Genomic DNA, 55,969 nt, shown 5'->3' on the forward strand with positions numbered 1-55,969 from the left:
GCCGCCAGCGTTCGTCCTGAGCCAGGATCAAACTCTCCGTTGAAAAATATAGACAACCGAAACCCAAAAGGATCTCGGATAGTCAACAACATCAGTTGATCCTTTGAATCAGAAACAAAACCATCACTGGCTTGTCATCCGTATTAATTTCAAAGGAATCCGCCACAGACAATGAATGCCTGTAGACGGGGTTAATGCATCTTTCGGCATTGACTTTCGGCACGCTGTTGAGTTCTCAAGAATCGGACGCACACCGCGCTTCGCACTTTCGTTTGAAGCTCCGGGGCAACTCGCCCAACTTTACTGTTTCGCTTCCAGCCGGTCAAATCGGCCTTTTTCGATCCAGTCTCCCTGCGCGACTCATTTACCAAAACCTGCCGAGGCATGTTTCGGCTTACGAGACCTTCAGGGAGTTTGTTGAAGGGCTTGGCCGCTTTCGCGTCCGCGCCTCGCTCCAACAAGAAGAACATTACTGACTTCCATGGTCCGGATGCAAATCGGGGTCCTGGAGCTTCCTCCGACCCTGCCGGCACCCGGCCTCGGCACCCGTCTCGCGGTGCTGAGGGGAGTCGTACTTGGTCCCTCTTCAGTTCGGTCGACCGCGTCTCCGCAGGCGACAGTTCCATGATGCCTTACCAGGCAAATGGTTATTGGCGGGGTGGGAGGCTGCCTCCCACCCCGCGGGGTACGGCACCGTCCAGCAGACGCCTCTCGGCGAGTGGCCGCTCGAAGCGGCAAAGGTTGGGGCCCGGGGTCTTGAACCGGACGGCATCAGGTGTAACCCGGGCCGGCCGGGAGGTATTCCCAGGCGGATGGCGCGTTGTTTGACCGCTGGCGTGTTGCAACCCGCCACCGGCCCAACAACCTGCCAGCCGAGCGGGTACGAGGCGCCGGGGGAGCGGGGTGGACCGGGGCAGTGGGTTTGTGGTGGGTTGGGGGCTCGGTGTGGGGCTGGGCTGGTGGAAGGGTGGATTGGTGGAGTTTCAGGGTGCAGAGGTGCTTCCGGGGCTGGTGGAGTTGCGGCGGGTGTTGCATCGGGAGCCTGAAGTCGGGCTGATGCTGCCGCGGACGCAGAGTGTGGTGCTGGATGCGCTTGCCGGCCTGCCGCTCGAGGTGACCACGGGGCAGGAGCTGACCTCAGTCGTCGCCGTGCTGCGTGGTGGTCAGCCAGGGCCGACCGTGCTCCTGCGTGGCGACATGGACGCATTGCCTGTAGTCGAGGAGACCGGGCTGGAGTACGCGGCCGAGAACGGGAACATGCACGCCTGCGGCCACGACCTGCACACCGCCGGACTCGTCGGCGCGGCGCAGCTGTTGAGTGCGCGTCGCGAGGAATTGCGCGGCAACGTGCTCTTCATGTTCCAGCCGGGCGAGGAAGGTCTCGGCGGTGCCGGGTACATGTTGCGCGAAGGTCTGCTCGGCGCGACCGGCGACAAGCCCATCGCGGCGTACGCCCTGCATGTCTGGGCGCAGGCGGCCAGGGGAGTGTTCGAAATGCGCCCCGGCACGATCATGGCGAGCTCCAACCAGTTGCACATCACCGTCCGCGGCAAGGGTGGGCACGGGTCGATGCCCGACCGCACCGTCGATCCGGTACCGGTCGTCGCGGAGATCGTGCTCGCACTGCAGGCGTACGCGACCCGTCGGGTGAGTGTGTTCGACCCGGTCGTGATCACGGTGACGCAGCTCGAGGCCGGGGTCGCGATCAACGTCATCCCGAACACTGCCCGTCTCGGCGCCACCGTGCGTACGTTGTCGGACGCGATGCTCGAGCAGTTGACGAGGGAGCTGCCGGCGCTGGCGGAGCGGATCGCCGCGGCGCATGGGTGTACGGCCGACGCTCGCCTCGATCCGCAATACCCGGTGACGGTCAACGACGCGCCGCGTACGGCGGAAACGTTCGACGTGCTCACCGGCCTGTTCGGGGCGGATCGGGTGCGGAGCCTGGACAACCCGTTGATGGGTGCCGAGGACTTCTCGATGGTGCTGAAGGAGGTTCCGGGTACGTTCGTGATGGTCGGCGCCCGGCCGGACGACGTGTCCGCGACGGAGGCACCGTCGAACCATTCGAGCATCGTCCGCTTCGACGACGCGGTCCTTGGCGACCAGGCCGTCGCGCTGGCGCAATTGGCGGCCGGCCACCTGGCCTAACGCTGGTCGGCCAAGTGCGCGTTGATCCGGGTCAGCAGCGCGAACAACTGGGTACGTTCGCCGGGCGTCAGCGGTGTCATGACGTGATCGTTGACGCCGGCGAGCACCGCATCCAGCTCGGCGAGGCGGCGACTGCCCGCGGCGGTGACGGTGATGACATTGCGGCGTTTGTCCGACGGATCGGGCGCCCGGCGAATCCACCCGCCGTCGGCGAGCTCGTTGAGTACGGCGACCAGATCGCTCTTGTAGACGTGCGCCCGCGCGGCCAGCGCTGACTGACTCGCGGGCCCGAACTCGGCCAGCGCGGCGAGAACGACGAAGTGGTCCTTGTGCGCGCCGACCGCGCGAAGCGCGTCGCCCGCGGCGCGCTGCGTCTGCGCGGCGGTCAGGCCCATCAGCCGGGACAGCTGCGCCTTCAGCCGCTCCGGCGTCTCCGCCCCCCGATCGAAACGAAGCGCGGCAGAGTCGGTCCGTGCTTCGTGGTCGGCCTGCATGAACCCCAGCATACGCCTCTTGCGTTAGTCGCACTAACGATCTATCTTCATTGGCATAGCCAACGTTAGTCGTACTAACAATTCAGGGAGCACCCCATGGACCTTCGTGAGCTCGTCGACCGCAGTGAACTGGCCGAAATGGTCGCCCGGCACAGCCTGTGGATCGACCAGCAGCGCTACGACGAAACCGATCAACTCTTCACCGCCGACATCGCGGTCAAGTCCCGGCGCGGCGAGGCGCACGGCCTGCAAGCACTCGTCGACGTGGTCCGCGCGAGTCACGACCAGTACGCCCGGACCATGCACAACAAGTCGAATCTCGTCATCACCGTCGACGGCGACACCGCGACCGTACGCGCGCATGACCTCGCCGTCTTCGTGATCGGCGACGACAAAGAGGCGATCGCCGCTGCCGTCCACGAGTACCGGGCGCGCCGGACCTCGGACGGCTGGCGGTTCGATCGACTGGAGATCACCCCGGTCGCACTGACCGAAACGCTGCACCGCGCGCTCTGACCAAACCGGGAGCTCTGACCAAGCCGGGCGCTCTGACCAAAGAGCCTGTGGCTGGTCGGTCCGCCAGAGACCGACCAGCCACAGGGATCAGGAGGGCGTAAGGCCGAGGCTGTACGCGCCGCGGCTACCGTACGTCGAGTAGCCGGTGTTCAGCGGATCGCCGTAGCCGACGTTGTCGATCCGCAGGTAGTACCTACCCGGCTGAAGAGCGGCGCTAACACTCGCACCGAGCCCCGTCGGCGTACCCGCATCGCTCTGCCCGGCGGCCGGGTCATCGGACGCCACCACCGCACCGGAGCTGTCCAGCAGGTCCAGCTTGAGGTCGAGGTTCCCACCGGTCGGAGCTGCATTAGCCGTAGCGGTGTAGTTGCCGGCAGCACTGACATCGACGCGGTACACGTCGGTGTCGTCCTCCTTCGCAATCACCCCGGACACCGGCGTACCGACAACAAGTTCGGCTGCGGTCGCAGTTGTGTCACCAGCTTCGTCCGCACGCAGCGCCAGGCCGTGCGTGCCGATCACCGCGAAGTCATCTTCCTTGTTGTTGGCATCGGTGTACTCGCCTTTGCTCCACTGGCTGATGCCCCGGTAGTACCCGACGCCCATGATCGGCGCCCACGCCCCGTGGCCCTGGTAGTACCCGACGGTTGACGTCCCGTCGTGACTCAGACCGACGTTATGACCAGCCTCATGTGACGCGGCCTCGGCCAGGTTCTTCGCACCAGTGCCAACGCCCTTGGTGAACACCAGAGCCGGTTGGTAGTAGTCGTGCTGGCTGGAGTTGTCGTACACCCCTACGTACGCCACACCGCCACAGCCACAACCGGACTGGTACCAGGTGTCCGGATCGATCAGTACGCGCGTGCCGTACTGCTGGTCCGACGCACCGGACCGGTCGATCGCGGACTGCGGCGGCTGTTCGGTCGTCACGTCCACGTCGAACGTCGAGTAGTCCTCAGCCACTCGCGCCCACACGTCACGCACCACGTCCTGCTCGGCGGTGCTGAATGTCGCCGGATCACCGTCGGTGTCGTACGGCGAGACGTTCACCGGGTCGATGCCCTTGGACTTGTTCCAGGCCGTACCGGTGATGGTGTGACCATCAAAGTCCAGGTAGATCACCCGGTTGGAACCAGGTTTGCTGTGCAGCTGGAACGCCGGACCGGTCGCGCCGGCCACCGCCGTACGCGCCCAGCGTGGTGATGCTTCGGGTGCCTTCTGCGCCGTGGTCAGGCTGGGTTCGCGGAAGAACAATCTGCTGTCGGCGTCCAGCCAAGCGGTCCTGTCGGTGGCAAGGGTCTGCCGGAGCTGATCTACCGGCAACCGGTTGAGGTCCGCGACCTCAGCTAGCCGGGCCTGCACCTTGCCGAGCGCCTCTCCACCGGCCAACGGCCGTGACAACAGCTGGTCGACCGGTGTCGGTTGCGCACTCGCCTGGTTGCCGGCCGCGGCAGCCAGACCTCCAAGAACAACAGCACCGGTGCACGCCAGCGCACCAATGCGGCGGATTCTGTTCACTGTCGGGTCCTTCCTCACAGTCCCCCCGGTGGGCGGGTCCCCCCCAAAAAGGACCCGGGCCGTCGGTCTCGGTGGGATCGACGGCCCGGGTGGTCTGGGATCAGTTGGTGACGCGGACTGTGTACGCGCCTCGGCTGCCGTACGTTGAATAGCCGGTGTTCAACGGGTTGCCGTAGCCGGTGTTGTCGACGCGCAGGTAGTAGCGGCCGGCAACGACCTCACGGTTGATGCTTGCGCTCAGACCGGTCGCGGTGGCTGCACTGGTCTGGGCGGCCTCCGGGTCCGCAGTGGCGATGACCGCACCCGACGAGTCCAGCACTTGGAGCTTGATGTCCAGATCAGCGCCTACTGCCGCAGCATCCGCGGCAAACGTGTACATGCCGTCGGCAAGATCGATGCGGAAGACGTCGACATCGGCATCACTCGCGTACACCCCGCTCACGCTCGTACCGAGAGTGAGGGCCGTGGCCGCGCCAGTGGTGTTGCCGTGGTCGTCGGTACGCAGCGACAGACCGTTCTGACCGATCACCGCGAAGTCGTCTTCCTTGTTGTTGGCATCGGCGTACTCGCCCTTGCTCCACTGGCTGATCGCCTTGGAGTAGCCGACGCCCATGATCGGTGCCCACGCGCCATGGCCGGCGTAGTACCCGACCGAGGAAGTGCCGTCGTGACTCAGGCCGACGGTGTGACCGGCTTCGTGCGACGCGGCCTCGGCGATGTTCTTCGCACCGGTGCCGACGCCCTTCGTGAACACCAGTGCGGGCTGGTAGTACGCGTGCCGGCTGGTGCTGTCGTACACGCCCACGTACGCGACGCCACCGCACCGGCAGTCCGACTGGTACCAAGTACCTGGGTCGATCAGTACGCGGGTGCCGTACTTCTGATCCGATGCACCGGACCGGTCGATCGCGGCGGCGGACGGCTCTTGGGTCGTCACGTCCACGTCGAACGGGGCGTAGTCCTCGGCAACGCGCGCCCAGACTTCGCGTACTACATCCTGTTCCGCGGTACTGAACGTCGCCGGATCGCCATCGGTGTCGTACGCGCCGACGTTCACGCTGGCGGGCTTGCCGTTGGTGTTCCAGGCGGTTCCGGTGATGGTGTGACCATCGAAGTCGAGGTAGATGACCCGGTTCGAACCTGGCTTGCTGTGCAGCTGGAACGCCGGACCGGTCGCGCCGGCGACCGCGCGCTTGGCCCAGCGCGGCGACGGAGCGGCCCTGCGCTCGGCCGGGGTTGCGATCGGCTCGCGGTAGAAGAGCTTGCCGTCGCTGTCCAGCCGGGCAGTTTTGTCGGTCGCGAGGATCTGACGCAGGTGGTCGGCGGACACCTGGTCGATCGACGGGGCCGGTTGCTGAGCAGCCGCCGGGTTGCCGGTCATCGCGCCGGCGGTGGTGAGCGCGCCGAAAACGAGGGCGCCGGCACCGGCCAGGGCGGCGATCCGGCGCCGGGAGTCAGCCGGCCGCGGGCGGCGGTCCGGAACAGGGGGGCGGGTTTGCATGGGGCGGGTCTCCTCAGGGACTCCGGCGCGCCTCACTTGACATCTTCACGGCCGGTGTACATGAGCACACTGTGAGTAGCCTGCCCGATGGTCCCGGCCGCTGTATAGATTCGTCTCGGGATTTAACGCTGAGTGGAGGGGTTCCGATGCGCTTCATGATGATGTTCCGGGCCAGCGAGGAGTCCGAGGCCGGCGCGGTGCCGAGCGAGGAGAGCCTGACCGCGATGGGTCTGGTGATGGCCGAGATGGCCGAGAAAGGCGTGCTGCTGGCGGGCGACGGGCTGCTGCCGAGCTCGACCGGGTTCCGGATGGAGCTCGAGGCGGGCGAGCGGCGGGTGATCGACGGTCCGTTCGCGGAGACCAAGGAGCTGATCGCCGGGTTCTGCCTGATCGAGGTGGCGTCCCGGGAGGAGGCGATCGAGTGGGGCTGGCGCTGCCTGGTGGCCGACGGCGGCAACACCGGGCGGCTGGAGATCCGCCCGAGCGCGACCGCGGCCGACTTCGGCGACAACCTGACCCCGGAGGCACGCGCCCTCGAGGACGCGACCTTCCTGAAGGCCGCGCAGAACCTGCAGAAGCACACCGGCTGACGCCGGCGGGTTGTTGCACCGCTGACGGGTTGTAACCAGCTAGTGGCGAAACAACCCGCCAGTGGGGGCCTGGCGGCGCGGATCGGCGCCGCCGTGCGTTCGTCAGGGCTTGCGGCCGACTCCTACCCACAGGCTGCACATGATGTCGGTGAACTCGCCCTTCTCGACCAGCCGGTCGGTCTCCTCGTCCGGGTACCACCGGAACGGGGACACAACGCCGGGCTCGACCAGCTCGGTGCCGTCGAAGAAGCGGGTGACCTCTTCCTTGCTGCGGACCTGCGCGTCGCCGCCGTCGGCCTTGTAGACGACCATCGCCCGCTCCCACAGCTCCGGCGCGAAGTCCGGCGTGCAGTGCGAGAAGATCAGCAGCGATCCGGGCGCGAGCGGCTCGACCAGCTGGCGGACCAGGTCGTACGGCTCCAGCGCGTCCGGCAGGTAGTGGAAGACACCGACGATGCTGAGCGCGACCGGCCGGCTGAAGTCGATCAGCTCCTTGACCTCGTTGGAGTTGAGGATCTTCTGCGGGTCGGTGACGTCGGCCTCGAGGTACGCCGTCTTGCCTTCCGGCTTGCTCACCAGCAGCGCGCGGGAGTGCGCCAGCACGATCGGGTCGTTGTCGGCGTACACGACATGGGCCGACGGGGTGATCTCCTGGACGACTTCGTGCAGGTTCGGGCTGGTCGGGATGCCGGTGCCGATGTCGAGGAACTGGGTGATGCCCTGCTCGGCCGCGTAGCGGGCCGCGCGGTGCATCCACATCCGGTTCGAGAGGGCGGCGGTACGGAACCCCGGGAACGCCTGCAGGAGGTGCTCGGCCGCCTGCCGGTCGATCGCGAAGTTGTCCTTGCCGCCCAGGAAGTAGTCGTACACCCGGGCGCCGTGCGGCCGGTCGAGCCGAAGCTGCTCGAACATCCGCGGGTCGACGTTCTCGTCCTGCGATTCAGCCATGAAATTCCCATCCGCGCTGCGGCCCGAACCGAGCCGTCGTAACCGGTGCGCAACGGACCGTGACACCGTCAGAGTGACCTTATCGCTCCACGGCGCACCCCGACCACCTCCGGCGAGTCTCCCGGTTGGCCTTTACAGAGGATTGAATTGAGCATGCGATATGTACTGATCCCAGGTGCCAGCGCCACACCCTGGCACTGGCATCCGGTGACCGAAGGGCTGCGCGCCCGCGGCGATGAAGTGATCGCGGTGGATCTGCCGTGTGAAGATCCGTCGGCGGGATTGGCGGCGTACGTCGACACTGTCGTCGAGGCGATCCCTGACGGTGAAGATGTGGTCCTGGTAGCGCACTCGTTCGGTGGATTCATCGCCCCGCTGGTGTGTGATCGCCTGCCGGTGCGGGAACTCGTGCTGGTCGCGGCGATGGTGCCCCGGCCGGGCGAGCGGCCCGCGGAGTGGTGGCCGAGTACGGGGCACACCTTTGTCCAGGGCGAGGCCGATCCGTTCTTCCACGATCTCCCCGCGGAGTTCGCGGCCGAGGCGCGGCGGCAGCTGCGTACGCAATCCGACGGCCCGATGAACGATCCGTGTACGTTCGAACGCTGGCCGGAGGTGCCGACCCGGGCGGTGATCGCCAGTGACGACCTGCTCTTCCCGCCGGACTTCCTGCGCCCGGTGACGACCGAGCGGCTCGGGTTCGAACCGGACGAGGTGCCGGGTTCGCACTTCCCGATGCTCGGTCAGGCGGAGGCGCTGATCGAGTATCTGCAGGCCGGCCGGTGACGGTTACAGTGCAGGCGTGCGGTTCATCCGGGATCTGGGGACGTTGCTGCGGCGCCGGGATTTCCGGCGGCTGTTCGCGGTCCGGCTGACGTCGCAGTGTGGTGACGGCGTCTTCCAGGTCGCCCTGGCGTCGTACGTGCTGTTCTCGCCGGAACGAGCCCCCGACGCGGCCGCGATCGCCGGTTTGTTCGCGGTCGCTCTGTTGCCGTATTCGATCCTCGGGCCGTTCACCGGCGTACTGCTCGATCGTTGGTCCCGCCGCCAGATCCTCTTCGGCGCGAACCTGACCCGGGCCGTACTCGTGATCGGCGTCGGCGCGATCGTCGCCGCCGGGAACGCGGGCGTGCTGTTCTACCTCGCCGTCCTGCTCACCCTCGGCGTGAACCGCTTCCTGCTCTCCGGCCTGTCCGCCGGCCTCCCGCACGTGGTCGACCGCGACGAACTGGTGATGGCCAACGCCGTCACCCCGACCTCCGGCACCGCGGCCTTCCTGGTCGGCGGTGGGATCGGCGCCGGCGTGAAGCTGCTGGTCGACTCCGACCTGGCCGTCCTCGGCCTGACCGTCGTCATCTATGTCGCGGCGGCTCTGCTCGCTCTCCGGCTGCGCCGCGACCAGCTCGGGCCCGACCTGCGCGGTGACGAGCCGGGCATTCTCACCGCGGTACGAACCATCGCGACCGGCCTGGTCGACGGCGGCCGGCATTTGCGCGAACGCAAACAGCCGGCGCTCGGCCTGGCCGCGATCGGTTCGCTGCGGTTCTTCTTCGGCCTGATGACGGTCGCGATGATCCTGCTGTACCGCAACTACTTCTACGGTCCCGGTCAGCTCGATCAGGCCTTCGGCGCGCTGGCGATCGCGACCGGTGCGGTCGGCGCCGGGCTGTTCGTCGCCGCGTTGATCACTCCCTGGGGTACGCGGGTGCTGTCGCTGCGGCGCTGGATCACGCTGCTGTTCTTCGTCGCGGCCGTGGTGACGATGGTGCCGATCGGTCTGTACACGAAACCCGCGCTGGTGATCGGCGGCTTCCTCACCGGTATTTGCGCGCAAGGCATCAAGATCAGCGTCGACACCCTCGTCCAGACGGGTGTCGACGACGTGTACCGCGGCCGGGTGTTCGCGCTGTACGACATGATCTTCAACGTCGGGCAGGTCTCCGCGGCCGCGCTCGGCGCGGTGATCCTGCCCGCCAACGGCAGGTCCTACCCGGTGCTGGCCCTGATCGTGGCCGGTTTTGCCGCCTCCGGCCTGGTGTACGGACGGCTCAGCTCACGCGCCGCGCAACGCGGTGATGGGCTGAATGGCGGACGCCTTCCAGGCGGGGTACGTACCGGCGATCAGGCCGATGAACGCACCCAGCAGGGGTGAACCGAACGACAACCGGTTGTCCAGGATCGGTGTCCAGTCCCGGACGAAGGACACGCCGACGGTCAGGATGACGCCGACCGCCGTACCCAGCAGTCCACCGAGGAAGCCGACGATCACGCTCTCCACCAGGAACTGCAGCGCGATATGTCTTCGCGCCGCCCCGAGCGCCCGGCGCAGACCGATCTCCGAGATCCGTTCCAGTACGGACAGCAGCGTCACGTTCGCGATGCCGAGTCCACCGACCAGGAGCGCGACCGCTCCGAGCAGCAGGAACAGGGCGTTCAGATCCGACTCGACGCCCTTGCGGACGGCGCCCTGCTTCGGCGGAGCGTCGACACGCAGCGCGCTCGGGTTGTTCGGGTCGATCGCGACCGGGGCCTGACCGGCGATGAGCTGCGCGGCGCCGACCGAGGTCCGGATCTCCAGCGCGTCCGGGGACTTCAGGTCGTAGGCGTGCCGGGCGGTGCCGTTCGGCATGATCACCGCGTCGTTCAGCTCGGCCCGGCCGCTGACCGAGTCAAGAATCCCGATCACGGTGTACGGCTCGTCGCCGATGAACACCGCCGGCTGCGCGTCGACCCGGTTGATGCCCAGCCGTTCGGCCGCATGCTTGCCGAGGACAACTACTTTGTCGGCACGCCGGTCGTGACCGTCGTCGAAGAACCGGCCGGTCTGCAGCGTCGCCCGGACCGCGTCCCAGAGTCCGGACGACCCGGCCATCACCTGCAGCGCCTTTCCTTCACCGCTGTCCAGGCCGGTGACGTTCTGGACCAGGTCGTCGCCGATCTGCAGGTTGCTGACGGTCCCGGCCGCTTCCACGCCGTTCAGCCGGGTCACCCGGTCCGGCGCGTCCCACGGCAGCTGGGTCGCCGCCTCGCCTTCCTGACCGCCCTTGTCATCCGGTTGCACCACGACCCGGGTGGCCGCGGCGAGGTCGAACCGCTGCGTGATCTGCCCGGCCGCGGTCTGTCCGAGGCCGACCGTCCCGACCAGCGCGGCGACGCCCAGCACTGTTCCCAGGGTGGTCAGGATCAGTCGGGTCGGGCGAGCGGCGACACCGGCCAGTGCCTCGTCCAGCAGATCTCGCAGGGCCGGACGGGACCTGAGCCGGCGCCGCCGCGCCGTGGACGGCCCGCCGGCGGGATCGACCGGGGGGCCTGCTTCGTTCACCACTGGAGCGTCCCGTCGACGATCCGGACCTGGCGCTGCGCGCGCCGGCTGACGGTGCTGTCGTGGGTGATGACGGCGAGCGTCATCCCTTCGGCGTGCAGTTCGTCGAACACTTGCAGGATCGCCTCCGCGTTGGCGCTGTCCAGGTTGCCGGTGGGTTCGTCCGCGAGCAGCAGGCTCGGCTCCGCGACCAGTGCCCGCGCGATCGCGACCCGTTGCCGCTCACCACCCGAAAGCGTGGTCGGCCCGAACTCCATCCGGTGCGACAGTCCGACCCGTTCCAGTGCCACCCGGGCGCGGGCCATCCGCTCGCGGCGCGGTACGCCGACGTACACCATCGAGAGCGCGACGTTCTCCAGTACGGTCCGGTGATCGAGGAGGTGGAAGGACTGGAACACGAAGCCGATCCGCTCCCCGCGCAGTACGGCCCGTCGTCTCTCGCGCAGGCTCATCGTGTCGACGCCGTCCAGCCGGTACGTGCCGTCGGTCGGGTTGTCGAGCAGGCCGAGCAGGTGCAGCAAGGTCGATTTCCCGGAGCCGGACGGACCCACGATCGACAGGTACTCCCCCTGCCCGATGGTCAGATCGACACCCTTGATCGCCTGCACTTCGGGCGGTCCGGGGAAGAAGCGGCGGACTCCGATCATCTCCACGACCGGCGCCGGCAGCGCCACTCCGATCGGCAGCGTCGCTGTCACTTCCCCACCACCACTTGGTCGCCCTCGGCCAGCGAGGCGTCGCCGGTCGGCGTCACCTGCGCGAACCCGTCGGCGGACAGCCCGACCGTGACCGGGACCAGCTCCACCTTTCCGTTCCGGAGCACCTCGACCCGCGATCCGCCGTCCGACCCGGACGACAACGCCGCGACCGGTACGGCCAGTACCTTGCCGCTGGTGCTCTTCAGCGGAACCGTCACCCGGACGTTCGCGTCCCGGAGCAGGGCCAGCTGACTCGCGGTCAACTTGTTCGGCGCGACCACGACGTCGTACTGGTTGCCGTTCTTGCTGACCCGGCGCACCTTCGCCGGAATCGGCGTTCCGTCGAGTTCCAATGCCGCGGGCATTCCGGCCTTGAGCCGCTGCGCGGTCTCCGCGTCGACCTTCATCACGACCACCAGGGACGCGCCGCTGGCCGACATCACCACGCCGTTCACCGTTCCGCCGCGCTCCACCTTCACGTCGTCGACCCGGCGCGGCAGCGTCTTCACGTACACGACCTCGGACACCGGCAGCGGGGTACCCGCCTTCACCTCGGCCTCGCTCCGCGCTTCCTGCGCGTCGGCCAGGTTCGCCTTCGCGTCGTCCACGGCACCTTGCTGTACGGAGGTGTCCTTCGCCTTCGCGTCCTTCGCCGCCTTCAGCTGGGCCTGCGCCGTGCGGAGCTGCTTCTTCGCCGCGTCCACCTGCTTCTTCGCGCCGTCCAGCGCCTGGGTCAGGCCCTTGTCCGGCTCCGGCGGGTCGTACCCGGCGTCTTCGTACAGCCGCTCGACCGCCGCCGAGGTGGACAGCGTGTACTCGTCGTCGACCGTGCCCGGATTCAGGCCGAGCCGTCCGAGGGTCTGCTCCAGCTGAAGCACGTCCGGTCCCTTGCTACCGGGCGAGAGCGTGCGGTACATCGGCAGTACGCCGGCCAGCCCGATCACCGGCCGGCCGGTGATCTCCAGCAGCGCCTTGCCCTCGGTGATGGTCGAACCAACGGCCGGCACCTTGCCGGTGACGATCGCCGGGGTGGTCATCCCGCTGGTCTCGACCCGGATGTTCACCGCGCCGTCGAACGACGCGTCACCCCGGCCAACCACCTTGCTGGACAGCGCCTTCTTCTCCACCGGCACGGTGATCTGCGACGCGCTCGGTGCCGCGGTCTTCGCCGCCGCATCCTCGGGCGAGGTGATCCGGCTGCCCGCGGCGACCCCGATCCCGAGTGAGACCGCGGCCACCGCCGACACCCCGACCAGCACCCGGCGGCGGGACTTGGGTGAAGCGGTCACCGATTCGCCATTTCGTCGCGGTACGCCTCGAGCTGCGCCTTGTTCTGGTTGACGAACTCCTGCTCCTGCTCGTACTGGACCTTCTTGTACGCGTCGTCGTACTTCGCCGCCTTGCACTTCTGGTCCGCGACCGCGAGCGCGATCTCGTCCTTGCGCAGGTCCGCGAGCTTCGCCGAGTCGACCTTGTCGAACGACGGCGGCCCGGTCAGCACCGCGCCGGGCTTGCCCTTCGACGGCGCCGGCGTACCGGTCAGCGCGTCGAGCTTCTTCTGGATCTCGTCCCGCGGGTCGCCGATCTTCTTCATCCCCGGGTGCCCGGCGTCGGCGAGACAGTCGGACCACGCGCTGGTCGCGTCCACCACCCGCTGGTCGGAGTCGATCCGCTTCTGCAGCGCCTGGATGTCCTTGAACAGGCCGTCGAACTTCTTGAAGTCGGCCTGCCGGTCCTTGCCGTCGCCGTACACCTCCTTGACCGCCTTGCCCTGGCAGCCGAGATCCGGATCGGCGGTCTTGGTCGAGCTCGGGTCGTCACCGCCCTGGATCACGACGGTGCCGTTCGGGCCGCCGTTCGGTCCGTTCAGCGCCTTGTCGTACGCCTTCTGCGCGGTCGGCGACAGCGCGGCCCGGATCTTGGTGTTCGGGTTGGTGTCGTCGGCACCGGCCTTCGACCAGTCGATCGTGCTGATCCCGTACCCGTACTGCTCGGCGAACTTGTCCGGCGGCAGGCTGAACGCGTCGGTGAACTTGTTCTTCGCGTTCTGCTCCGGCGGGACCGCGACGTACTCGAACCCGGCCGTCTTCATGCAGGCGGCGGTCGCGTCCTGGACCTTGCGCTGCTTGGCCAGATCCTCCTCGCTCGGCTGCTGCGCGCCACCGACCCGGCTCGCGACCTGGAACGTGCCACCGCCGGACGAGCTGACGAAACCTTCACCCATGTACTCCGCGAGCGGGCTCTTGGCGCTCTTCTGGTCGCCGGACGTGACCGGCGTCTTGTCGTTCCCGCAGCCGGCCAGCGCCAGGACGGCCACCACGGCGAGCGCTGCTGCTGTACGTGAGGTTCTCATGGCAGCCGAGCGTGCCGCCGGGGCAGTGAAGAACCTGTGAAGGACCGGTTTGCACCTGATGCTCTCAGCCGATCTTCATCGGATTCTCATCATCTTCGGCGACATTGATCGGTATGCCAGCGCGGATCCTGGTCGCCGAAGACGACCTGAAGCAAGCGGAGCTGATCCGGCGGTACCTCGAACGCGAAGGGCATCTGACCGTCGTCGTGCACGATGGCCGGGCCGCCATCGACGAGGCCCGCCGGCGCAGTCCCGACCTGCTCGTACTCGACGTGATGATGCCCAAGGTGGACGGCCTGGACGTGTGCCGGGTGCTCCGGGCGGACGCCTCGAACGGCGCCGGGCTGCCGATCATCATGCTGACCGCCCGGTCCACCGAGGACGACCTGCTGCTCGGGCTCGACCTGGGCGCGGACGACTACCTGACCAAGCCGTACAACCCGCGCGAACTCGTCGCCCGGGTGCGGACCGTGCTGCGCCGGACCCGGATCCGCGCCGAGGGCGAGGTGTACCGGGTCGGTGCGCTGGAGATCGACCCGGGACGGCACGAGGTCCTGGTGGCCGGGAACCTGATCGACCTGACCCCGGCCGAGTTCAAGATCCTCGCCTGCCTGGCCGCCTCCCCGGGGCGGGCGTTCTCGCGCCAGCAGCTGCTCGAGCACGCGTTCGGCTTCGACCACTACGTGTTCGACCGGACCGTCGACGTCCATGTGATGAACCTGCGGAAGAAGATCGAGCCGTCGCCGGGCGAGCCGGCGTACCTGAAGACCGTGTACGGCGTCGGGTACAAGCTCGCCGACAAGCTGGCGGCGGACCATGCGTCGTAGTGTGCTGATCCGGTTCCTCGGACTATCGCTCGCGGTCGCGCTCGGCGCGGTGATCGCCACCGCGGTGATCGCGACGTACAGCACCTCGGAAAAGCTGCAGGGCGAGATCGACGCCAACACCGGTCAGCTCCAGCTCGACGGCGAGATCTACGGCGAGCTGTCGAGGTACGCCTCCGACCATCCGACCTGGTCAGGGGTGGACAAACTTGTGCACGACCTCGCCGACCGGCTCGGCCGCCGGGTCGCCGTCACCGCTGAGGACGGCTCGGTGATCGCGGACTCGGCCCGGGTCCTCGGCGCCGCGCCCGAACTCCCGTCGGTGCCGGCGGCAACCATCGACGCGCGCAACGACGGGTCGGCGAAGCTGACCGGAGCGCTGACCGTGTACGCGGTCCGCAAGAACGTCGTGGTCGGCCAGGGCGAGAGCTACTCGACGACCGCGGGGGCCGCGCCGCCGTTCCTGATGTACCCGGGCTGGGGTCTGACCGACGCCGAGAAACGCGACCGCGAGAAGCTCGCGGAGAAGTCGGTCAGCTGTTACGCCGCGAAGGGTCAATCGGCGAGCGTCGCGCTGGCCGGAGCCATGCCACAGGTGATGGTCGAGTCGGCCAAGTCGACCGCGAACGTCCGGGTGCTGGAGAAGCCGCTCACGCCGCAGAAGGCGGACAGTTGCGTTCCGGCCGGGCTGAACGCGCCGAGTGCCAAGGCGAAGATCGTCAACGACGACCAGATCCGGCGCGCGACCGACTGTCTGGACGCGGCCGGGCTGAAGTACGACCTCACCGACTTCGACGGGCTGAAGGCGGTGCAGCCGAAGGTCGACAGCTCGGCGAAGTTCCAGGACTGCGTGAGCCAGGCGCAAGTGCAGGCGCTGACGCCGTACGTCGCGCCGCCCGCCAAGCTGTACCTCGGCGCGAAGAGCACGTTCGACGTGTTCTCCGGCGAAGGACTACTGCGTACGGCTGCGACCGCCCTCGGCGTACTGCTGATCGCCGCGCTGGTGATGATCTTCGCCGGCCGCCGCCTGGTCCGGCCGATCGTCGCCCTGACCGGCGCCGCCCAGCGGATGCGCAACGGCGATCACGCGGCGCGGGTCCCGGTCAGCGGGAGGGACGAGGTCGCGCGGCTCGGGAACGCGTTCAACGACATGGCCGAGTCGATCCAGCGGCACGACTTCCAGCGGAAGGTGATGGTCAGCGATGTGGCGCATGAGCTGCGTACGCCGCTGGCCAACATCAAGGGGTATCTGGTCGCGTCCGAGGACGGCGTCGTACCGCTCGACCGCGAACTGGTCAGCTCGCTGCTCGAAGAGACCGCGCTGCTTGAGCATCTCGTCGCCGATCTGCAGGATCTTGCGCTCGCCGACGCGGGGATGTTGCGCCTGCATCCGGCGCCGCGGGATCTGACCGAGCTTGCGCATCAGGTGGTCTCGGCGCATCGTCCTGCCGCGGACGCGGCTTCTGTCAGTCTCACGTCGACGGCGGTTGGGCCGGCGATGGCGGTGGTGGACGGTGCGCGGATTCGGCAGGCGCTGGGGAATCTGGTGTCGAACGCGATCCGGTACACGCCGGGCGGGCAGGTGGTGGTCGGGGTGCGGCGCGTTGACGACGGGTACAAGCTCACCGTCACCGACAACGGGACCGGGATCGCGGAAGAACATCTGCCGCATTTGTTCGATCGGTTCTATCGGGCGGATCAGTCGCGGACCCGCAGTACCGGCGGCAGTGGGCTTGGTCTGGCGATCACGAAACATCTGGTCGAGGCGCACGACGGGCGGATCAGCGTCACCAGCGTGGTCGGTTCCGGCTCGACCTTCACGGTGTGGATTCCGGCTGATTAACCTGTGAGTCATGAAGGCTCGGGTCGCTGACGTTCACAAGATCGCCGGCGGGATGCCGTACGTCACCAAATGGGAACGCGACGACGGAACCGACCGGCCGGTGTACCAGGTCGGCGGGAAGTCGTTCGTGTTCTTCCGTACGCCCCGGCCGGATGCCGTCGACAGCGACACCGGAGAGCGGTACGACGACGTGATCATGATCTGGGTCGAATCCGAGGACGAGAAGCTGGCGTTGATTTCGGACGAGTCGAAGCCGTTCTTCACCACACCGCACTTCGACGGGCATCCGTCCGTGCTCGTCCGCGCGAGCCGGCTGGGCGAACTGTCCCGGCAGGAGCTGACCGAGGTGATCCAGGACGCGTGGCTGGCCCGCGCCTCGAACCGGCGCGCAACCACTTGGCTCAAACAGCAGCGCCTGGACTGATCCCGCTGCCACACTGACCCCGTGAGCTCACCCCCGCCCGAGCCGAACCCGCGCTGGCAACCGCCGGTCCAGGACTTCCGATCAGCGCCTCCGTACGGCCAACCACCCCGGAAGAGTCGCGCCGGACTGATCCTGGCCCTCATCGTCGTACTGTCCCTGGTCGCCCTGGGCGCACTCGGCCTCGTCGCGTACCGGCTGATCACCAACCACAAACCGGCGGCTGGTCACACACCAGCAACTCGTACCACCAAGTCTCCGAGCACCGGTCCCAGTGCCGGCCGGACTGGGGTCCCTACCGCCGGGCGGACTGGGGTTCCGACTGGGCAGCCGTCCAGTAGTTCTTCGACGACTACGTGGTCGACGACCTGGACGTCCACCGGTCAGCCGGTCTCCCCCGCGAACCCCGCCACGGCCGCCGAAGCCAGCAGCCTTGCCCGGCGTTTCGTCACTCACCTGAACACCAACAACTCCACCGCCGCGACAAAGCTGGCCTGCGCAAGCTCGCGTCAGCTACTCCCCACGCTGATGAAGAACCTCCTCAACCCACCCACCAACCTCACCGCCGGCGGCCCGATCGGCCAGTCCCCCACGTTCGTCGTCCCCCTCACCGGCACCACGAACAACTCGCCGACCACCGGCCTCCTGATCATCCAGCAGCTCGAGCCCGCTCCCCTCTGCGTGACCGCCTTCCAACTCACCCCGTCCTGATGGGGGTCGGCCCCTCAGCTGCAGGGTTGCCCCCTCGGATTCTCAGGGGGCAACCCTGCATCTGAGGGGTCAAGGTCGGGTCGACCGGCGGGTCGGGCCGACGGGCGGGGCGGGTCGACGGGTGGGGCCGGTCGACGGGCGGGGCCGGTCGACGGGCGGGTCAGGTTGAGGGAGGGTCGGCGAGGGGCTGCAGGTGGGCGGTCTCGTTGAGGGAGATGACCTGGTGGCTGTGATGGGTGTCGTTGCGCCGGAGGGTGGTGATGCTGCCCGAGGCGAGCGGGAAGAACACCCGGTCGGTCGAGCGCATTGGCATCCCGATCCAGGCAGCGATCAGGTAGCTGGACGCGGACCCGTGGGACACGATGACCTGGTTCTCGACCGGTCGGCGGAGGATGTCGTCCAGTGCCGGGTACAGACGTTCGACCAACGCCAACCGGGTCTCCGCACCGGCTGGTCCGTCGTGGTGCCCGAGCCGGTCGCCGTCCTCAGGCATCGGAATTCGGCGCTCGTCCAACCAAGCCTGCGGACGCCCGTCGGCCTCACCGTTGGACCGTTCACGCAGCCGCGCGTCCGTACGAACCTCGACCGAGAACCGACGGGCGATCCGCTCGGCCGTCTGACTCGCCCGCCGGAGATCAGACGAGTACACCTCAACCGCCTGCGCTCCGATCCGGCTCTGGAGTACGTCCGCGATGCGCTCCGCCTGCAATCCCCCACGAACAGTCAGAACCGAGTCGTACCAACCCCCGACAACCCCATCCACATGATGCCGAGCCTCAGCATGCGTCACCAGGTAGATGTATCTCATCGCCGCCGAGCCTAGGAGTGGTTGGGGGCGAGGGTGCGGGCGGTTTGGAGGAGGGGGGTTTGGGTGGGGAGGGTGGCGATGATGGGGGTGTCGAGGCCGTTTTCCAGGTAGCGGTTGATGTGGGATTGGCACTGGGTGGGGGTGCCGTGGACTATCAGGGCGTCGACGAGGTGATCGGGGATGGCGGCCATGGCGGCGTTGCGGTCGCCGGTGGACCAGGCGTCGCGCATGGGTTTCATCAGGTCGGCGCGGCCGAGCCAGTCGTGGAATGCGGCGTAGCCGGGGACGGTCAGGTAGGTGGCGATCAGGTAGCGGCCGATGTTGCGGGCCATTTCGGCGTCTTCGGTGGCGCAGACGAAGATGCGGGCGGCGAGTTCCTTCTCAGGACCCAGCTCGGCGCGGACCTGGCGTACGTCTTCCGCGGACAACCAGTTCGTAATCGCGCCATCGGCTTCCCGCGCCGCCAGCCGGAGCATCTGCGGACGGAGCGCGGCCAGCATGATCGCGGGCGGTACGTCCGGCGCCTTCTCCAACCGGAACCGATTGATCGTGAAGCTGTCGAACGACCCGTCCACCTTCTCGCCGGCGAGCGCGTGCCGCAGGAAGCGCAGTACGTCCCGCGTACGCGCCAGCGGTGGGTCGTACGCGATCCCGTTCCACCCGGTCACGATGGTTTCCGACGACGCGCCGATCCCGAGGACGAACCGCCCCGGCGCCAGGTCCGCGAGCGCCGCCGCGCTCATCGCGAGTGCGGCCGGACCGCGAGTGTGGACCGGTACGACAGCCGTGCCCAACCGCAGCCGATCGTCCCACTCGGACGCGAGCACCAGCGGCGTGAACGCGTCCGCGCCCGCGACCTCCGCGGACCACAGATCGGTGTACCCGAGCTCGGACAGCTCCGAAATCAGGTCCCGGTGGTCACGCAGCGGTACCCCGGTCAACGGTACGGTCAGCCCCCAGCGCATCAGATCATTCTCCTCAGCAACGGCAGCGGCGCGAACCGCATCAGCTGCGCGATCGGCGCCCACGGCCACCCGGGAACGTACGCCTTCGCCTTTTCCGCCTCGATCGCGGCGACGATCGCCCGCACCCCGGGCTCGGTGCCGACGATCAGCGGCGTGTTCGCGACCTTCTCGTTCATCTCGGAGTGGATGTAGCCGGGGTAGATCGTGCTCACCTTGATCGGCTTCCCGAGCAGTTCCATCCGGAGCCCTTCACCGAGCGCGGCGAGTCCGGCCTTGGTCGCCGCGTACGTGGTGACCGTCTTCGGCAGACCGCGCAGGCCGGAAATCGACGAGATCAGTACCAGATGGCCGGCGTTCCGCGCCCGGAAGAGCTCCATCGCGGCCTCGGCCTGCGCGAGCGATCCGACGAAGTTGGTCAGCGCGGTGTCCCGGTTGGCGTCGAAGCGTCCGGTACCGAGCGGGGCGCCCTTGCCGAGGCCGGCGTTCACCACGACCCGATCGAGCGGCAGTTCCGCGTCGATCGTCCGGAACACCTCGAAGACCTGCTCGTGGTCATTCACATCCAGTGTGTGGATAACCACCTTGGCCTGTGGATAACTTCGGCCAATCTCGTCCCTCAGCGCGTCCAAGCGGTCGGTACGGCGCGCGGTCAGCGCCAGGTCGTGGCCCTTCGCGGCGAACTGCCGGGCCATCTCCGCCCCGAGCCCGGAACTGGCGCCGGTGATCAGGATGTTCCGTCGCATCGGAGTCCTATCTGTGCGAGAGCGCTACCGGTACGAGAGCAGCTCGGTGCCGAGGTGTACGTGCTCGTTGTAGCTCACCACAGTCAGCCCCGCACGCCCGGACACGACTTTGGTGATCGCGGTATTGATGGTCACCGGGTTCAGCGTCGGCCACAGTCCGTCACCGCCGGACAGCAACCGGCTCACCACCGCCGCGATCGGACCGCCGGACGTGAACACCACGGCGGATTCACCTTTCCCAAGCCGTTCGGCCGTCCGCCGGACCGCGTCATGAGACCGTTCGCAGAACGACTCGAACGTCTCGCTGTACCCGTCCGCGCCCGCCATCCACCGTTCCGTCGCCGCACTGAACATCTGCTGGAACGCGCGCTGTGGATGACCGGTCCGGGCCAGATCGGCCACCATCACGGCATGGTTCCGGTACGCGGGTTTGTGCGCGACGATCACTTCCTGGTGATCGAACTCGTCGTACCCCTTGTCCACATCCGCGGTGAACCCGGCCAGCGTCGCGGTCTGCTGATGTCTGCGCATCGACCCGGAAACCACCAGCTCGGGCCGCACCTCCGCCAGCGTCTGCCCGAGCCGGGCCGCCTGCTGCTCACCCAGCGCGGACAGTTTGTCGTAGTCGCGCGCACCGAACGACGCCTGCGCATGCCGGACCAGGTAGATCGCAGCCATGCCAACTCCTTCCCCACCCCACCACCCCGGTCAGGTCACGCCTGCCGAATGATCTTGCGGCAGCGCCGCTCGAGTACGTTCACCGGCAGCCAGAAGTTCTTGAAGCGCGGGTTCCGGGTCTGCTTGTGGTGATAGCGGTAGTAGATCTGCTGCGCGATCACCGCCAGCCGGAACAACCCGAACACCTCGTAGAACGCCCAGTTCGCCGGCTCGAGTCCGGAGCGTTTCGTGTAGTACTGCACGATCTCGTCGCGCGTCAGCATGCCGGGTACGTCCGACGGCTGCAGTTTGAACCGGCGGAACGCCCAGTTGTCATCCGCCTGCACCCAGTACGCCAGTGCGCTGCCGAGGTCCATCAACGGATCGCCGAGGGTCGCGAGTTCCCAGTCGAGTACGCCGACCACGCGGAGCGGATCGTCCGGCGCGAGTACGACATTGTCGAGCCGGAAGTCGTTGTGGATAACGCAGGTCTTCACGTCCTTCGGCTGGTTGTCCACAAGCCAGGTGATGACCTTGTTGTAGCTCGGTACATTCCAGGTCTTTGCTTTGCGGTAGCGGTCGGACCAGCCGGTGAGTTGGCGGCCGACGTACCCGGCGCCGCGACCGAGGTCGGACAGGCCGGCCGCGGCGGGGTCGACGGCGTGCAACTCGGCGAGGGTGTCGATCAGGGTGAAACCGAGCTGGCGGGTTTGGGCCGCGGTCAGGTCGACGCCGAGCGCGCGGTGCCCGGGGATGGTGCCGGCGACCCGCTCCATCACATAGAACTCGGAGCCGATCACCTGTGCATCGTTGCAGTGAGCAACCATTTCGGGGACGTAGCGGAAGACCGGTTTGAGGCCGGCCTGGATGCGGTACTCGCGGCCCATGTCGTGCGCGCTCTTCGCCTTGGTCCCGCTGGGCGGGCGGCGCAGGATCAGTTCGCGATCGGGGTAGGCCAGCAGGTACGTCAGGTTCGACGCGCCGCTGGTGAACTGCCGGACCTCCGGCAGCCCCTCTGGCAATTCGGTCTGCGACCGCAACCAGATGTCCATCGCGGTCACGTCGAAAGCGTCCTCGGCCCGCACCGGCCGGGCGCCGTCTGCTGCTGCCACTACTGGTCCGTCCCCTCCACCCGTTCGGCACGGATGTGGGCGCGGGCCGCGATCTTGTACATCTGCCGGTTGTACAACGGGCGAGCGTAGCGCTTCGACAGCCACGCCACCCGGGCCGGCCGGTCGGGGATGATCAGGAACCGTTTCCGCGCGATCCCCGCCAGCACGGCGGCCGCGATCTCGTCGGCGGTCCGCGGCGACTTCTCGATCAGTTGCCGCGCGGCCGTCCCCATCGTGGTGTCCGCGCCGCGGATCGAGTCGGCGAGGTTCGTCCGGAAGAACGACGGACAGACCACGGACACGGTCACTCCGTACGGGCGCAACTCGTGTGACAACGTCTCCGAGAGCGCGACCACACCGGCCTTCACCGTGTTGTACGAGCTCATCATCGGCGGATGCACCAGACCGGCCGCGGACGCGGTGTTGACGATGTAGCCGGACCGCTGACGCTTGAACATCGGCGTGAACGCGCGGCAACCACGCACCACGCCCATCAAGTTGATGTCGACGACCCGATTCCACTCGTCCAGCGTCTCGACATCGATCCGGCCACCGGTCGCGATCCCGGCGTTGTTCACCAGGATGTCCAGACCGCCCCAGTTCTGCTCGCACCACTCGACCGCGGAAGTCCAGTCGTCGGCACTTCGTACGTCGAGCTTGCGGTCCGCTCCGGCAAGATCCGTGCCGAGCACTTGGTGGCCGTCGGCAACGAACTTGGCAACCAGCGCGGCGCCCAGTCCGCTGGCGGCACCCGTGACGAGTACGCGGCTCACTTGACCTCCTGCGCAGCCAGGTACGACGCCAGCTCGATCTTGGCGATCACGCCACGATGCACTTCGTCCGGACCGTCGGCCAGCCGCAACGCGCGAGCGCTCGTCCACGCGGCCGCGAGCGGGAAGTCGTCGGACAGGCCGCCACCGCCGTGCAACTGGATCGCCATGTCGATCACGTCCTGTGCCATCCGCGGCACCGCGACCTTGATCTGGCTGACCTCGCTCAACGCACCGGCCAGGCCTTGCGTGTCGAGCAGATAGGCGGTTTGCAGGACGAGCAACCGCGCTTGGTTGATCGCAATCCGCGCGTCCGCGATCCGCTCCCGGTTGCCGCCGAGGTTCACCAGCGGCTTGCCGAACGCGGTCCGGCTGGTACCACGCCGCAACGCGAGTTCAAGGGACTTTTCGGCTAGTCCGATCAGCCGCAAGCAGTGATGTACGCGTCCCGGACCGAGCCGCCCTTGGGCGATCTCGAACGCACGGCCCGGTCCGACCAGGATGTTCTCGACCGGCACCCGCACGTTGGTGAACGAGACCTCGCCGTGACCGTGCGGCTCGTCGTACCTGCTCATGGCCGGGAGGAGCCGAACGACCTTCACGCCCGGGGCATCGCGCGGTACGAGCACCATGGTGTGCCGTTCGTACCGATGTGCGCCGGGCTCGGTGAGGCCCATGAAGATCAGCAGCTCACAGTCCGGGTGGCCGACACCCGTACTCCACCACTTGCGCCCGTTCACGACCACTTCGTTGCCGTCGACAACAGCAGTCGCGGCCATGTTGGTGGCGTCGGAGGACGCGACGTCCGGCTCGGTCATGCAGAACGCGGACCGGATGGTGGCGTCGAGCAACGGTTCCAGCCAGCGCTTCTTCTGCTCGGCAGTGCCGTACCGGAGCAGGACCTCCATGTTGCCGGTGTCCGGCGCGTTGCAGTTGAACACGTACGGCGCGATGAACGACCGGCCGGTGAGCTCGGCGATCGGGGCATAGTCCAAGTTGGACAGGCCTTCGCCGTACTGCTCGTTGCCCGGCTCGGCCGGCGGGAGGAACAGGTTCCACAGGCCGGCGTCGCGGGCTCGCGCCTGCAGCTCCTTGATCAGCGGCTGCGGCTGCCACGGGTCGCCGGCACCCCGGATCGCGGTGTGCAACTCGGCTTCGACCGGCTCGATCTCGGTCCGCAGAAACTCGGCAACGCGGGCGATCAGGTCCTGAGCCCGGGCCGAAGGTTCGAACCCCATCAAGACTCCTCTCCTCACCTTGACCGTAGCCCATCTTCTAAGCAATGCTCAATAGATGGAGCACCGACTCTCGGCGGAGGACCGCAAGAAGCAGCTGGTCAAGATCGGCCTGATGATGCTGCGCACGAAACCGATCCACGAGCTGTCGATCGACGCGATCGCCGGCCAGGCCGGGATCTCCCGCGGGTTGCTGTTCCATTATTTTCCCAGCAAACGTGACTATTACGTCGCTGTCATCTCCGCTGCCGGGCGTCGTTTGCTGCGGGTCACGAAGGCTGACGAGTCACTTCCGCCCGAAGAGCAGCTGCGGGAGATGCTCGTGCAGTTCGTCGCGTTCATCGCGCGGCGGCGGCCGGCGTACATCTCGTTCGTCCGCGGCGCGGCCGGCGGTGACGACTACGCGGTCGAGGTGTACGACGAAACCCGTGCTGGGCTGACGAAGCGCATCCTCACTTACATCGGTATGCCGGAAGTAGCTGACGAACCGACGTCGCCGGAGTACCTGCGCATTCACGCGTGGCTGTCGTACACGGAAGATCTCGCCCTCGAATGGTCCGGCCTCCCGGAAAAGGACCGCCCGTACGACGCCAACCACCTGATCGACCACGCAATCGAAGCCCTCCACACACTCCGAAAGCTGTAGCCGCAAGTACCTCCGCGTACGCAAGCACCCCCGCGTGCTACGCAGGCACTCCTTCGTCGCACCAGCTACGCGCGCTCCCACCCACCCTCCGGCTCAGCGCCGGCCCATCCTCTCCGGCTACCGCCGGAGCTTGCGGGCTGCCGCCCGACCCACTAAGGGCTATCGCCACGCGCCACCCACCTACGTGGTCGAAACGCCCACATGCCGCGCAGCGTTCTATGCGATCCCGTGAAGTTCAAAGACCGGAGCCTCGCGACCGGCTACGCAGGAGCGATGTCCTTCGGCCTCACCAACGTCGCGATCCATGCGGCTGCGATCGAGATGGAACTTGGCAACCACGGTGTGGCGGTGGAGTTCGCCAAGCAAGTCCATCTGCCCGGAGGCTATCCGCCTGACCGGATCGGTCACCACCACATCGACACAGCGCGCGCCCAGCTCTTGATTGGCGACAATGACGGGGCGATGACCTCGCTGCTGAAGGCTCGTCAGATCGCACCACAGAAGACTAGGTACCACCCCAGCGTTCGCGAGACCGTTGCGAGCCTTGTCCACGCCAGCCGGCACGTTCCAGACAGCCTCATCGGCTATGCGAACTGGGTCAGCATCCAACTCTGAACCGTCGCCGAAGTCGATCTCAGGAGATCTCGCGTTGAGTAGTCGAGCCTTGTTTGTCGTTGTGTGTGGTGCCCCGCTTGCCTCTCGGTTGAGTGATGGGGTTCGCGTTGTTCGTGAGTGGGGGTGGACTCCGTACGTCATTCCCACTGACGCCGCGATGCCATGGCTGGTCGAGCAGGACCTTGGCGACGTACCTGTGATCGTCGGCAACCGCAAGCCTCATGAGCCGAGGCGCACTCCTGCGGCCGATGCGGTGGTTGTGGTACCGGCGACCTTTCACACCCTCAACGCCTGGGCTACTGGCAATGCGTACTCGTACCCGCTGACCACGCTCTGCGCGGCCCTCGGCGCCGGCACACCGACTGTCGCTGTGCCGTATGTCAGCCGGGAACTCACCGGCCACCCGGCGTGGGCCTCGTCGCTCGCCGTGCTTGGGCGAGCCGGGGTGCGAGTCCTCGATCCCGGGAGCGGCTCGGTGGCTTCGGTCGAGCCGCTCCAACCTGGGACCGGGTCGCACGTGGTCGTCGGGTTTCGGTGGGAGTGGGTTTTGAAGCAGCTCGAGCTACGGGAGTAGTTCTGGCTGCAGGGTCGGGGTGGGCATGGTGGGGTCGAAGGGGTATAGCGGGCGGAGGACGCTGTGGTGGCCGAGGCGGAGGAGGTCTTGGTCTACGCCGCCGGGGGTCAGGGCGAGTAGCCAGTCGGCGGCGAGGTTGTAGAGCTCGGGTTCCAGGTAGCCGATCTTTACGATCACCAGGTCTGTGGTTGCGGGGTCCAGGCCGAGGAGGGTGAAGTCGGCCAGGTGATGGTACGGCTTGCGGCGGCTGGTGAGGATCGAGTGCAGACCGCCGGCTTTGACTACTGCGACGGTGCCGCCGACCGGGTCCTCGGAGAGCGAGAAGACGGTGCCGGAGAGGGCGACCGGGCCGGCGGGGCCGGAGTCGACCTTGCCGCCGGCGCTGACGTGGACCTCGTTGCCGACGCCGGCCGCGACACAGGCAGCGACCGCGTCGGGGTCGGTGATGCTGGCGTGGATCGCGGTGGCCTTGCCCGAGGTGAGCTCCTCGACGGTGAGCAGCTGGCCGAGCGTCCAGGACGTGTCGCCGGCGCCGCCCGCGGTCGGGTTGTCGCCGGAGTCGCTGATCAAGAACGGGCGCGCACTGCTCGCGAGACCGGCCTTGACACACTCGGCCAACGTCCCGGTCGGCGCGACGAACTCGAAGTTGTCGCGGGCGTCCCAGTACGCCTGCGCCAGCTCGGCCGCCCGCGTGGTGATGAGCTCGTGGTCGTCGCCGGTCACGACGACGGCTGCTCGGCAGCGCGGTTCGTCGGCCCAGGCGTACCCGACCCACACGGCGGCATCCAGTACGCCGGCCTCCTCCGCGATCTCAGCCACCCGGCGGTAGATCGACTTCGCCGGCTCCAGCCGGGTCGACGTCTTTTCGCCGGGCAGCAGCACCGGGACCTGAACCCAGGCCTTGCCGGGCTTGCCCTTGCCGGAGCGGACGCGCTCGACCAGGTTGCGGAGGGCACGTTCGCGGCTTTCCATCGCGTCCTCGTGCGGCGCCATCCGGTAACAGGTGATCAGGTCGACCGCCGTACCGAGCTCGCGGGACACGTTGCCGTGCAGGTCCATCGACGCCGACACCAGTACGTCCGGACCGAGTACGGACCGGATGCGGGTCGCGAGGTCGGCCTCCGCGTCCTGCCGGCCGACCACGCTCATCGCGCCGTGGATGTCGAAGAAGAACCCGTCCAGCGGACCGGCCGCTTCGAGGCGGGTGATGATCTCGGCGGACAGGTCGTCGTACACCTCCGGCAACACCGCGCCGCCGGGCAGCGAGCGCGCGTGCACCAGCGGAACCCACTCGATCCCCTGCGCCCAGTCCTTGCCGAGGAACTCGTAGCGCTCCATCAGGCGGTCCCCGCGGCGGACGTCGAAATCCGCCAGCCCGGCCCGGTGCGGCGAGAACGTACTGGACTCGATGGCGATCCCGGCAATGCCGATCCGAAGGTTCATGCCCAAAACTTGCCACAACCTGGCCGTTTCACGCACTACTTCGCAAGAAATTCTGGACAAAGCCGAGCTGTCGAAGACCGCCGGACAGCTTCGAGGTAGCAGCACAGAACACGAAACGAGAGAGGCAAGAACATGAACGAACTGCAGCAGCTCGGCCGCCTGGTCGGCACCTGGAGCGTTACCGGCGGCGCGAGCGGCACGACCACCTTCGAGTGGCTGGACGGCGGCCACTTCCTGGTCCAGCGCGGAACCCTCGTCCACGAGGGTCACGAGGTACGGATGACCGAAATGATCGGGTACGAGCACCCGTTCGGCGGCGAGCGCGGCACCGAGGTGAAGTCACGCGTGTACGACGCCGACGGCAACACCCTCGACTACGTGTACGAACTGGACGGCGACGAACTCACCATCTGGGGCGGCTCCAAGGGCTCACCGGCCTACTTCAAGGGCAGCTTCAGCGACGGCGGCAACCGGCTCGCCGGAGACTGGGTGTGGCCCGGCGGCGGCTACCAGGCGACGATGGTTCGGGTGTAGAGGAGGATCGATCGATGAAGTACCTGCTGCTGGCGTACGGCGACCAGTCGAACTGGGACACCGTGGATGTGAACAGCCCCGAATTCATCGCGACGTGCAAGTTCTACGAGGACCTGGCCGCCGAACTGACCGCGACCGGCGAGCTGCTCGGTACCGAAGGGCTCGCGCATCCGGCGCTCAGCCGGACGGTACGGCGCGGTGACGGCGGACCGGTCGCGAGCGAGGGGCCGTTCGCCGAGTCGAAGGAGGTACTGGCGAGCTTCGCGATCATCGATTGCGACAGTCACGACCGGGCGATGGCGATCGCGGGCCGGATCGTCGCCGCGGTCGGCGACACCGTCGAGGTCCGGCCGATCATGGCCGGCCCCGACGAACTCCGCCCGGACGATCTTCACCGGGGCGATCTTCGCCCGGGCAGCTGAGCCGGCGGACGCCTTGAGCTGAGGATGGAAGAGCTGTGGCGCGGGCTCGCCCCGCAGGTGCTCGGCGCGCTGGTCCGCCGCTACGGGCACTTCGAGACCTGTGAGGACGCGGTCCAGGAGGCTCTGCTGGTCGCGGCGCGGCAGTGGCCGGAGCAGGGCGTGCCGGACGAACCGCGGACCTGGCTGATCCGGGTCGCCTCGCGTCGGCTGATCGATCTGCTCCGCAACGAGGAATCACGCCGGCGCCGCGAGGACATCGTCCGTACGCCCGAGGTGTCGCCGGCGGCGGTCAGCGGTACGGACGAGTCGTTGACCGTGCTGTTCCTTTGCTGTCATCCGGATCTTCCGGTCACGGCACAACTCCCGTTGACGCTGCGCGCGGTCGGCGGGCTCACCACGAGTGAGATCGCCGCCGCGCTGCTGACGCCGGACGCGACGATCGGGCAGCGGATCAGCCGGGCCAAGCAGAAGCTGCGCGGCAAGCCGTTCCGGCCGCCGGAGGATCCTGCGGACCGGCTGACCGCGGTGCTCCAGGTGCTGTACCTGATCTTCAACGAGGGCTACACGCGTACGGCGGGTGCCGGGCTTGGCCGGATCGAGCTGGCGCGGGAGGCCATCCGCTTGGCCCGGATGCTCCGCGACCAACTGCCCGCTGACGGCGAGGTGGCGGGGCTGCTCGCCCTGATGCTGCTGACCGACGCCCGCCGGGAGGCGCGTACGACGGCTGACGGCCGGCTCGTACCGCTCGACGAGCAGGACCGAACCAGGTGGGACCAGGCGGCGATCACCGAAGGCACCGAGCTGATCACCTGGGCGATGCGTACGACGCCGCTCGGCCCGTACCAGCTGCAGGCCGCGATCGCCGCCGTCCATGGCGAAGCACGCACGGCGGACGAAACGGACTGGCGGCAGATTCTTGCCCTGTACAACCTTCTGGAACCGTTGCTGACCGGCCCGGTCGTCCGCCTCAACCGCGCCGTCGCCACCGCGATGGTGCACGGTCCCGACGCCGGCCTCGCTCTCCTCGGCACCTTGGCCGGCGACGACCGGGTGCGCTGCGGCCACCGCTACCATGCGGTCCGCGCCCACCTCCTGGACCTCCGAGGTGACCACCGCGAAGCAGCCGAGACCTACCTGACCGCCGCCAAACTGACCACCAACACAGCCGAACAGCGCTACCTCCGCACCCGCGCGAATCTCGCCGCTCCTGCAGACGCGAGAGGACGCGGAAACACCGGTGTCACGCCGGCTTGCTAGCGTCCGCGGGCATGGTGATCGACGGAGTGGAAGTACGGTCGGTGCCGGCCGCGGACGCGGATGTACTGGCGCTGGCCGCCGCGCAACAGGCTGAACTGGCGGCGCTCTACGGCGAGGACCAGCCACTGGTCGCCCTGCATGACGAGATCAGGTTCATCGTGCTGACGCTCGACGGCATCGCGACCGGTTGTGTCGGACTCCAGCCGGTCGCGCCCGGGGTGGGTGAGATCAAGCGGATGTACGTCGTACCGGCCGCGCGTGGGCGGGGTCTGTCGCGCGTGCTGCTCGATGCGGTCGAGGCAGCGGCTCGGGCGGACGGGTTGACGCGGTTACGGCTGGAGACGGGGACCAAGCAGGTCGAGGCGATCGCGCTCTACACACATCACGGGTACGAGCCGATCCCGGCGTACCCGCCGTTCGAGCACGAGCCGGCGTCGGTCTGTTTCGCGAAGGATCTTTAGAGGTTCAGGACCAGGTCGTCGCCGTCGGGGTGGAAGCCGAGGTTGCTGAGGTAGCGGGCGGAGTCGCGCATGCGGGGCGGGGCCAGGACTTGGCGGAAGCCGTGCTGGGTGAACACCTCGCTGCGGCGGTAGACGAACTCGCCGGGGGTGAAGTCGCGGTACTTCGGCACCACGTAGTCGAGGTCGATCTGTGCGCGCCCGGTGCCCGCGTCGTGGGCGAGGACCACGCCGACTGTGCGGTCGCCGTGCTGAACCAGGAACGCGTACGGGCTGGTGCCGGCAGTGAAGCCGGGGTTGAAGCGGGTGATGTCCTTGCGGTGCCGGTCCAGGATGTAGCCGAGGTACGCGTCCGCCTCGCCGACCTGGAGTACCTGGTACTCGGTCTCGTCGTGCCGGTGCCGGAGCAGCCGCCACAGGTGTACGACGTTGATGATCGCCAGGACCGCGTTCATCCCCACCATCGGCCAGACCCCGACGACCGCATTGAACGCGACCAGGATGACGCAGCCGACCAGGTTCAGGATGCGCAGCCGCAGGATGCGGGTCTGCAGCAACGACAGCACGACCAGCGCCGAACCGCCCCACCCGATGATGCTCCACACGTCCACGGCGCGAGACTAGTGGGTGTGAGCGAGTTCTTGCTGCTGGACGGCACACCGTTGCGGACCGTGGACCCGGCGTTGCTCAAAGCAACGAGCTTCGGCCACTTCAGTTCGCTGCAGGTCCGGGACGGCCGGGTTGACGGATTGGATCTGCACTACGACCGGCTCGACAAGAGCACGCGCGACGTCTTTCGTACGCCGCTCCCGGCCGACCGCGTCCGCACCGAGCTCCGCGCGGCCCTCGAACACGCCGGCGCCGGCGACCTCAGCCTCCGCGTCCAGGTCTTCGCCGACACCGAAGTGCACCTGCTGACCCGCGTCGGCCCGCCGATCGCGCCAGGCACCGAACCGCTCCGCCTGCTCGCCGTCGAACATGAACGCGCCGTGCCTCACCTCAAGCACAGCGGTACGTTCGACCTGATCTACTACGGCCGCCAGGCACAGCACGCCGGGTACGACGACGCGCTCTTCCACAGCACGGCCGGTGAGATCTCCGAAGCGTCGATCTGGAACATCTGCTTCGCCCGCGGCGCACGGATCGTCTTCCCGAGCGCGCCGGTGCTTCCGGGCATCCGTCAGCAGCTGCTGCAACGCGGCCTGGAGTCATTCGACGTCGAACGAGTCACGGACGTTTCCGCGTACGACGCGGCGTACCTGACCAACTCGATCGATCCCGCCCTACCGGTGGCATCCATCACCGTCGGCGCCAAGACCATCACCTACGGCAAGCACCCGGAGTCGGCCGAGCGCATCGCCGCCGCGTACGCCACCGAGTCCGCGCAACCGATCTAGCGCAGGGCACTAGCTCCGGGCGGACCACCAGCTGAGCAGTTCCTCGCGGGCGCGCTCCTCGCCGAGCGGTCCTTGGTCGAGCCGGAGCTCCATCAGGAACTTGTACGCCTCGCCGACCTCGCGCCCCGGCGCGATACCGAGGATCTCCATGATCTGGTTGCCGTCCAGGTCGGGGCGGAGCGAGTCCAGCTCCTCCTGCTCCTGGAGCCGGGCGATCCGCTCCTCCAGGTCGTCGTACGCGGCCCGGAGCGCGTCCGCCTTGCGGCGGTTGCGGGTGGTGCAGTCGGCGCGGGTGAGGACGTGCAGGCGCTCGAGCTGGTCACCGGCGTCGCGGACGTAGCGGCGGACGGCGGAATCGGTCCACTCCCCCTCGCCGTACCCGTGGAACCGCAGGTGCAGCTCGATCAGCTTGCTGACCTGGTCGATCTGCTCGTTGCTGAACCGGAGCGCCTTCATCCGCTTCCGGGCCAGCTTCGCGCCGACCACGTCGTGGTGGTGGAACGTCACTTTCCGGTCACCCTCGAACCGCAAGGTCTTGGGTTTTCCGATGTCGTGCAGCAATGCGGCGAACCGAACGACGAAATCGGGCGTCGGAACAGAGAGACGGGACTCCAGATCGATGGCTTGATCGAGGACGGTGAGCGAATGCTGGTACACATCCTTGTGCCGGTTGTGCTCGTCCTTCGCGTCCCGGAGCGCGGGCAGCTCCGGCAGCACGTATCCGGCCAGACCGGTACCGACCAGCAGTTCCAGCCCGACCCGCGGGTGATCCGCGATCATCAGCTTCTCCAGCTCGTCGCGGACCCGCTCGGCGGACACGATCGTGATCCGGTCGGCCATCGCGGTCATCGCCGCCACCACCGCCGGGTCCGGGGTGAAGCCGAGCTGCGCCGCGAACCGGGCCGCCCGCATCATCCGCAGCGGGTCGTCGGAGAACGAGTCCTCCGGGGTACCGGGGGTGCGGATGCGCTGGTGGGCCACGTCCTCGATCCCGCCGTACGGGTCGACGAACTGCCGGGACGGGAGCCGGACCGCCATCGCGTTCATGGCGAAGTCCCGGCGGGCCAGGTCGGCCTCCAGGCTGTCTCCGTACGCGACCTCGGGTTTGCGCGACGTGGGATCGTAGGTCTCCGACCGGTACGTAGTGATTTCCAGGACCCACTCACCCTTACGACAGCCGATGGTGCCGAACGCCTTGCCGATGTCCCAGACGTGGTCCGCCCAGCCGGCCACCAGCCGCTCGATCGCGTCCGGGTGGGCTGACGTGGTGAAGTCCAGATCCTTGCTCCCCCGGCCGAGCAGAATGTCCCGGACAGGACCGCCGACCAGGGCGATCTCGTGGCCGGCGGCGGCGAAGCGGGAGCCCAGCTCGTCGACCACCGGAGCGAGTTCCAGCAACGCCTGGACGGCGCGCCGCTGGACGGCGGGCAGGGATCCGGCGGGGGCTGACTGGTCGGCAAAGGGTGACACGGGGAACTAGGTTACGGTGACGGCGTGTTCAGACGGCGACTGAGGCTCCCGGCGGTACTGGGAGCCGGCCTGTTGGTGGCTGCTTCGGCAGCGACCGTGGCGGCTCCGGCCGAGGCGGCGCCGGGTGACGACCCGGTCGTGCAGGTCTCCATCAACGGGTTCAGCCCGTCGGTGCCGAAGCCCGGTCAGCCGGTGGTGATCAAGGGCACGGTGACGAACACCAGCTCGGTGACGTTCACCGACCCGCAGGTCCTGGCCTGTATCGACCGGACCCGGCTTGCCAGCACCGCCGCCCTGGACGCGATCCCGACCGAGCAGAACATCCCGATGGACAAGCGGGACAGCTGCGGCAACCTGACCAACGACCCGCAGACCTTCAAACCGTTCGAGCGGCCGCTGGCACCGAAGGAAACGGTCGCCTTCACGCTCACGGTGCCGTGGAAGGAATGGCGGATCACCGACCACACCGGCGTGTACGTGGTCGGCGTCGGTTTCCGCGGCCAGCCGCCGAACAGCGAACGCATCGCGGCCGGCCGGACCCGGACGTTGATGCCGGTGGCCGGCAAGCAGCCGCTGACCCGGACCGTCAACACCGCCCTCGTGATCCCGTTGCTGCACCGCCCGACCCAGCTCGGCGGCAAGAACTTCGCCAACGAGTCACTGGCCAAGGACCTCGGCCCGAGCGGCTTGCTGGGCCGGTCGCTGATGCTGGGCCGGCAGCACCGGGTCACCTGGCTGGTCGACCCGGCGATGCTCGACGAGATCCGGCAGCTGGCCAAGGGCTACGTCATCGCCAGCCCGAACGGCGAGACCGCGACGGGTACGGGGCAGGCGGCCGCCGCCACCTGGCTCAAGGAGTTCGACTCGAGCCGCGCGCATGGCAACGAAGTCGTCCTGCTCCCGTACGGGGATCCGGACGTGGCCTCCCTGCTGGACACCGGGGGCCAGCTGAAGGACATGGTCCGCCAGGCGCGGACGCGCACCGAGCGGTACGACCTGGGTTCCACCGGGTTCACCAACGGGCTCTGGCTGGAGGGCGGTGCGGCCGCGAGCCGCTACCTCGGCCCCGCGTCCACCGGCTTCCCCGGCGCCACCTCCGAGGATCTGAACCTGGTCAGCAGCTCCTCGTGGCCGGCCGCCAAACGCCCGGTGCTCACCACCACCCCGGTGTACAACCTGATCACCACCCCCGAGGGCCCGGATCAAGCGGTCCGGACCGTGGTCGCGGACTCGTCGCTGACCGCGGGCGGCCCGGACGCGGACACCGTGGACACCCCGCTCCAGGTCCGGCAGCGGTTCGCCGCGGTGACCGCTCTGATCGCGGCCAGCGGCGGCGGCCAGGGCGCCTCGTCCGTCGTCGCGCTGCCGCCGCGTGGCTGGGACACCACCGGCGGCGCCACCGCCGCGCTCGCGAACAGCCTCTCGCTGCCCTGGGTGAAGGCCACCGACCTGAGCTCGGTCGCCGACGGCAATCAGCGGCCGCAGACGATGCGGACACCGGCCGCCGAGGCCACCAACGGCCTCCTGACCGACAACCAGCTGACCGGCGTCACCCGGCTGGCCAACGCGACCGGCACCATGCAGAAGCTGCTCGTCGACGAGGCCGCGCTGCCCGAGGTGATGTCGCAGGCACTGCTGCGCTCCGCCTCGGCCGGCTGGGCCGGGTACCCGGAGGAGTCCCGGCAGTTCGCCGCGATCGAGCTCGGTTCCGTCAACAAGCAGCTCGGCAGCGTACGCCTGGTGAACGCCAAGGTGGACAAGGGTCTGCGCAAGGAGATCAAGGTCAACCTGGCCGGCAGCAAGGGCACCTTCCCGCTGACCATCGCCAACGACACCGAGTGGTCCGTGCGGGTCGGCATCGTGGTCAAGCCGGTGAACCGGACCGACCTGAAGATCGAGACACCGGAGACCGTGGTCCTGCCGCCGCACGGCAAGTGGACACCCCGGATCAACGCGAGCGCCGAGCAGAACGGCCTGATCCGGGCCGACGCCCAGGTGGTGAACGCGGACGGCCAGCCGATCGGCAAGTCCCAGGAGCTGCTGATCCAGGCCAGCCAGTACGGCAGCGTCGGCTGGGTGCTGGTCGGCGCCGCCTGCGCGCTGCTGTTCGGCACGTCGTTCGTCCGCATCTACCGCCGGGTCCGCAGCGAACGCCGCAACCCGACTGCGGCGGAGACCCCCGAGGAGGCCGCGGAGCCACAGCTTCCGGGCACCGAGACCCCTGATCCCGCCCAAGGACGCTCCGAGCCGGACGGCGTCCCCGAAGCCGCGACTCCGGACGCGTCACTGAAAGAAGGAGTCGGTTCGAAGGATGGCTGACCGCACCCTGCGATCCGCGGCGGTGATGGCAGCCGGAACGGTGCTGTCCCGCCTGCTCGGATTCATCCGGATCGCCCTGCTCGCGGCCGCGATCGGTACCGCGCTCCGTGGTGACATCTTCACCGCGGCGAACACGATCCCGAACAGTCTGTACATCCTGCTGGCCGGCGGGGTCTTCAACACCGTCCTGGTCCCGCAGCTGGTGCGCGCGATCAAGAACCACGACGACGGCGGCCAGGACTTCACCAACCGGATCCTGAACTTCGGCTTCGTGGTGCTCGCGGTCGTCACGGTCGCCTGCGTACTGCTCGCGCCCGCGATCGCGGAGCTGTACCTGCCGAAGGAACTGCACGACCCGTCCCGGGTGGCCGAGAAGGCGAACCTGGTGATGTTCGTCCGGCTCTGCCTGCCCCAGATCTTCTTCTACGGCGCCTTCGTCCTGATCGGCCAGGTGCTGAACGCGCGCCGCCGGTTCGGCCCGATGATGTGGGCGCCGATCGCGAACAACATCGTCGCCTGCGCCTCGATCGTGACCTTCCTGCTGATCTACCGGGTCGGCGACAACCCGCCGACCTACAGCCACGGCGAGGAGCTGCTGCTCGGACTCGGGCACACGCTCGGCATCGCGGTGCAGTTGCTGGTCCTGCTGCCGTACCTGCGGGCCAGCGGTCACCGGTACCAGGTGAAGTTCGGCCTGCGCGGCACCGGTCTGGGACACACCGCCCGGCTGGGCCTGTGGACAGTGCTCTTCGTGGCCGTGAACCAGGTGACCCTGGTCGTCGTGACCCAGCTGGCGATCGCCGGTAGTGCCTCGGAGGATCCAGGCGCGAAGGCCGGCCTGTTCGCGTACAGCACCGCGATGCTGATCGTCTTGGTGCCGCACGGCATCGTCACCGTCTCGCTCGCGACCGCCGCGCTGCCGCAGATGTCCGCGCTGGCCGCCGAGGGTGATGTGGTCGAAGTCGCCCAGATCTCGGCCCGGTCGATCCGGCAGACGCTGGCGATCGTGGTCCCGGCGGCAGCGGCGATGATCGCGTTCGCGTACCCGATCGTGACGCTGATCGCCGGGTACGGCTCCGGCAAGAACAACCTGACGCTGATGTCGTACACGCTGATGACGCTCGCGCTCGGGATCGTGCCGTTCACCGTGCAGTACTTCCAGTTGCGCACGTTCTACGCGTTCGAGGACACCCGGACACCGTTCTTCCTGCAGTGCGTGATCGCGGGGACGAACATCGCGGCGGCGGTGATCGGGGTCCGGGTCCTGCTCAATCAGGAGGATCTCCGGTTCAGCGGCGTGGTCCTCGGCGGGGCGTACGCGCTCGCGTACCTGGTCGCCGTCCTGGTCTCCCGGCCGGTGCTGCGCCGCAAGGTGCCGCGGGTGCCCGGCTCCGGGATCGGGCTGCCGCTGCTCGCGATGGTGATCGCGGCGGTGGCCGGAGCCGGCGCCGCCCGGGTGGTGCTCTGGATTCTGAGCCTCGCCGTCAATTGGTCCGGACCGCTGGGCGCGATCGTCGAACTGGCGATCGCGGCCGCGGTGATGCTGCCGGTGTACGCCGGCATCTCCCGGGTGCTGCGGATTCACGAAGTGAACGACGTGGTGTCCATGGTCACATCGAAGCTGCCGATTGGCCGGTGATCCGGAGCGCTTGTGCGATCGTGCACCCCTTGTCTGGTCAACGGGGCACTAGCATGGGGGCTGCGATCAGGCCGTTGGCGCATCAAGGAGGGCAAGAGACACCGTGTCGAACCAGACCGTGAGTCCTGGTGCCTTGCTGGCCGGACGGTACCGGATCGCCGAGTTGCTGGCCGAGATCGACGGTGCCCGGGTCTGGCGCGCCGTCGACGAGGTGCTCAGCCGCGCAGTCGTGGTCGACGTGCTGCCGGTCGGCGATCCGCGCACCAATCTGCTCTTCGACGCCGCCCGCCGGGCCGCCGCGGCGAACGACCCGCGGTTCCTGCGGGTGCTCGACTGCGACGTCCACGACGGCGTCACGTACTGCGTCCGCGAGTGGTCCGGCGGCCGGCCGCTGGAGCGGATGCTCGGCACCGGGCCGCTGACCGGGCAGCAGGCGGGCTGGCTGGCCCGTGAGGTGTCCGAAGCCCTGGAGAACCTGCACCGCACCGGGTACGCGCACGGCGCGATCAGCCCGGCGACCGTGGTGGTCACGGACGCGGGCGCGATCAAGGTCGTCGGCGTCGCCACCGAGGCGGCGCTGCGATCGTCCGGCGCGGGTTCGCCCGAGGAGGACGTGCACTCACTCGGCGAGCTGCTGTACGCGTCGCTGACCGGCCGCTGGCCCGGTCCCGCACCGGCCTGGGGCCTGCAGCCCGCGCCGGTCGAGCACGGCCGGCTGCTGAGCCCCCGTCAGGTACGGGCCGGGGTGCCGCGCTCGCTGGACGACATCAGCGACCGGTTGCTCGGCGACCCGCCGCGGCACCACGCACCGCCGATCACCAGCGCGGCCGGCCTGTCCGCCGCGCTGTCCGGTGTCGTCGGCAGCTCGCACGAGCCGCCGAACCAGATGGACGAGACCGTCCAGGTCGCCCGGCAGAACGGCAGCATCGACGACGCGACCCAGGTCGTCCCGCCGGCCGCGCCGCCGGCGCTCGACCCGAGCCCGCAGCCGTACGACCCCCAACCGACCGGGTACCGCCCGCCGCAGCCCGCGTACAACGCCGCGGCCGAGACCGGTCCGGTCCGGCGGCAGCCACCGGCGAACGGGAACGGCAACGGCCGGCGCCGCGACGAGCCGAAGCGGAAGGGCTCCTGGGGCGGCCGGATCCTGATCCTGCTCGCCATCCTCGCGCTGCTCTCGGTGGTCGCGATGGCGCAGTTCCTGCTCAAGGGCGCGATGAACAACGACAAGAGCAGCAGCGGCAACAGTCCGAGCGCCAGCAGTGCGCCGCAGAGCAGCACCACCCCGTCGACGACCGGCGGGAAGGCGACGATCGCGAGCGCCAAGGACTTCGACCCGGACGGCGACAAGACCGAGCACCCGAAGGACGTGCCGAACACGTACGACGGCGACCCGAGCACGACCTGGACGACGATGTCGTACAGCCGTCCGAACCTCGGTGGCCTGAAGCCCGGCGTCGGCATCATCTACAACCTGGGCGCCAAGACCCCGATCTCGAGTGTCGCGGTGACGCTGAAGGGTGACGGCACCAGCCTGCAGGTGCTGATCCCGAAGGGCGACACCACCACGTCGCCGGACACGATCGACGGCTGGGCGCCGGTCGCGACCAAGGAGGACCAGCCGGAGGGTACGGTGACCCTTCCGGTCTCGGCGTCCACCGAGACGCAGTACGTGCTCGTCTGGCTGACGAAGCTGCCGAAGGACGACGGCGGCAAGTACCGGGGCACGATCTCGGAGGTCGCGATCCAGAAATGACCGTTCCCCTGGACTCGGGCAATCCGCCGGACGTCCCGCGCATCGGCGCGGGCGAGCCGGTGGCTCAGGGTGCGCACGACGCCGCGTACGGCACCGCGCCCGCCGGGCCGGCGAGTTACGACCAGCTCGACGACCACGAGCTGCTCCGGATGCATGTGGCCGGCAACCCGGACTCGTTCGGGTTCCTGGTCAAGCGGCACCGGGACCGGATGTGGGCGGTCGCGATCCGTACCCTCGGCGAGCCCGAGGAGGCGGCCGACGCGCTGCAGGAGGCGTTCATCTCGGCGTTCCGGCGGGCGGACTCGTTCCGCGGCGACGCGAAGGTGACCACCTGGCTGCACCGGATCGTGGTGAACGCCTGTCTGGACCGGATCCGGCGCCGGCAGGTCCGCGCCGCCGACCCGCTGCCCGAGGACGAGGACCGCGCCGCCGAGCTGGCCGGACCGGCCGAGGAGGACCCGGCCGAGGTCCGGGAGCGCCGGCTGGACGTGCTGAACGCGCTCAAACAGATCAACGAGGACCAGCGGGCCGCGCTCGTGCTGGTCGACATGGAGGGGTACTCCATCGAGGAAGCGGCCGCGATCCTCGACTGTGCCCCCGGCACGGTCAAGTCGCGGTGCGCCCGGGGCCGGGCCAAGCTGCTGCCGCTGCTCCGGCACTGGCAGACCACCCGCGGGTCCGGAGAACCGGGCAAAACCACGCCGGAAGCAGTGGGAACCGAATGAGTGGGTACACCGTCGAAGCGAAGTCGCCTGCCTCTGGCGACCGGATGTCAGCTGCCTTCGACCGGAGTACCCCTATGACTGCGCTGTTACGGCCTTCCCGTGCGGAGGTGAGCCCCCGATGACCGATCCCGGTCTGCCGACCAGTGAGCACCTCGAGCACCTGGACACGGACACGATCGCCGACCTGATCGAGAACCTGCTGCCCGCGACCGAGGCACACCGGGCCCGCGAGCACGTGAAGGCCTGCCCGGAGTGCCAGCAGACGTACGACGCGCTGCTCGAGCTGACCGCCGACCTCGCCGAAGAGGGCCGGGCGGACATCCCGATGCCGGCCGACGTCGCCGAGCACCTGGACGCGGTGATCGTGTCCGAGTCGGTGCTGCGCGCGTCCACGGTCGGCGTGCACTCGCTGGCCCAGCTGCGCGAGGAGCCCCGCCGGCACCTGCCGAAGCTGCTCGGCGCCGCGGCCGGCGTGGTGCTGATCGCCGCGCTCGGCGTCGGCGTGGTCTTCGCCACCAAGGACCAGGCCAATGAAGGCGCGGCCAGCACGGACCAGAACAGCCCGCCGGCCGACACCGTCACGATCAGCACGAAGGACATCGGTCCGCGTACGCAGAAGTGGCTCGAGCAGACGCCGAACGCGATCCTGCACGGTACGGCGGCCGAGCAGGCGTGCGCGCAGACCTTCGCGGCCGGGCGGCCGAATCCGACCGTCCGGCTGATCCAGCCGGCCAAGATCGACGGCACCCGGGCCACGCTGATCGGTTTGCAGGGCGGTACGCCGCGTGACATCCACATCTTCGCGGTCACCGGCTGTAGCGAACCAGGCGGCGTCGCGAGCTCCTTCTACGACACCAACGTGACGTTGCGCAGCCGTTGAGTTCGCGGGGGCTTGCCATGGGTACCGTATTTAATACATCCCCGCCCCACCGCCCCGGTCAGGGGGGAATGGACGGCCCTTAGGATCCGTTGAGTACGTCGTACCGATCTCGACTCCCCGAGGAACGCCTGCATGAGCGACTCCACAGTCCGCAACGTCATCGTCATCGGCTCCGGCCCGGCCGGCTACACGGCCGCCGTGTACGCCGCTCGCGCGGCCCTGGAGCCGCTGGTGTTCGAAGGCTCCGTGACCGCCGGTGGCGCGCTGATGAACACCACCGAGGTGGAGAACTTCCCCGGCTTCGCGCAGGGCATCATGGGTCCGGCGTTGATGGACGAGATGCGGACGCAGGCCGAGCGGTTCGGCGCCGAGCTGGTGCCGGACGACGTGATCAAGGTCGATCTGACCGGTGAGATCAAGGTCGTCACCGACTCGGCCGGCACCGAGCACCGCGCCAAGGCAGTGATCCTGGCGATGGGTTCGGGCTACCGCAAGCTCGGCCTGCCGGACGAGGACCGGATGTCCGGCCACGGCGTGTCCTGGTGCGCGACCTGCGACGGGTTCTTCTTCCGCGACCACGAGATCGCGGTCGTCGGCGGGGGCGACTCCGCCGTCGAGGAGGCCACCTTCCTGACCAAGTTCGCCAAGAAGGTGCACCTGGTGCACCGTCGCGACGAGCTGCGCGCCTCGAAGATCATGGCCGACCGCGCGTACGCGAACGACAAGATCGAGTTCCAGTGGAACTCGGCGGTCGACACCATCCACGGCGACGACAAGCTCACCCACCTGACTCTGAAGGACACGGTCACCGGTGAGACCCGGGAGCTGCCGGCCACCGGACTGTTCATCGCGATCGGGCACGACCCGCGCTCCGAGCTGGTCAAGGGCCAGGTCGAGCTGGACGCCGAGGGCTACGTGCTGGTCCGGCCGGACAGCACCGAGACCAACCTGCCGGGCGTGTTCGCGGCCGGCGACCTGGTCGACCACACCTACCGGCAGGCGATCACCGCGGCCGGCACCGGCTGCGCCGCCGCGCTGGACGCGGAGCGCTACCTGGCCACCCTGGAGGACGCGGCGACCGCCGCTGCCGCCGCGGCGACCCAGCCCGTCACCGTCTGACGCATCCCAGGCCTTCCCAGACCGAAGCTGACACCGTACGAAGGAGATATGCCCGTGGGCGAGAAGATGAACGCCGTCACCGACGCAGAGTTCACCGAGACCGTGCTGAAGAGCGACAAGCCGGTGCTGGTGGACTTCTGGGCCGAGTGGTGCGGACCGTGCCGCCAGGTTTCCCCGATCCTGGAGGAGCTGAACGCGGACCACGGCGACAAGCTGACGTTCCTGAAGATGAACGTGGACGAGAACCCGGTCACCCCGAGCAACTACAAGGTCACCGGTATCCCTACCATCAACGTCTATGTGAACGGTGAGCTGGCCAAGTCCATCGTCGGCGCCAAGCCGAAGGCTGCCTTGCTGAAGGAGCTGGCCGACTTCACCGGCTGAGAACCGTCCGCTAGACCCGCAAGGAGCAAAGGCCTGATGGAATCCCCGCACGGCGTGTACCGAATCGGCGACCGCGGTGAAGCGGTCGCCGAGATCGTCGGCAAGCTGCAGCGGCTCGGGCTGCTGACCGGCGGTCACGACGTCTACGACGAAGCGACCGCACACGCTGTCCGGGGGTTCCAGCAACAACGTGGGCTGATGATCGACGGGATCGTCGGCCCGCAGACGTACCGCGCCATCGACGACGCGCGCTGGCGGCTCGGCGACCGGCTGCTCACGTACGTGCCGTCGCACCCGCTGTCCGGTGACGACGTGCTGGCGCTGCAGGCGAAGCTGCAGGAGCTCGGCTTCGCGGTTGCCCGGGTGGACGGGATCTTCGCCGCCGACACCCAGCGCGCGGTCACCGAGTTCCAGCGCAACATGGGCCTGCCGGCCGACGGGACCTGTGGCCCCTCGACCTTCAAGGCACTGCAGCGGATCCGGCCGATGGCGACCGGCGGCCGTCCGGACGCGCTCCGGGCTCGCGAAGCCGTCCGCGCCGCCGGGCCGCGACTGTCCGGCAAGACCGTGGTGATCGACCCCGGCCACGGCGGTTTCGACCACGGCTGGGAGGGCTACGGCCTGCGCGAGTCCGACATCGCGTACGACCTCGCCTCCCGGATCGAGGGCCGCTTGGGCGCCACCGGCGTACGGGCGTACTTGTCCCGCGGCCGTGATCAAGGTCCGGACGAACTGTCCCGCGCCGCCTTCGCGAACGAGACCGACGCGAACTTGTGCGTCTCCCTGCACACCGACGGCTCGATGAACCCGGACGCGCAGGGCGTCGCCACGTACTTCTACGGCAACGACCTGCACGGCGCCACCTCGAGCGTCGGCGAGCAGTTCGCCGGCCTGGTGCAGCGCGAGATCGTCGCTCGTACGGACCTGCTGGACTGCCGGACGCACGCGAAGACCTGGGATCTGCTCCGCCGGACGAAGATGCCCGCGGTCCGGCTGGAGATCGGCTATGTCACCAACCCGCACGACTCGGCCCGGCTCGCGGACCCGGCGTTCCGGGACGTGGTCGCGGAGTCGATCGTGGTGGCGATCCAGCGCGTGTACCTGCCGCCGGAGCAGGACGCGGCCACCGGAATGCTCCGGCTGGGCCAGCTGACTGTGTAGTTATTCCTTCCCAAATAGTTAATAATTTTCATATCTGGCCAGGCTTCTGGAAAATTACTACCCTAGGTGGCACCTGCCAACCTGGGAGTAGCGATGATCCGCCTCTTCAGCAGCATCGGCCTTCTGGCCGCTCTCTTGACTCCTACGATGCAACTGCCCGCCGGCGCGGCCGCCCACCTCGCCGCCGACGGGGACCTGATCGCCGTCACCGATCAGAATTACGACAATCTGCCGGCCGCCCGGATCCGGGTGATGGACCCGGTCGTCTACGACTGGAACACCGCGGCCGCCCAGACCTGGAGCTGGTCGCCGACCTCGGCGAACGGATTCAGTGACCTGACCTCGGCCTGGGGGCTGCCCAGTGACGCGAAGCTCCGGCTCAAGTCCGGGTCTTCGGTGGCCTTGGTGGCCGACTCACGTGGCCTGGCCGCGTTGATCAGCTACCCGGCCGGGCAACGGATCTGGGGCGTCAATGTTGGCGCGGCCAACAACCCGCACAGCGTCGAGATGCTGCCCAACGGCAACGTCGCCGTCGCGGCGAGCGCCGGCGGTTTCATCCGGCTGTACGCGGCTTCGCAAGGCTCGAGTACAGCCACCTACGCAAGCTATCCGCTGCCGGACGCGCACGGGGTGCAGTGGGACCCGACCAACAAGGTGCTGTGGGCGCTGGGCGGCGATCAGCTGGTGCCGCTGACCGTCGGCGGCACCGCGGCGGCTCCGACCCTGTCCGGTGGGAACCCGATCACCTTGCCGACCGCCGGCGGCCACGACCTGACGCCGGTCCTGACGAACTCTGACCGGCTGTGGGTCTCGACCGGTTCGAAGGTGTACCAGGTCAGCAAGTCGAGCCGTACGGTCGTCGCGACGTACGACCAGGCCGGCATCAAGAGCATCAGCAGCAAGGCGAACGGCCAGGAGGTCCGTACCAGCCCGAAGTCCGGGTGCCGGACCACCTGGTGCACCGACACCGTCAGCTTCGCGGCACCGGCCGCGACGCGGACCTTGACCGGAGCACAGATCTACAAGGCCCGCGTCTGGAGCTCACGCTACGAGTGATCCTCGAGCCTGATCCTCGGCAGGATGCGGTTGAGGCCGCGCGGCAGCCACCAGGCACGGTCGCCGAACAACCGCATCACTGCCGGGACGATCACGCACCGGATCAGCAGCGCGTCGATCAGCACGGCGGTCGCCAGGCCGAGGCCGAACTGCTTCAGCATCCGGTCCGGGCTGAGCAGGAACGCGCCGAACACCACGATCATGATCGCGGCCGCCGCGGTGATCACGGTGCCGGTGGTGGCCAGTCCCTCGCGGACAGCGGCCCGCGCGTCGTTCGTACGCCGCCACTCCTCGTGAATCCGGGACACCAGGAACACCTCGTAGTCCATCGACAGGCCGAACACGATCGCGAAGATCATCACCGGGACGAACGCCTCGATCGGCCCGGCCTGCGCTCCGAACCAGCCCTGCTGGAACACCAGCGTGATCGCGCCGAGCGAGGCACCAATGCTGAGCAGGTTGAGCGCGGCTGCTTTCAGCGGGATCAGGATCGAGCGGAACACCGCCATCAGCAACAGGGCTGACAAGCCGACCACGACGAGCACGAAGATCGGCAGCCGATTGCTGACCGCGCCAGCGAAGTCGTCGGCCGCCGCGGTGGCGCCACCGACCAGGTACGTCGCCTTGGTTTGCGTCTCCAACTTCGGCAGCGTGTCGTCACGGAGCCGCTGCACGAGGTCACTCGTCGCCGCGTCCTGCGGAGCCGACTTCGGGAACGCCAGCACGGTGGCGAACTTGCCGTCCGGGAGTACCTGCGGCGGCGTGACCGCGGCGATGTCCGGGTCCGCGCCGAGGGTCTTGCCGAGTTCTTGCGCCGCCACCTGATCGCCCTGCGACACCACGACGAGCGGCCCGTTGAACCCCGGCCCGAACCCTTCGGCCAGCAGGTCGTACGCCTTCCGGCTGGTCTTGGCCGGCGCATCCGTCCCGGCGTCGGCGAACCCGAGCCGCATGTTCAATGCCGGCAAGGACAGTGCGATCAGCGCGACCACCCCGAGTACGAGCGGAATCAGCGGACGGCGCTGCACCATCGCGGCCAGCTTCCGCCAGCCGTCGCCCGGCGTCCGGTGGCGCTTCGCGGCGTGCTTGCGGACACTCCGCTCGATCCGCTTGCCGAACAAGGTCAGCAACGCGGGCAGCAGGGTGACGGCGGCAAGCATCGTGGTCAGTACGGTCAGCGTGACGCCGAGCGCGACGCCTTGCAGTGCACCAAGTCCCAATGCCAGCAGGCCGAGCAGGGCGATCACGACCGTACAGCCGGCGAACATCACCGAACGGCCGGCGGTGTCCAGTGCGATGGTCGCCGCCGACGTACGGTCCGCACCGTCCTTGAGCAGCTCATGCCGGTAGCGCGAGAAGATCAGCAACGCGTAGTCGATGCCGACGCCGAGACCGACGAGCATCATCACCGGCGCGGTGTACTCCGGCACCGTGAACAAGTGCGAGGCCAGGATCAGCAGGCCGAGCGTACTACCGACCGCGAACACGGCCGTCAGCAGCGGAAGTGTTGCCGCGAGCAACGATCCGAACAGGAACACCAGAATCACCAGCGCGGCAAGGATTCCGATGCCCTCGGACGCACCGCCCGAACTGTCCGCGGCACTCCGGGCCAGATCACCACCGACCTCGACCTGGAATCCCGGCTGCGCGAAGCCCTGCGCCTTGTGGATGATCGCCCGGACGTCGTCGATCGGCATCTCCGCCTGCGACACGTCGAGCGCGACAGTCGAGTAAGCGGTTTGCCGATTTGTCGACAAAGAGCCAGGCGCGGTGAACGGGTCCGCGACCGAGGCGACATGCGGAAGCCCGCGAACAGCGGCCAGCATGGACGCGACCCTGGACTTGTCCGCATCGAGTCCGCCGTCGGCGCGGACCACGATCTGCACCGAAGCGGTGTCGCCCTTCGGCTGATGCGCGCGGAAAATGTCCGTCACCCGCTGCGAGTCCGTGCCGGGCAGCGAGGTGTCGTTCTTGTACCGGTCGCCGATCAGCGTCGATGCGACGGTCACGGCGGCCAGTGCGACCACCCAGAGCACCAGCGCCAGTACGGCGTGCCGCCTGGCCCAGCCGGACACCCGGTGCAGCAAACCGGGCCGGGTCGTTCGGGGCGGTTGTACGGGTGCGTCCACGGCCATCTCAGGGCCTCCTCACAGCTTCATAAGTAGAGTGGCTACATGTTGCCTCTCGACATTAGCAGCCATATGGGTAGACTGGCTACATGAAGGCGGATGCGCTGCGTGGACACCTCGACCCGATGATCCTGGCGGTCGTCGAGCCCGAGCCGCTGCACGGCTACGCGATCATGGAGGCGCTGCTGGCACGCAGCGGCGGCGAGCTCGACCTACCGACCGGCACGCTGTATCCGGCGCTGCGGCGGCTGGAGCGGGCCGGCTATCTGGCCAGCGAGTGGAGCACGGTGGGCGGGCGGAAGCGCCGGACCTATCAGCTCACCAGTGCCGGGGCGAAGATGCTCGCCGCGGGCAAGCAGGAGTGGCTGACGTTCCGTTCGGTGGTGGAAGGCGTACTACGCCCGGGCGAGGCGTAGGCAGCGCTTCGCCTGCAGGCTGACGAAGGTCAGCGGCAGCACGACGAACGTGCCCACCACCGCGTACGCGAGCAGCCCGCGATCTTGCAGGCTGGTGGAGGCCATCGCGACCCCGATGGCGGCGATCAGCGCGGAGCCGGCCAGCGTGAAGAGCGCGGTGACCCGGCTCAGGTGCTCGCGAACGAGCGGGTAGCGGACTCCGACGCCGGTGCCGATGACGGCCAGCACCGCGCCGGCGATCACGACGCCGCCGACGTCGCGGACCAGAACCTGCAGGAAGTCGTTCAAAGCGCTCGTCTGCTCGGGTTCGTGGGTCCAGATCCAGGCGCCGCCCTGCCAGACGATCGGCTGGATCAGCAGCGCCATCAGCAGCATCATCGCGGTCCGGCGGCTCTGGGTGATCGCCAGCTCGGCGCGATAGCCGGGTACGACCTCGGAAAGCTCCCCGAAGTCGGCGACGGCTTCCTGCTCCGCGTCGTACCGCTGGAGGCCGCCTGCCTCGAGGGCCTCGGTCGCGTCGGTCAGGTGGTCGCGGGCCTCGGCCAGCAGATCCGCCTTCCGGCGCCGCGGGCCGCTGAGCTGCCCGCTCAATGCGGCCAGGTAGACGTCGACCGGCGTGCTGATACTGGACACCCCTCCAGTATGCGGATCCGCGCCCAGGCTCACGTCCGGGGTCCCACTGACTCGCCCCTGACCTTGGACCGGCGGACGATCACGAAGCCCGCATACGCGATCACCACCAGTACGAAGGCGACCAGCTCAACTGTTGCCGTCTTCCCTTCCGGCCAGAGCCGCCCGTCGAGATAGTGCTCGATGTAGCCGCCCGAGTACGGGGTCTCGCCGCCCAGCCGGCGGAAGTACTTCTCGGTCGCCGTCACCGGGCAGCCGAAGTCGACCAGCACGATCACGATGTTCCACACCACGATCGTCAGGTGCACCCAGATCAGCTTCGGCCAGCGCCAGGCGAGGAAGCCGCCGATGACGAAGAACAGCAGCAAGGCGCCGTGCACGACCATGACCACGTCGGCCAGCAGGCGCCACGCCATCACTACTCCGGGCCCGACCTCAGCGCGTCCCGGACCGTCACCGGCGCGTGCGACGGCTTCTCCGGGCGGATCGCGCCCATCAGCCGCTCGACCGCCGCCTCCATCTCGCTCCGCCAGGTGATCGCCGAGCGCAGATCGAGCCGGAGCCGCGGGTTCCGCGGATGCTCACGGACAACCCCGAAGCCGACCGCTCGCAGGAACTCGGTCGGCCACACGCAGCCCGGGCCGTCCCAGCGCGAGTCCCCGAACGCTTCCATGGCCCGGAAACCACGCTTGAGTACGTCCTTGGCGACCGCCTGCACGAGGATCTTGCCCAGGCCGAGACCGAGGTACCGCGGCTGAATCCGCCCGGTCGCGAGTACCACCGCGTCCGGACTGACCGGCGCGGTCGGAAACGCCTGAATCCGGGGCAGGTACTTCGCCGGCGCGTAGATCACGAACCCGGCCGGGTCGTCGTCGATGGAGAGCACGAAGCCCGCCGGTCCCCAGTCGAGCAGCAGCTGGGAAAGCCAGGCTTCCTTCTCCAGGCCGGTGTCCCCGTTGCGTACGGCCTGCCGCGCGGCGACCGGATCGAGCTCCCAGAAGGCACAGTCACGGCACGGCACCGGAAGCTCACCGAGATTGGCGAGCGTCAGCGGTTCGAGCCGTCGGGCCATCAGCGTGTCCGCTCAGCGGAGCTTTGCCGCCCGGTGCCTGTTAGCTTCGTCACGGTACGTGTTGCCTTTGGCATCAGGTGACGGCCGGCTCGGGGACCGGCGTCGGAGTCCGGGCGTCCGGTGTCCGCGTCGCCTCCGGAGCGACGTACCGCTGCTGGACCTTCGTGCTGGACTGACGCCGGAACAACTCAGCGGCGAACCCCGCCAGTACACCCAGCAACAAGCCACCGAGCGTCCAGCCGGCTGTCTTGCCCACGCTCATCCCGATCCTGCCTTCCAGCTCAGCCTCTCAGGCCGCACCGTTGCCCCGGCTGTCTCAACAGCCAGATTCCGGCATGGTCGAACCTGCCCCTATAAGGCATGGTAGTGAGAGGTCGCGCCGATCCACAGCCCAGACCCGGGTCTCTCGACGTAACCTGGTGACTTCCCCCTCGATCACCGTTGGAGTGGCCCTCGTGAGTGCTGACGTGCCCGATGTCCGGCAGACCCGTCTCGACAACTACGTCGAGGCGTACGCAGCCCGGACCAAGGGCATGACCGCATCGGAGATCAGGGCCCTGTTCTCGGTCGCGAGCCGGCCCGAGGTGGTCTCGCTCGCCGGCGGCATGCCGAACATCGGCGGCCTGCCGCTGGACGTGGTCGGCAGCGCGGTCCGCGATCTGGTGATCGAGAACGGCGCCACCGCGATGCAGTACGGCTCCGGTCAGGGCGACCCGACGCTGCGCGACCAGATCTGCGACATCATGCGGCTGGAGGGCATCGAGGCCCATCCGGACGATGTCGTCGTCACGGTCGGCAGCCAGCAGGCGGTCGACCTGGTCACGCGGGTGTTCTGCGATCCGGGCGACGTGGTGATCTGCGAAGCACCTTCGTACGTGGGCGCGCTCGGCGTCTTCCGGGCGTACCAGTGCGAGGTCGTGCATGTGGCGATGGACGACCACGGTGTCGTACCGGAGGCGCTGGAGCAGGCGATCGCCGCGGTCCGCGCGGCCGGGAAGCGGATCAAGTTCTTCTACACGATCCCCAACTTCCACAACCCCGCCGGTGTCTCGCTGTCGGACGAGCGGCGGGCGCGGGTGCTGGAGATCTGTCAGCGGGCGCAGTTGCTGATCCTCGAGGACAACCCGTACGGGCTGCTCGGGTTCGACGGTGAACCGCAGCGGGCGTTGCGGGCGGCGGATCGTGAGGGTGTCATCTACCTCGGTTCGTTCTCGAAGACGTTCGCGCCCGGGTTCCGGGTCGGTTGGGCAGTCGCGCCACACGCCGTACGCGAGAAACTCGTGCTGGCACAGGAGTCCGCGACCTTGTGCCCACCGATCTTCAGCCAGTTGGCGATCTCGTCGTACCTGGTCCGGCACGACTGGCTGGGTCAGGTGAAGCAGTTCCGCGAGATGTACCGCGAGCGCCGGGACGCGATGCTGGTGGCGCTCGCGGAGAAGATGCCGGCGGCAACGACCTGGACGAAGCCGGGTGGCGGGTTCTATGTCTGGCTGACGCTGCCGGACGGGCTGGACGCGAAGGCGATGCTGCCCCGCGCGGTCACCGCCCGGGTCGCGTACGTGCCCGGGACCGCCTTCTTCTCGGACGGTTTCGGGTCGCAGTGCATGCGGCTCTCGTACTGTCATCCGACGCCGGAGCGGATCACCGAAGGGGTCGGCCGGCTCGCCGCGGTGATCAACGAAGAGCTGGAACTGCGCGAGACCTTCGGTTCGGTACCGCCGGGCGCGGGCCGCGACTACGACGCCCCGGGGCCAGAGCTCAGTTAAGGGTTGCCGGGTGCCGGTGGGTCCTTGACGTATTAGCGGTACCGTTCCAGTGGGCCTCGGGACCGGCGCCCGTGCCGGAGTCGCCCACGAGTGATCGGGATATTTGTGATGAGTGATCTGGGTCGAGTGCTGGTACTGGCCGGCGGACTGTCGCACGAGCGGGACGTCTCGCTCCGGTCCGGCCGGCGGGTCGCGGACGCCCTGCGCAGCGTCGGCGTCGAGGTCGAGCAGCGGGACGTCGACGCGAGCCTGGTCGAGCGGCTGCGCGAAGATCCGCCGGACGCGGTCTTTCCGGTCCTGCACGGCGTCACCGGTGAGGACGGTGCCTTGCGCCAGGTCCTCGACCTGTACGGCGTTCCGTACGTCGGGGCCGACGCGGCCGCTTGCCGCACCGCCTTCGACAAGCCGGTCGCGGCGACCGTGGTCGGGGCTGCCGGGCTGCACACGCCGGCGTCGGTCGTGCTCGGGCACGACACGTTCCGCGAGCTGGGTGCGGCGTCGTTGATGGAGGCTGTCGTTCAGCAGATCGGGCTGCCACTGGTGGTGAAGCCGGCGCGCGGCGGTTCGGCGCTCGGCGCTTCGATCGTGCGGTCGGCCGAGGAGCTGCCGTCGGCGATGGTGAACTGCTACGCGTACGGTCCGGTGGCGCTGATCGAGCAGTACATCGACGGGACCGAGGTCGCCGTGACGGTGATCGACACCGGCGATGGACCGCGGGCGCTGCCCGCGGTGGAGATTCGGCCGGACTCGGGCTTCTACGACTACGAAGCGCGGTACACGGCCGGGGCGACGCAGTTTGTCGTACCCGCGCGGCTGGAACCGGAGGTCGCGGGAGCGTGCGCCGCTGCGGCCGTGCAGGCACATCTGGCCCTGGGGCTGCGCGATCTGTCCCGGTCCGACCTCGTCGTCGACGCGGCCGGGGTGCCGTGGTTCCTCGAGGTGAACGTGGCGCCGGGGATGACCGAGACGTCGCTGGTTCCCTTGGCTGCCGAGGCGGCCGGAGTTGAGCTCGGCGTACTCTGTCGCGACCTGCTTGCCACTGCCGCGGCCCGCTGAACCGAGAGGTCTTGATGTCCGACACCCGCGACCTGGCGTCTGACAGTCAGCCGGATCGTCCGCTGTGGCGGACTGTGCTGACACCGCGGTGGACTGGATTGCTGGCGTTGGCGCTGGCGATCGCCGCGGTGATGTCGGTGCTGGGCGTGTGGCAATTGGACGTGTATCACTCGAAGACTGCTACCGCGACGGCGAAGCGCGCGGAGGGTGCGCCGGTGTCGTTGCAGTCGCTCTTCTCGATCGATGAGGGGTTGCCGTCCAAGGCCGTCGGTCGCCGCGTGACGGTCGAAGGGACCTGGGGGCCGGCGTCGGATCAGGTGCTGATCGCGAACCGCTCACAGGGCGGCAGAGAGGGTTTCTGGGTCGCTTCTCCGGTCAAGCTGGACGCCAACGGCGCGGTGATGGTCGTACGCGGCTGGGTGGCCTCGGTTTCCGACCCGGCCGTGAAGGCTCCGACTGGGACTGTGCGGCTGACCGGTGCGGTAGTTGCCTCGGAGGCCGAGGACTCGTCCGGTGATGCGGCCAAAGGGCGGGTGCTGTCGTCGCTGCGGATTCCGACCATCGTGCACATGGTGAAGTACCGGCTGTACGACGCGTTCGTGGTGGAGACCGCGTTGGATGCGGGCGTCGTTCCGGCGCCGGCCCCGGAGGCTGTGACCCCGCCTCCCCCGCCGGTTGATCACGCCGGGCTGCGGAACGTCGCGTACGCCTTCCAGTGGTGGATTTTCGCGGCCTTCACGTTGTGGATGTGGGGGCGGATGGTGCTCGATGCGCACCGCTCCCGCGGCGAGTCCGATGATCCGGATGAGGCGGACGCCGATGGCTCGGGTGGCCCTGGCGGGACCGGTGCGTTGGATGCTGCCGACGGGCCGGGTGACTTCGGGGCCGACCAGGCCGGTGCGCGTGTGGAGTCAAGCGGTACCGTTTCTGCGTGACCTCCTCTGCCGATCCCGCCACCTCCGCCGGCTCACGGCCCCTCACCCCGGCTGTTCGCGGTGCGCTGCTGCGCTACCGCGTGATCGCGTACATCGTCGGTGTGATGCTCCTGCTGCTGGTGTTCCTCGCGATGCCGCTCAAGTACTTCGCCGACAGCCCCGGCGCGATGGACATCATCGGTCCGCTGCACGGGTTCCTGTACATGGTGTATCTGCTCGGCACCTTCGATCTGTTCCGCCGGGTGCGCTGGTCGTTCCCGCGGCTCGTACTGATGGCGCTGGCCGGGACGATTCCGTTCTTGTCGTTCTACGCCGAGCGGAAGACGTCGCACGAGCTTCTCGGTCGCTGATCAGCTAGCTGGCGGTCTGCGTCAGAACAATAGGGCACCGTTTCACGTGAAACGGTGCCCTATTAGTTTCTATGTAGTTTTGTCGACAAATCGCCGTGGTGATGAATCGCATACTTCGTGGTTCGAACTAGCTCTGTGAGAGCGATCCTCAGCGAGTTTGCGAGCTCACCGTCGGAGCGGATTTTCAGTCGCCGGAGACCCGATTCGGGTCCATCAGGGTGACGATTCGCTCCAAGTCGTCGATCGAGGCGAACTCGACGGTGATCTTGCCCTTGGTCTTGCCGAGGTCGACCTTGACCCGGGTCTCGAACCGATCCGACAGCCGGTCGGCCAGATCGACGAGCCGTGGTGCCACTGGCTTGTTCCGCTTCCGCTGCACAGGAGCGTCCTCGGCGTTCATGTCGCCGAGGGCAACGATCTCCTCGACCGTACGCACCGACATGCCCTCGGCAACGATCCGCTGCGCTAGCCGCTCGATCGCGTCACCACTCGGCAGCCCGAGCAGGGCGCGGGCGTGACCCGCGGACAGTACGCCGGCCGCCACTCGCCGCTGCACCGACGCCGGCAACTTCAGCAGTCGCAGCGTGTTGGAGATCTGCGGGCGCGAACGGCCGATCCGGGTCGCGAGGACTTCCTGGGTACAGCCGAAGTCGTCGAGCATCTGCTGGTACGCGGCTGCTTCCTCGAGCGGGTTCAGCTGGCTGCGGTGCAGGTTCTCCAGCAGCGCGTCCCGGAGCATGTCGTCGTCCGAGGTCTCTCGGACAATGGCCGGGATCGTGGTGAGACCGGCTGCCTGGGTCGCCCGCCAGCGCCGCTCGCCCATCACCAGTTCGTACTTGCCGTCGTCCAGCTTCCGGACGACGATCGGCTGCAGCAGCCCGATCTCCTTGACCGAGTGGACGAGCTCGTCCATCGCGTCCTCGTCGAAGACCGTTCGCGGCTGCTTCGGGTTCGGAGTGATCTTCTCGACGTCGATCTCCGCGAACGAGGCACCCGGCACCGCGGCCAGCTCCGGTCCGGTCGATCCGCCCGCGGCGGGCGTGGTCTGATCCCCCGCGGTCCCATCCCCCGCGTCGCCGTCCGCCGGCTTCGGCACCGGCGGCGCGCCGGGGATCGAGCTCGACTTGCTGCCGAGGGTGGTCGTGCCGGGCGCCGGCGAGCTGGGAATCAGCGCACCAAGTCCACGTCCGAGTCGGGTGTTCATCGCGCTCCCTCGAGATCGACAACCTGCTGAGCTACTGCTGCCTGCCACCGTCTAGTCACTGTCCAGCCACCTAGTCACTGTCCAGCCACTGCCTTGCCACGTTTCACGTGAAACGGTGCCATACCGAACCGACAGATCAGGCGTTGTTCCGCATCGCGATCTCGCGAGACGCTTCCAGGTACGAGAGCGCGCCGGCCGATGCGGGGTCGTACGCCAGCACGGTCTGCCCGTGACTCGGCGCTTCGGAGATCCGCACCGAGCGCGGCACGGCGGTCCGGAGCACGGCGTCCTTGAAGTGGCCGCGTACTTCCGCCGCTACCTCGCCGGCCAGCTTCGTGCGGGCGTCGTACATCGTCAGCAGGATGGTGGAGACGTCCAGCCCGGGGTTCAGGTGCGACTTCACCATGTCGATGTGGCGGAGCAGTTGGGAGAGGCCCTCCAGCGCGTAGTACTCGCTCTGGATCGGGACCAGCACCTCGCGCGCGGCGGTCAGCGCGTTCACCGTCAGCAGGCCGAGCGACGGCGGGCAGTCGATGAAGACGTAGTCGTACTTCTCCCCCGCCGCTTCCGTCTCGGTCAGGTAGGCCTCGAGCACACTCTTCAGCCGGCTCTCACGGGCCACCAGGCTGACGAGCTCGATCTCGGCGCCGGCCAGATCGATCGTCGCCGGGATCACCTGGATGCCGGGGTGCTCCGCGCACGGCTGGATCAGCTTGCTCAGCGGCTCGCCCTCGATGACGGCCTCGTACACACCCGGCGTCCCTTCGGCATGATCGATGCCGAGCGCCGTCGATGCGTTCCCCTGCGGGTCGAGGTCGATCACCAGGATCTTGGCGCCGTACAGCGCGAGTCCGGCCGCCACGTTGACCGTCGTGGTGGTCTTGCCGACGCCACCCTTCTGGTTCGCGACGACGAAGACTCGGGTCTGGTCGGGCAGCGGGAACTCGCGGCCCATCGTGCGTCCTTCATTCACCAGCAGGGTCCGTTCGGTCGCGGCGGCGATCGGAGTCTCGAGGAGTCGTCGCTGAAGCTCGTCCGACGTGGCCCGCGCGGCGATCTGTGCGGCAGTCATAGCGCCCATTCCAATAGGTGCGGGACTTGGCCCGAAGAGGATGTCTGTAGGGGTCGGAGCGGGTCTGCCCCCAGCTCCATCCACAGGCTTCTGTGGATGAATTCCCGGGTAAACCGGCAGTTTCATGCGGTGGTCATCCACAGGCGGTGGAGACTCGGAAAAGTCCGGATCGGCATCCCCCAGTGGTGCCTGACCGGGCTCGGAACCATCATCCCGCATGTCGGGTGTTTCACGTGAAACGGCGGCTCCTGTTTCACGTGAAACGGCGGTCGGGTCGATCACGGCCGGACCGTCGAGGCCGGCGGCGGCTGCGGCCCGCAGGCCGGAGGTGTCGATCGGGGGCACCGAGACAGCGGGCCGCTCGATGGGTGCAGCCACCTCGACCGGCGGAGCCTCCTCGGCGGGGGTGTTCTGCGTAGAGGGGTTCGGCGTAGAGGGGTTCGGCGCAGAGGGGTTCGGCGCAGAGGGGTTCGGGGCGGGGGTTGGGTTGGGAGTCGCGTCCGGAGTGACCACACGGACCGCAGAGTCCGATTCGGTCGGCCAGCCGATGCCTGGTTCCGGCCTCGGCTCACCGGTGCTCTTCTCGGGCCATCCGAGGGCACGACTCACCAACCCGCTCACCTCCCGCGTCTTCCGTGCCGGGATCCCCCTGCAGCACGTCCGGCCACAATACTCACCACAGTCGTGGGCTGGGCCAGTTCCTCGCCGCCGAGTTCGTGAATATGCCAAAGCTCTGCGCCGAGCTTCGTCAGTTCACGTTCCGAGGCGTCCACTTCCTCCTCCGCGGACGACCCTTTCATCGCCAGCATCAGTCCGCCCTCGACACAGAGCGGCAGGCACCACCGGGCCAGTTTGCCCAACGGAGCGACCGCCCGGGAAGTCACCACGTCGTACGACGCCGGCGGAAGATCCTCCGCTCGGGCCCGGACGACGGCCGCGTTGTCCAGCTCCAGTACGTCGACTGCTTCTTCGAGGAAGGTGGTCCGCCGGAGCAACGGTTCGACCAGCGACACCTGGAGGTCGGGCCGGACGATGGCCAATACGATCCCGGGCAGCCCGGCGCCCGTACCGACATCGGCGACCGTCGCATCCTCGGGAACGAGCCGCTCGACGACCGCACAGTTCAGTAGGTGGCGATCCCAGAGCCGTGGCACCTCTCGCGGGCCGATCAGTCCGCGCAGGGTGCCTTCGGTGGCGAGCAGGTCGGCGTACGCCGAAAGCCGGACCGCCGCCCGTGGAAACAGCTTGTCCACGAGCGGCGGTGTTTCACGTGAAACGTCCTCGTTCATCGCGCCGCGATCACGGCT

Annotated in this window: 58 protein-coding genes (1 of these 58 cut by a window edge); 31 read left to right on the forward strand and 27 right to left on the reverse strand. The window is 68.2% G+C overall.

All coding sequences use genetic code 11. The features are described from left to right. Window positions 1-975 precede the first annotated feature (975 nt). Entirely contained in the window at window positions 976-2,151 is a 1,176-nt protein-coding gene (locus tag ABD260_RS12315; RefSeq protein ID WP_344233577.1) for a M20 metallopeptidase family protein, read from the forward strand. On the opposite strand, the gene ABD260_RS12320 is transcribed toward ABD260_RS12315, so the two are convergent. Next, window positions 2,148-2,645, reverse strand: a complete 498-nt coding sequence (locus tag ABD260_RS12320) for a MarR family winged helix-turn-helix transcriptional regulator (protein ID WP_344233578.1) — start codon at window positions 2,643-2,645, stop codon at window positions 2,148-2,150. The two genes, ABD260_RS12315 and ABD260_RS12320, sit on opposite strands and share 4 nt — an antisense overlap. Window positions 2,646-2,741: 96 nt before the next feature. Here ABD260_RS12320 and ABD260_RS12325 point away from each other — a divergent pair, with 96 nt between their 5' ends. Further along, entirely contained in the window at window positions 2,742-3,161 is a 420-nt protein-coding gene (locus ABD260_RS12325; RefSeq protein ID WP_344233579.1) for a nuclear transport factor 2 family protein, read from the forward strand. Between the two features lie 87 nt (window positions 3,162-3,248). Here the strand turns inward: ABD260_RS12325 and ABD260_RS12330 are convergent, their stop codons facing one another. Together ABD260_RS12330 and ABD260_RS12335 are read right to left on the reverse strand one after the other, a co-directional pair. Continuing rightward, complete coding sequence (locus tag ABD260_RS12330) at window positions 3,249-4,679, reverse strand: pre-peptidase C-terminal domain-containing protein (RefSeq protein ID WP_344233580.1); 1,431 nt, start codon at window positions 4,677-4,679, stop codon at window positions 3,249-3,251. A gap of 100 nt (window positions 4,680-4,779) precedes the next feature. Beyond that, window positions 4,780-6,180, reverse strand: coding sequence for a zinc metalloprotease (locus tag ABD260_RS12335; RefSeq protein WP_344233581.1), 1,401 nt, complete (start codon window positions 6,178-6,180; stop codon window positions 4,780-4,782). Window positions 6,181-6,326: 146 nt separating this feature from the next. Here ABD260_RS12335 and ABD260_RS12340 point away from each other — a divergent pair, with 146 nt between their 5' ends. Continuing rightward, entirely contained in the window at window positions 6,327-6,770 is a 444-nt protein-coding gene (locus tag ABD260_RS12340; RefSeq protein WP_344233582.1) for a YciI family protein, read from the forward strand. A gap of 102 nt (window positions 6,771-6,872) precedes the next feature. On the opposite strand, the gene ABD260_RS12345 is transcribed toward ABD260_RS12340, so the two are convergent. Further along, window positions 6,873-7,718, reverse strand: coding sequence for an SAM-dependent methyltransferase (locus ABD260_RS12345; protein WP_344233583.1), 846 nt, complete (start codon window positions 7,716-7,718; stop codon window positions 6,873-6,875). Between the two features lie 153 nt (window positions 7,719-7,871). On the opposite strand from ABD260_RS12345, the gene ABD260_RS12350 reads away from it, so the two are divergent. Next, the gene (locus ABD260_RS12350) at window positions 7,872-8,501 is read left to right on the forward strand and encodes an alpha/beta fold hydrolase (RefSeq protein ID WP_344233584.1); all 630 of its coding nucleotides are present in this window, start codon (window positions 7,872-7,874) and stop codon (window positions 8,499-8,501) included. Window positions 8,502-8,517: 16 nt separating this feature from the next. Next, window positions 8,518-9,867 (forward strand): MFS transporter, encoded by a 1,350-nt coding sequence (locus ABD260_RS12355; protein ID WP_344233585.1) that lies wholly within the window; start codon window positions 8,518-8,520, stop codon window positions 9,865-9,867. Here ABD260_RS12355 and ABD260_RS12360 read toward each other — a convergent pair. From ABD260_RS12360 to ABD260_RS12375, 4 genes are read right to left on the reverse strand one after another with little or no spacing between them, the layout of a single operon-like run. Continuing rightward, window positions 9,769-11,037 (reverse strand): ABC transporter permease, encoded by a 1,269-nt coding sequence (locus ABD260_RS12360; RefSeq protein WP_344233586.1) that lies wholly within the window; start codon window positions 11,035-11,037, stop codon window positions 9,769-9,771. The genes ABD260_RS12355 and ABD260_RS12360 overlap by 99 nt on opposite strands. Continuing rightward, window positions 11,034-11,735, reverse strand: a complete 702-nt coding sequence (locus ABD260_RS12365; RefSeq protein WP_344233587.1) for an ABC transporter ATP-binding protein — start codon at window positions 11,733-11,735, stop codon at window positions 11,034-11,036. The genes ABD260_RS12360 and ABD260_RS12365 overlap by 4 nt, the downstream gene beginning before the upstream one ends. Further along, entirely contained in the window at window positions 11,732-13,024 is a 1,293-nt protein-coding gene (locus ABD260_RS12370; protein WP_344233588.1) for a peptidoglycan-binding protein, read from the reverse strand. The genes ABD260_RS12365 and ABD260_RS12370 overlap by 4 nt, the downstream gene beginning before the upstream one ends. After that, window positions 13,021-14,088, reverse strand: coding sequence for a hypothetical protein (locus tag ABD260_RS12375; RefSeq protein WP_344233589.1), 1,068 nt, complete (start codon window positions 14,086-14,088; stop codon window positions 13,021-13,023). Before ABD260_RS12375 ends, ABD260_RS12370 begins: the two co-directional genes overlap by 4 nt. A gap of 113 nt (window positions 14,089-14,201) precedes the next feature. Here ABD260_RS12375 and ABD260_RS12380 point away from each other — a divergent pair, with 113 nt between their 5' ends. Genes ABD260_RS12380 through ABD260_RS12395 form a run of 4 tightly spaced genes read left to right on the forward strand, consistent with a single transcriptional unit; the run spans window position 14,202 to window position 17,887 of the window. Then, window positions 14,202-14,915, forward strand: coding sequence for a response regulator transcription factor (locus ABD260_RS12380; protein WP_344233590.1), 714 nt, complete (start codon window positions 14,202-14,204; stop codon window positions 14,913-14,915). Next, entirely contained in the window at window positions 14,905-16,755 is a 1,851-nt protein-coding gene (locus ABD260_RS12385) for a sensor histidine kinase (protein ID WP_344233591.1), read from the forward strand. The genes ABD260_RS12380 and ABD260_RS12385 overlap by 11 nt, the downstream gene beginning before the upstream one ends. A 10-nt stretch (window positions 16,756-16,765) precedes the next feature. Beyond that, a complete protein-coding gene (locus ABD260_RS12390) occupies window positions 16,766-17,179 on the forward strand; it encodes an MmcQ/YjbR family DNA-binding protein (RefSeq protein ID WP_344233592.1) in 414 nt (137 codons plus the stop codon). A gap of 21 nt (window positions 17,180-17,200) precedes the next feature. After that, entirely contained in the window at window positions 17,201-17,887 is a 687-nt protein-coding gene (locus ABD260_RS12395; RefSeq protein WP_344233593.1) for a hypothetical protein, read from the forward strand. A gap of 160 nt (window positions 17,888-18,047) precedes the next feature. Here ABD260_RS12395 and ABD260_RS12400 read toward each other — a convergent pair whose 3' ends face one another. From ABD260_RS12400 to ABD260_RS12430, 7 genes are read right to left on the reverse strand one after another with little or no spacing between them, the layout of a single operon-like run. Continuing rightward, complete coding sequence (locus ABD260_RS12400) at window positions 18,048-18,695, reverse strand: histidine phosphatase family protein (protein ID WP_344233594.1); 648 nt, start codon at window positions 18,693-18,695, stop codon at window positions 18,048-18,050. Between the two features lie 11 nt (window positions 18,696-18,706). Beyond that, window positions 18,707-19,660: an LLM class F420-dependent oxidoreductase gene (locus ABD260_RS12405; RefSeq protein WP_344233595.1), complete on the reverse strand. Its 954-nt coding sequence runs from the start codon at window positions 19,658-19,660 to the stop codon at window positions 18,707-18,709. After that, the gene (locus tag ABD260_RS12410; protein ID WP_344233596.1) at window positions 19,660-20,403 is read right to left on the reverse strand and encodes an SDR family oxidoreductase; all 744 of its coding nucleotides are present in this window, start codon (window positions 20,401-20,403) and stop codon (window positions 19,660-19,662) included. The genes ABD260_RS12405 and ABD260_RS12410 overlap by 1 nt, the downstream gene beginning before the upstream one ends. 24 nt (window positions 20,404-20,427) lie before the next feature. Further along, window positions 20,428-21,081, reverse strand: a complete 654-nt coding sequence (locus ABD260_RS12415; RefSeq protein WP_344233597.1) for a histidine phosphatase family protein — start codon at window positions 21,079-21,081, stop codon at window positions 20,428-20,430. Window positions 21,082-21,116: 35 nt separating this feature from the next. Further along, the gene (locus ABD260_RS12420) at window positions 21,117-22,172 is read right to left on the reverse strand and encodes a phosphotransferase family protein (RefSeq protein WP_344233598.1); all 1,056 of its coding nucleotides are present in this window, start codon (window positions 22,170-22,172) and stop codon (window positions 21,117-21,119) included. Continuing rightward, on the reverse strand, window positions 22,172-22,945 hold the full coding sequence (locus tag ABD260_RS12425) for an SDR family NAD(P)-dependent oxidoreductase (RefSeq protein ID WP_344233599.1): 774 nt from the start codon (window positions 22,943-22,945) through the stop codon (window positions 22,172-22,174). Before ABD260_RS12425 ends, ABD260_RS12420 begins: the two co-directional genes overlap by 1 nt. Further along, the gene (locus tag ABD260_RS12430) at window positions 22,942-24,180 is read right to left on the reverse strand and encodes an acyl-CoA dehydrogenase family protein (RefSeq protein WP_344233600.1); all 1,239 of its coding nucleotides are present in this window, start codon (window positions 24,178-24,180) and stop codon (window positions 22,942-22,944) included. The genes ABD260_RS12425 and ABD260_RS12430 overlap by 4 nt, the downstream gene beginning before the upstream one ends. Window positions 24,181-24,235: 55 nt before the next feature. On the opposite strand from ABD260_RS12430, the gene ABD260_RS12435 reads away from it, so the two are divergent. The 3 genes from ABD260_RS12435 to ABD260_RS12445 all read left to right on the forward strand — a co-directional run bounded on the left by ABD260_RS12435 (window position 24,236) and on the right by ABD260_RS12445 (window position 26,012). Further along, entirely contained in the window at window positions 24,236-24,823 is a 588-nt protein-coding gene (locus ABD260_RS12435; RefSeq protein WP_344233601.1) for a TetR/AcrR family transcriptional regulator, read from the forward strand. 228 nt (window positions 24,824-25,051) lie between these two features. Further along, entirely contained in the window at window positions 25,052-25,438 is a 387-nt protein-coding gene (locus tag ABD260_RS12440; RefSeq protein ID WP_344233602.1) for a hypothetical protein, read from the forward strand. 157 nt (window positions 25,439-25,595) lie between these two features. After that, window positions 25,596-26,012: a hypothetical protein gene (locus tag ABD260_RS12445; protein WP_344233603.1), complete on the forward strand. Its 417-nt coding sequence runs from the start codon at window positions 25,596-25,598 to the stop codon at window positions 26,010-26,012. Here the strand turns inward: ABD260_RS12445 and ABD260_RS12450 are convergent. Continuing rightward, window positions 26,001-27,455 (reverse strand): M81 family metallopeptidase, encoded by a 1,455-nt coding sequence (locus tag ABD260_RS12450; protein WP_344233604.1) that lies wholly within the window; start codon window positions 27,453-27,455, stop codon window positions 26,001-26,003. The genes ABD260_RS12445 and ABD260_RS12450 overlap by 12 nt on opposite strands. 132 nt (window positions 27,456-27,587) lie before the next feature. On the opposite strand from ABD260_RS12450, the gene ABD260_RS12455 reads away from it, so the two are divergent. The 4 genes from ABD260_RS12455 to ABD260_RS12470 are packed head-to-tail and all read left to right on the forward strand — an operon-like array spanning window position 27,588 to window position 30,129. Continuing rightward, window positions 27,588-27,989, forward strand: coding sequence for a hypothetical protein (locus ABD260_RS12455; protein ID WP_344233605.1), 402 nt, complete (start codon window positions 27,588-27,590; stop codon window positions 27,987-27,989). A 14-nt stretch (window positions 27,990-28,003) separates the two neighbouring features. After that, the gene (locus ABD260_RS12460) at window positions 28,004-28,411 is read left to right on the forward strand and encodes a YciI family protein (RefSeq protein WP_344233606.1); all 408 of its coding nucleotides are present in this window, start codon (window positions 28,004-28,006) and stop codon (window positions 28,409-28,411) included. A gap of 24 nt (window positions 28,412-28,435) precedes the next feature. After that, window positions 28,436-29,668, forward strand: a complete 1,233-nt coding sequence (locus ABD260_RS12465; protein WP_344233607.1) for an RNA polymerase sigma factor — start codon at window positions 28,436-28,438, stop codon at window positions 29,666-29,668. 11 nt (window positions 29,669-29,679) lie between these two features. Beyond that, window positions 29,680-30,129: a GNAT family N-acetyltransferase gene (locus ABD260_RS12470; protein WP_344233608.1), complete on the forward strand. Its 450-nt coding sequence runs from the start codon at window positions 29,680-29,682 to the stop codon at window positions 30,127-30,129. Here the strand turns inward: ABD260_RS12470 and ABD260_RS12475 are convergent. Further along, window positions 30,126-30,737, reverse strand: coding sequence for a hypothetical protein (locus ABD260_RS12475; protein WP_344233610.1), 612 nt, complete (start codon window positions 30,735-30,737; stop codon window positions 30,126-30,128). The genes ABD260_RS12470 and ABD260_RS12475 overlap by 4 nt on opposite strands. Window positions 30,738-30,755: 18 nt before the next feature. Between ABD260_RS12475 and ABD260_RS12480 the strand changes: the two genes are divergently transcribed. Then, complete coding sequence (locus tag ABD260_RS12480; protein WP_344233611.1) at window positions 30,756-31,523, forward strand: aminotransferase class IV; 768 nt, start codon at window positions 30,756-30,758, stop codon at window positions 31,521-31,523. A 9-nt stretch (window positions 31,524-31,532) separates the two neighbouring features. Here ABD260_RS12480 and ABD260_RS12485 read toward each other — a convergent pair whose 3' ends face one another. Continuing rightward, complete coding sequence (locus tag ABD260_RS12485) at window positions 31,533-32,993, reverse strand: CCA tRNA nucleotidyltransferase (RefSeq protein ID WP_425553330.1); 1,461 nt, start codon at window positions 32,991-32,993, stop codon at window positions 31,533-31,535. A gap of 24 nt (window positions 32,994-33,017) precedes the next feature. On the opposite strand from ABD260_RS12485, the gene ABD260_RS12490 reads away from it, so the two are divergent. From ABD260_RS12490 to ABD260_RS12530, 9 genes are all read left to right on the forward strand, one after another. Beyond that, entirely contained in the window at window positions 33,018-35,312 is a 2,295-nt protein-coding gene (locus tag ABD260_RS12490; RefSeq protein ID WP_344233612.1) for a DUF6049 family protein, read from the forward strand. Next, window positions 35,305-36,951, forward strand: coding sequence for a murein biosynthesis integral membrane protein MurJ (gene murJ / locus ABD260_RS12495; RefSeq protein WP_344233613.1), 1,647 nt, complete (start codon window positions 35,305-35,307; stop codon window positions 36,949-36,951). The genes ABD260_RS12490 and murJ overlap by 8 nt, the downstream gene beginning before the upstream one ends. A gap of 103 nt (window positions 36,952-37,054) precedes the next feature. Further along, window positions 37,055-38,707 carry a protein kinase family protein gene (locus ABD260_RS12500; RefSeq protein WP_344233614.1) on the forward strand — a complete coding sequence of 551 codons (1,653 nt, stop codon included), beginning with the start codon at window positions 37,055-37,057 and terminating at the stop codon, window positions 38,705-38,707. Next, window positions 38,704-39,432, forward strand: a complete 729-nt coding sequence (sigM, locus tag ABD260_RS12505; RefSeq protein WP_344233615.1) for an RNA polymerase sigma factor SigM — start codon at window positions 38,704-38,706, stop codon at window positions 39,430-39,432. The genes ABD260_RS12500 and sigM overlap by 4 nt, the downstream gene beginning before the upstream one ends. A gap of 118 nt (window positions 39,433-39,550) precedes the next feature. Further along, entirely contained in the window at window positions 39,551-40,312 is a 762-nt protein-coding gene (locus ABD260_RS12510) for a hypothetical protein (RefSeq protein WP_344233616.1), read from the forward strand. A gap of 132 nt (window positions 40,313-40,444) precedes the next feature. Continuing rightward, window positions 40,445-41,431, forward strand: a complete 987-nt coding sequence (gene trxB / locus ABD260_RS12515) for a thioredoxin-disulfide reductase (RefSeq protein WP_344233617.1) — start codon at window positions 40,445-40,447, stop codon at window positions 41,429-41,431. 48 nt (window positions 41,432-41,479) lie between these two features. Further along, on the forward strand, window positions 41,480-41,815 hold the full coding sequence (trxA, locus tag ABD260_RS12520) for a thioredoxin (protein WP_425553331.1): 336 nt from the start codon (window positions 41,480-41,482) through the stop codon (window positions 41,813-41,815). Between the two features lie 36 nt (window positions 41,816-41,851). Then, entirely contained in the window at window positions 41,852-42,976 is a 1,125-nt protein-coding gene (locus ABD260_RS12525; RefSeq protein ID WP_344233619.1) for an N-acetylmuramoyl-L-alanine amidase, read from the forward strand. A gap of 147 nt (window positions 42,977-43,123) precedes the next feature. After that, the gene (locus tag ABD260_RS12530) at window positions 43,124-44,032 is read left to right on the forward strand and encodes a DUF6528 family protein (RefSeq protein ID WP_344233620.1); all 909 of its coding nucleotides are present in this window, start codon (window positions 43,124-43,126) and stop codon (window positions 44,030-44,032) included. Here ABD260_RS12530 and ABD260_RS12535 read toward each other — a convergent pair. Continuing rightward, the gene (locus tag ABD260_RS12535) at window positions 44,023-46,167 is read right to left on the reverse strand and encodes an MMPL family transporter (RefSeq protein ID WP_344233621.1); all 2,145 of its coding nucleotides are present in this window, start codon (window positions 46,165-46,167) and stop codon (window positions 44,023-44,025) included. The genes ABD260_RS12530 and ABD260_RS12535 overlap by 10 nt on opposite strands. An 83-nt stretch (window positions 46,168-46,250) precedes the next feature. Between ABD260_RS12535 and ABD260_RS12540 the strand changes: the two genes are divergently transcribed. Then, window positions 46,251-46,577, forward strand: a complete 327-nt coding sequence (locus ABD260_RS12540) for a PadR family transcriptional regulator (RefSeq protein WP_344233622.1) — start codon at window positions 46,251-46,253, stop codon at window positions 46,575-46,577. Here the strand turns inward: ABD260_RS12540 and ABD260_RS12545 are convergent. From ABD260_RS12545 to ABD260_RS12560, 4 genes are all read right to left on the reverse strand, one after another. Beyond that, window positions 46,557-47,210, reverse strand: a complete 654-nt coding sequence (locus ABD260_RS12545) for a permease prefix domain 1-containing protein (protein ID WP_344233623.1) — start codon at window positions 47,208-47,210, stop codon at window positions 46,557-46,559. The genes ABD260_RS12540 and ABD260_RS12545 overlap by 21 nt on opposite strands. Before the next feature lie 29 nt (window positions 47,211-47,239). Next, window positions 47,240-47,623 (reverse strand): DUF2784 domain-containing protein, encoded by a 384-nt coding sequence (locus ABD260_RS12550; protein WP_344233624.1) that lies wholly within the window; start codon window positions 47,621-47,623, stop codon window positions 47,240-47,242. 2 nt (window positions 47,624-47,625) lie between these two features. After that, the gene (locus ABD260_RS12555; protein ID WP_344233626.1) at window positions 47,626-48,279 is read right to left on the reverse strand and encodes a GNAT family N-acetyltransferase; all 654 of its coding nucleotides are present in this window, start codon (window positions 48,277-48,279) and stop codon (window positions 47,626-47,628) included. Between the two features lie 73 nt (window positions 48,280-48,352). Next, window positions 48,353-48,541, reverse strand: coding sequence for a hypothetical protein (locus ABD260_RS12560; protein ID WP_344233627.1), 189 nt, complete (start codon window positions 48,539-48,541; stop codon window positions 48,353-48,355). 193 nt (window positions 48,542-48,734) lie between these two features. Between ABD260_RS12560 and ABD260_RS12565 the strand changes: the two genes are divergently transcribed. From ABD260_RS12565 to ABD260_RS12580, 4 genes are all read left to right on the forward strand, one after another. Further along, the gene (locus tag ABD260_RS12565) at window positions 48,735-50,045 is read left to right on the forward strand and encodes an aminotransferase-like domain-containing protein (RefSeq protein ID WP_344233628.1); all 1,311 of its coding nucleotides are present in this window, start codon (window positions 48,735-48,737) and stop codon (window positions 50,043-50,045) included. Window positions 50,046-50,153: 108 nt separating this feature from the next. Then, window positions 50,154-51,101 (forward strand): D-alanine--D-alanine ligase family protein, encoded by a 948-nt coding sequence (locus ABD260_RS12570; protein WP_344233629.1) that lies wholly within the window; start codon window positions 50,154-50,156, stop codon window positions 51,099-51,101. A 14-nt stretch (window positions 51,102-51,115) separates the two neighbouring features. Continuing rightward, on the forward strand, window positions 51,116-52,036 hold the full coding sequence (locus ABD260_RS12575; protein ID WP_344233630.1) for an SURF1 family protein: 921 nt from the start codon (window positions 51,116-51,118) through the stop codon (window positions 52,034-52,036). Then, window positions 52,033-52,386, forward strand: coding sequence for a DUF3817 domain-containing protein (locus ABD260_RS12580; protein WP_344233631.1), 354 nt, complete (start codon window positions 52,033-52,035; stop codon window positions 52,384-52,386). The genes ABD260_RS12575 and ABD260_RS12580 overlap by 4 nt, the downstream gene beginning before the upstream one ends. 184 nt (window positions 52,387-52,570) lie before the next feature. On the opposite strand, the gene ABD260_RS12585 is transcribed toward ABD260_RS12580, so the two are convergent. The 4 genes from ABD260_RS12585 to ABD260_RS12600 all read right to left on the reverse strand — a co-directional run. Further along, on the reverse strand, window positions 52,571-53,590 hold the full coding sequence (locus tag ABD260_RS12585; RefSeq protein ID WP_344233633.1) for a ParB/RepB/Spo0J family partition protein: 1,020 nt from the start codon (window positions 53,588-53,590) through the stop codon (window positions 52,571-52,573). A gap of 136 nt (window positions 53,591-53,726) precedes the next feature. After that, a complete protein-coding gene (locus tag ABD260_RS12590; RefSeq protein ID WP_344233634.1) occupies window positions 53,727-54,662 on the reverse strand; it encodes a ParA family protein in 936 nt (311 codons plus the stop codon). A 617-nt stretch (window positions 54,663-55,279) separates the two neighbouring features. Continuing rightward, complete coding sequence (gene rsmG / locus ABD260_RS12595) at window positions 55,280-55,951, reverse strand: 16S rRNA (guanine(527)-N(7))-methyltransferase RsmG (RefSeq protein ID WP_344233635.1); 672 nt, start codon at window positions 55,949-55,951, stop codon at window positions 55,280-55,282. A gap of 10 nt (window positions 55,952-55,961) precedes the next feature. Next, window positions 55,962-55,969: the final stretch of a Jag family protein gene (locus tag ABD260_RS12600; RefSeq protein ID WP_425553333.1), read on the reverse strand. It continues 511 nt past the right edge of the window; only the last 8 of its 519 coding nucleotides appear in the window; the start codon falls outside the window, past its right edge; it ends in the stop codon at window positions 55,962-55,964.

It is taken from the genome of Kribbella hippodromi, assembly GCF_039531045.1.
Taxonomy (GTDB): domain Bacteria; phylum Actinomycetota; class Actinomycetes; order Propionibacteriales; family Kribbellaceae; genus Kribbella; species Kribbella hippodromi.

Coding starts and splice junctions, on each gene's coding strand:
- ABD260_RS12430 (WP_344233600.1), bottom strand. CDS start 24,180: ATGGGGTTCGAACCTTCGGCCCGGGCTCAGGACCTGATCGCCCGCGTT.
- ABD260_RS12560 (WP_344233627.1), bottom strand. CDS start 48,541: ATGAGCGTGGGCAAGACAGCCGGCTGGACGCTCGGTGGCTTGTTGCTG.
- ABD260_RS12455 (WP_344233605.1), top strand. CDS start 27,588: ATGAACGAACTGCAGCAGCTCGGCCGCCTGGTCGGCACCTGGAGCGTT.
- ABD260_RS12325 (WP_344233579.1), top strand. CDS start 2,742: ATGGACCTTCGTGAGCTCGTCGACCGCAGTGAACTGGCCGAAATGGTC.
- ABD260_RS12345 (WP_344233583.1), bottom strand. CDS start 7,718: ATGGCTGAATCGCAGGACGAGAACGTCGACCCGCGGATGTTCGAGCAG.
- ABD260_RS12590 (WP_344233634.1), bottom strand. CDS start 54,662: ATGACTGCCGCACAGATCGCCGCGCGGGCCACGTCGGACGAGCTTCAG.
- ABD260_RS12400 (WP_344233594.1), bottom strand. CDS start 18,695: ATGAGATACATCTACCTGGTGACGCATGCTGAGGCTCGGCATCATGTG.
- ABD260_RS12415 (WP_344233597.1), bottom strand. CDS start 21,081: ATGGCTGCGATCTACCTGGTCCGGCATGCGCAGGCGTCGTTCGGTGCG.
- murJ (WP_344233613.1), top strand. CDS start 35,305: ATGGCTGACCGCACCCTGCGATCCGCGGCGGTGATGGCAGCCGGAACG.
- ABD260_RS12535 (WP_344233621.1), bottom strand. CDS start 46,167: ATGGCCGTGGACGCACCCGTACAACCGCCCCGAACGACCCGGCCCGGT.
- ABD260_RS12410 (WP_344233596.1), bottom strand. CDS start 20,403: ATGCGACGGAACATCCTGATCACCGGCGCCAGTTCCGGGCTCGGGGCG.
- trxB (WP_344233617.1), top strand. CDS start 40,445: ATGAGCGACTCCACAGTCCGCAACGTCATCGTCATCGGCTCCGGCCCG.
- trxA (WP_425553331.1), top strand. CDS start 41,480: ATGCCCGTGGGCGAGAAGATGAACGCCGTCACCGACGCAGAGTTCACC.
- ABD260_RS12320 (WP_344233578.1), bottom strand. CDS start 2,645: ATGCAGGCCGACCACGAAGCACGGACCGACTCTGCCGCGCTTCGTTTC.
- ABD260_RS12465 (WP_344233607.1), top strand. CDS start 28,436: ATGGAAGAGCTGTGGCGCGGGCTCGCCCCGCAGGTGCTCGGCGCGCTG.
- rsmG (WP_344233635.1), bottom strand. CDS start 55,951: ATGAACGAGGACGTTTCACGTGAAACACCGCCGCTCGTGGACAAGCTG.
- sigM (WP_344233615.1), top strand. CDS start 38,704: ATGACCGTTCCCCTGGACTCGGGCAATCCGCCGGACGTCCCGCGCATC.
- ABD260_RS12460 (WP_344233606.1), top strand. CDS start 28,004: ATGAAGTACCTGCTGCTGGCGTACGGCGACCAGTCGAACTGGGACACC.
- ABD260_RS12375 (WP_344233589.1), bottom strand. CDS start 14,088: ATGAGAACCTCACGTACAGCAGCAGCGCTCGCCGTGGTGGCCGTCCTG.
- ABD260_RS12550 (WP_344233624.1), bottom strand. CDS start 47,623: ATGGCGTGGCGCCTGCTGGCCGACGTGGTCATGGTCGTGCACGGCGCC.
- ABD260_RS12405 (WP_344233595.1), bottom strand. CDS start 19,660: ATGCGCTGGGGGCTGACCGTACCGTTGACCGGGGTACCGCTGCGTGAC.
- ABD260_RS12570 (WP_344233629.1), top strand. CDS start 50,154: ATGAGTGATCTGGGTCGAGTGCTGGTACTGGCCGGCGGACTGTCGCAC.
- ABD260_RS12450 (WP_344233604.1), bottom strand. CDS start 27,455: ATGAACCTTCGGATCGGCATTGCCGGGATCGCCATCGAGTCCAGTACG.
- ABD260_RS12380 (WP_344233590.1), top strand. CDS start 14,202: ATGCCAGCGCGGATCCTGGTCGCCGAAGACGACCTGAAGCAAGCGGAG.
- ABD260_RS12540 (WP_344233622.1), top strand. CDS start 46,251: ATGAAGGCGGATGCGCTGCGTGGACACCTCGACCCGATGATCCTGGCG.
- ABD260_RS12525 (WP_344233619.1), top strand. CDS start 41,852: ATGGAATCCCCGCACGGCGTGTACCGAATCGGCGACCGCGGTGAAGCG.
- ABD260_RS12445 (WP_344233603.1), top strand. CDS start 25,596: ATGCCATGGCTGGTCGAGCAGGACCTTGGCGACGTACCTGTGATCGTC.
- ABD260_RS12555 (WP_344233626.1), bottom strand. CDS start 48,279: ATGGCCCGACGGCTCGAACCGCTGACGCTCGCCAATCTCGGTGAGCTT.
- ABD260_RS12350 (WP_344233584.1), top strand. CDS start 7,872: ATGCGATATGTACTGATCCCAGGTGCCAGCGCCACACCCTGGCACTGG.
- ABD260_RS12575 (WP_344233630.1), top strand. CDS start 51,116: ATGTCCGACACCCGCGACCTGGCGTCTGACAGTCAGCCGGATCGTCCG.
- ABD260_RS12340 (WP_344233582.1), top strand. CDS start 6,327: ATGCGCTTCATGATGATGTTCCGGGCCAGCGAGGAGTCCGAGGCCGGC.
- ABD260_RS12385 (WP_344233591.1), top strand. CDS start 14,905: ATGCGTCGTAGTGTGCTGATCCGGTTCCTCGGACTATCGCTCGCGGTC.
- ABD260_RS12470 (WP_344233608.1), top strand. CDS start 29,680: ATGGTGATCGACGGAGTGGAAGTACGGTCGGTGCCGGCCGCGGACGCG.
- ABD260_RS12585 (WP_344233633.1), bottom strand. CDS start 53,590: ATGAACACCCGACTCGGACGTGGACTTGGTGCGCTGATTCCCAGCTCG.
- ABD260_RS12335 (WP_344233581.1), bottom strand. CDS start 6,180: ATGCAAACCCGCCCCCCTGTTCCGGACCGCCGCCCGCGGCCGGCTGAC.
- ABD260_RS12435 (WP_344233601.1), top strand. CDS start 24,236: ATGGAGCACCGACTCTCGGCGGAGGACCGCAAGAAGCAGCTGGTCAAG.
- ABD260_RS12390 (WP_344233592.1), top strand. CDS start 16,766: ATGAAGGCTCGGGTCGCTGACGTTCACAAGATCGCCGGCGGGATGCCG.
- ABD260_RS12530 (WP_344233620.1), top strand. CDS start 43,124: ATGCAACTGCCCGCCGGCGCGGCCGCCCACCTCGCCGCCGACGGGGAC.
- ABD260_RS12510 (WP_344233616.1), top strand. CDS start 39,551: ATGACCGATCCCGGTCTGCCGACCAGTGAGCACCTCGAGCACCTGGAC.